General features: G+C 70.6%; 43 protein-coding genes, 1 other RNA gene and 1 pseudogene. 29 read left to right on the top strand and 16 right to left on the bottom strand.

Translation table 11 applies throughout. The features are described from left to right. Positions 1–337: 337 nt before the first annotated feature. The gene (locus FCN22_RS16335; protein WP_137122625.1) at positions 338–856 is read right to left on the bottom strand and encodes an Rv3235 family protein; all 519 of its coding nucleotides are present in this window, start codon (positions 854–856) and stop codon (positions 338–340) included. Further along, positions 856–1,614 (bottom strand): LysM peptidoglycan-binding domain-containing protein, encoded by a 759-nt coding sequence (locus FCN22_RS16330; protein ID WP_137122624.1) that lies wholly within the window; start codon positions 1,612–1,614, stop codon positions 856–858. The genes FCN22_RS16335 and FCN22_RS16330 overlap by 1 nt, the downstream gene beginning before the upstream one ends. Positions 1,615–1,864: 250 nt before the next feature. Here FCN22_RS16330 and FCN22_RS16325 point away from each other — a divergent pair, with 250 nt between their 5' ends. After that, a complete protein-coding gene (locus FCN22_RS16325) occupies positions 1,865–2,407 on the top strand; it encodes a hypothetical protein (protein WP_137122623.1) in 543 nt (180 codons plus the stop codon). A 36-nt stretch (positions 2,408–2,443) separates the two neighbouring features. Here FCN22_RS16325 and FCN22_RS16320 read toward each other — a convergent pair whose 3' ends face one another. Then, positions 2,444–2,683, bottom strand: a complete 240-nt coding sequence (locus tag FCN22_RS16320) for a helix-turn-helix domain-containing protein (protein WP_137122622.1) — start codon at positions 2,681–2,683, stop codon at positions 2,444–2,446. A 146-nt stretch (positions 2,684–2,829) separates the two neighbouring features. Here FCN22_RS16320 and FCN22_RS16315 point away from each other — a divergent pair, with 146 nt between their 5' ends. The 5 genes from FCN22_RS16315 to FCN22_RS16295 all read left to right on the top strand — a co-directional run bounded on the left by FCN22_RS16315 (position 2,830) and on the right by FCN22_RS16295 (position 7,722). Continuing rightward, the gene (locus tag FCN22_RS16315) at positions 2,830–3,489 is read left to right on the top strand and encodes an SAF domain-containing protein (protein WP_152186911.1); all 660 of its coding nucleotides are present in this window, start codon (positions 2,830–2,832) and stop codon (positions 3,487–3,489) included. Next, a complete protein-coding gene (locus FCN22_RS16310) occupies positions 3,486–4,754 on the top strand; it encodes a CpaE/TadZ family protein (RefSeq protein ID WP_137122620.1) in 1,269 nt (422 codons plus the stop codon). The genes FCN22_RS16315 and FCN22_RS16310 overlap by 4 nt, the downstream gene beginning before the upstream one ends. A gap of 117 nt (positions 4,755–4,871) precedes the next feature. After that, a complete protein-coding gene (locus FCN22_RS16305) occupies positions 4,872–6,299 on the top strand; it encodes a WS/DGAT/MGAT family O-acyltransferase (protein ID WP_137122619.1) in 1,428 nt (475 codons plus the stop codon). After that, positions 6,296–7,282, top strand: coding sequence for a patatin-like phospholipase family protein (locus FCN22_RS16300; RefSeq protein ID WP_137122618.1), 987 nt, complete (start codon positions 6,296–6,298; stop codon positions 7,280–7,282). The genes FCN22_RS16305 and FCN22_RS16300 overlap by 4 nt, the downstream gene beginning before the upstream one ends. After that, positions 7,279–7,722 carry a DUF6912 family protein gene (locus tag FCN22_RS16295; RefSeq protein WP_137122617.1) on the top strand — a complete coding sequence of 148 codons (444 nt, stop codon included), beginning with the start codon at positions 7,279–7,281 and terminating at the stop codon, positions 7,720–7,722. The genes FCN22_RS16300 and FCN22_RS16295 overlap by 4 nt, the downstream gene beginning before the upstream one ends. 27 nt (positions 7,723–7,749) lie before the next feature. On the opposite strand, the gene FCN22_RS16290 is transcribed toward FCN22_RS16295, so the two are convergent. Further along, complete coding sequence (locus tag FCN22_RS16290) at positions 7,750–8,559, bottom strand: alpha/beta fold hydrolase (RefSeq protein ID WP_137122616.1); 810 nt, start codon at positions 8,557–8,559, stop codon at positions 7,750–7,752. Positions 8,560–8,720: 161 nt separating this feature from the next. Between FCN22_RS16290 and pruA the strand changes: the two genes are divergently transcribed. Beyond that, a complete protein-coding gene (gene pruA, locus FCN22_RS16285; RefSeq protein WP_137122615.1) occupies positions 8,721–10,349 on the top strand; it encodes an L-glutamate gamma-semialdehyde dehydrogenase in 1,629 nt (542 codons plus the stop codon). Positions 10,350–10,434: 85 nt separating this feature from the next. On the opposite strand, the gene FCN22_RS16280 is transcribed toward pruA, so the two are convergent. Genes FCN22_RS16280 through FCN22_RS16270 form a run of 3 tightly spaced genes read right to left on the bottom strand, consistent with a single transcriptional unit; the run spans position 10,435 to position 11,453 of the window. Further along, positions 10,435–10,926 carry a DUF2505 domain-containing protein gene (locus FCN22_RS16280; protein ID WP_137122614.1) on the bottom strand — a complete coding sequence of 164 codons (492 nt, stop codon included), beginning with the start codon at positions 10,924–10,926 and terminating at the stop codon, positions 10,435–10,437. A gap of 4 nt (positions 10,927–10,930) precedes the next feature. Then, a complete protein-coding gene (locus tag FCN22_RS21655; RefSeq protein WP_152185431.1) occupies positions 10,931–11,254 on the bottom strand; it encodes a hypothetical protein in 324 nt (107 codons plus the stop codon). Beyond that, on the bottom strand, positions 11,241–11,453 hold the full coding sequence (locus FCN22_RS16270) for a hypothetical protein (protein WP_137122612.1): 213 nt from the start codon (positions 11,451–11,453) through the stop codon (positions 11,241–11,243). Before FCN22_RS16270 ends, FCN22_RS21655 begins: the two co-directional genes overlap by 14 nt. Positions 11,454–11,547: 94 nt before the next feature. Here FCN22_RS16270 and FCN22_RS21650 point away from each other — a divergent pair, with 94 nt between their 5' ends. From FCN22_RS21650 to FCN22_RS16255, 3 genes are all read left to right on the top strand, one after another. Further along, positions 11,548–12,192, top strand: a complete 645-nt coding sequence (locus tag FCN22_RS21650; protein ID WP_162308236.1) for a DUF6328 family protein — start codon at positions 11,548–11,550, stop codon at positions 12,190–12,192. 95 nt (positions 12,193–12,287) lie between these two features. Continuing rightward, positions 12,288–17,219, top strand: a complete 4,932-nt coding sequence (locus FCN22_RS16260) for an NAD-glutamate dehydrogenase (protein ID WP_137122611.1) — start codon at positions 12,288–12,290, stop codon at positions 17,217–17,219. A gap of 162 nt (positions 17,220–17,381) precedes the next feature. Next, on the top strand, positions 17,382–18,860 hold the full coding sequence (locus FCN22_RS16255) for a sensor histidine kinase (RefSeq protein ID WP_137122610.1): 1,479 nt from the start codon (positions 17,382–17,384) through the stop codon (positions 18,858–18,860). A gap of 11 nt (positions 18,861–18,871) precedes the next feature. Here FCN22_RS16255 and FCN22_RS16250 read toward each other — a convergent pair whose 3' ends face one another. Then, on the bottom strand, positions 18,872–19,120 hold the full coding sequence (locus FCN22_RS16250) for a WhiB family transcriptional regulator (RefSeq protein WP_137122609.1): 249 nt from the start codon (positions 19,118–19,120) through the stop codon (positions 18,872–18,874). A 319-nt stretch (positions 19,121–19,439) separates the two neighbouring features. On the opposite strand from FCN22_RS16250, the gene FCN22_RS16245 reads away from it, so the two are divergent. From FCN22_RS16245 to FCN22_RS16235, 3 genes are all read left to right on the top strand, one after another. Beyond that, positions 19,440–19,832, top strand: a complete 393-nt coding sequence (locus FCN22_RS16245) for a hypothetical protein (protein WP_137122608.1) — start codon at positions 19,440–19,442, stop codon at positions 19,830–19,832. A 60-nt stretch (positions 19,833–19,892) separates the two neighbouring features. Then, positions 19,893–22,226, top strand: coding sequence for a penicillin acylase family protein (locus FCN22_RS16240; RefSeq protein WP_137122607.1), 2,334 nt, complete (start codon positions 19,893–19,895; stop codon positions 22,224–22,226). 160 nt (positions 22,227–22,386) lie between these two features. Next, on the top strand, positions 22,387–23,583 hold the full coding sequence (locus tag FCN22_RS16235; RefSeq protein WP_137122606.1) for an acyl-CoA dehydrogenase family protein: 1,197 nt from the start codon (positions 22,387–22,389) through the stop codon (positions 23,581–23,583). 33 nt (positions 23,584–23,616) lie between these two features. On the opposite strand, the gene FCN22_RS16230 is transcribed toward FCN22_RS16235, so the two are convergent. Beyond that, positions 23,617–24,450: a hypothetical protein gene (locus tag FCN22_RS16230; RefSeq protein ID WP_137122605.1), complete on the bottom strand. Its 834-nt coding sequence runs from the start codon at positions 24,448–24,450 to the stop codon at positions 23,617–23,619. A 144-nt stretch (positions 24,451–24,594) separates the two neighbouring features. Next, entirely contained in the window at positions 24,595–29,028 is a 4,434-nt protein-coding gene (locus tag FCN22_RS16225; RefSeq protein ID WP_137122604.1) for a type VII secretion EssC family protein, read from the bottom strand. Between the two features lie 199 nt (positions 29,029–29,227). Here FCN22_RS16225 and FCN22_RS16220 point away from each other — a divergent pair, with 199 nt between their 5' ends. The 13 genes from FCN22_RS16220 to FCN22_RS16160 all read left to right on the top strand — a co-directional run bounded on the left by FCN22_RS16220 (position 29,228) and on the right by FCN22_RS16160 (position 41,047). Next, positions 29,228–30,448 carry a TadA family conjugal transfer-associated ATPase gene (locus tag FCN22_RS16220; protein ID WP_137122603.1) on the top strand — a complete coding sequence of 407 codons (1,221 nt, stop codon included), beginning with the start codon at positions 29,228–29,230 and terminating at the stop codon, positions 30,446–30,448. Further along, entirely contained in the window at positions 30,448–31,311 is an 864-nt protein-coding gene (locus FCN22_RS16215; protein ID WP_137122602.1) for a type II secretion system F family protein, read from the top strand. The genes FCN22_RS16220 and FCN22_RS16215 overlap by 1 nt, the downstream gene beginning before the upstream one ends. Beyond that, positions 31,308–32,306, top strand: coding sequence for a type II secretion system F family protein (locus tag FCN22_RS16210; RefSeq protein WP_238384791.1), 999 nt, complete (start codon positions 31,308–31,310; stop codon positions 32,304–32,306). The genes FCN22_RS16215 and FCN22_RS16210 overlap by 4 nt, the downstream gene beginning before the upstream one ends. Before the next feature lie 39 nt (positions 32,307–32,345). Beyond that, on the top strand, positions 32,346–32,567 hold the full coding sequence (locus tag FCN22_RS16205; RefSeq protein WP_137122601.1) for a BTB/POZ domain-containing protein: 222 nt from the start codon (positions 32,346–32,348) through the stop codon (positions 32,565–32,567). Further along, complete coding sequence (locus FCN22_RS16200) at positions 32,564–32,965, top strand: TadE/TadG family type IV pilus assembly protein (protein WP_274381614.1); 402 nt, start codon at positions 32,564–32,566, stop codon at positions 32,963–32,965. The genes FCN22_RS16205 and FCN22_RS16200 overlap by 4 nt, the downstream gene beginning before the upstream one ends. Beyond that, a complete protein-coding gene (locus FCN22_RS16195) occupies positions 32,962–33,429 on the top strand; it encodes a pilus assembly protein (protein ID WP_137122600.1) in 468 nt (155 codons plus the stop codon). The genes FCN22_RS16200 and FCN22_RS16195 overlap by 4 nt, the downstream gene beginning before the upstream one ends. Further along, complete coding sequence (locus FCN22_RS16190; protein ID WP_137122599.1) at positions 33,426–33,917, top strand: hypothetical protein; 492 nt, start codon at positions 33,426–33,428, stop codon at positions 33,915–33,917. The genes FCN22_RS16195 and FCN22_RS16190 overlap by 4 nt, the downstream gene beginning before the upstream one ends. A gap of 121 nt (positions 33,918–34,038) precedes the next feature. Next, on the top strand, positions 34,039–35,154 hold the full coding sequence (prfB, locus tag FCN22_RS16185) for a peptide chain release factor 2 (RefSeq protein WP_137122598.1): 1,116 nt from the start codon (positions 34,039–34,041) through the stop codon (positions 35,152–35,154). Positions 35,155–35,332: 178 nt separating this feature from the next. Further along, positions 35,333–36,025, top strand: coding sequence for a cell division ATP-binding protein FtsE (gene ftsE / locus FCN22_RS16180; RefSeq protein ID WP_137122597.1), 693 nt, complete (start codon positions 35,333–35,335; stop codon positions 36,023–36,025). A gap of 12 nt (positions 36,026–36,037) precedes the next feature. Continuing rightward, positions 36,038–36,961, top strand: coding sequence for a permease-like cell division protein FtsX (gene ftsX, locus FCN22_RS16175; RefSeq protein ID WP_137122596.1), 924 nt, complete (start codon positions 36,038–36,040; stop codon positions 36,959–36,961). Positions 36,962–37,029: 68 nt separating this feature from the next. Beyond that, the gene (locus tag FCN22_RS16170) at positions 37,030–38,379 is read left to right on the top strand and encodes a M23 family metallopeptidase (RefSeq protein ID WP_137122595.1); all 1,350 of its coding nucleotides are present in this window, start codon (positions 37,030–37,032) and stop codon (positions 38,377–38,379) included. Positions 38,380–38,621: 242 nt separating this feature from the next. Next, positions 38,622–39,092: an SsrA-binding protein SmpB gene (gene smpB / locus FCN22_RS16165; protein ID WP_137122594.1), complete on the top strand. Its 471-nt coding sequence runs from the start codon at positions 38,622–38,624 to the stop codon at positions 39,090–39,092. Next, positions 39,089–41,047, top strand: a complete 1,959-nt coding sequence (locus tag FCN22_RS16160) for a DUF2207 domain-containing protein (RefSeq protein ID WP_238384790.1) — start codon at positions 39,089–39,091, stop codon at positions 41,045–41,047. The genes smpB and FCN22_RS16160 overlap by 4 nt, the downstream gene beginning before the upstream one ends. Before the next feature lie 34 nt (positions 41,048–41,081). Here the strand turns inward: FCN22_RS16160 and FCN22_RS16155 are convergent, their stop codons facing one another. The 4 genes from FCN22_RS16155 to FCN22_RS16140 form a co-directional block, all read right to left on the bottom strand. Further along, positions 41,082–44,468: a pyruvate carboxylase gene (locus FCN22_RS16155; RefSeq protein ID WP_137122593.1), complete on the bottom strand. Its 3,387-nt coding sequence runs from the start codon at positions 44,466–44,468 to the stop codon at positions 41,082–41,084. Positions 44,469–44,815: 347 nt separating this feature from the next. Then, complete coding sequence (locus FCN22_RS16150; protein WP_137122592.1) at positions 44,816–46,366, bottom strand: MFS transporter; 1,551 nt, start codon at positions 46,364–46,366, stop codon at positions 44,816–44,818. Positions 46,367–46,520: 154 nt separating this feature from the next. Next, positions 46,521–47,120 carry a TetR/AcrR family transcriptional regulator gene (locus tag FCN22_RS16145; RefSeq protein ID WP_137122591.1) on the bottom strand — a complete coding sequence of 200 codons (600 nt, stop codon included), beginning with the start codon at positions 47,118–47,120 and terminating at the stop codon, positions 46,521–46,523. 146 nt (positions 47,121–47,266) lie between these two features. Next, on the bottom strand, positions 47,267–48,847 hold the full coding sequence (locus tag FCN22_RS16140) for an MDR family MFS transporter (protein WP_137122590.1): 1,581 nt from the start codon (positions 48,845–48,847) through the stop codon (positions 47,267–47,269). Between the two features lie 136 nt (positions 48,848–48,983). On the opposite strand from FCN22_RS16140, the gene FCN22_RS16135 reads away from it, so the two are divergent. Further along, on the top strand, positions 48,984–49,607 hold the full coding sequence (locus tag FCN22_RS16135; protein WP_162308235.1) for a TetR/AcrR family transcriptional regulator: 624 nt from the start codon (positions 48,984–48,986) through the stop codon (positions 49,605–49,607). Positions 49,608–49,661: 54 nt separating this feature from the next. Here the strand turns inward: FCN22_RS16135 and FCN22_RS16130 are convergent, their stop codons facing one another. Beyond that, positions 49,662–50,687, bottom strand: a complete 1,026-nt coding sequence (locus FCN22_RS16130; RefSeq protein WP_137122588.1) for an NADP-dependent oxidoreductase — start codon at positions 50,685–50,687, stop codon at positions 49,662–49,664. A gap of 201 nt (positions 50,688–50,888) precedes the next feature. Between FCN22_RS16130 and ssrA the strand changes: the two genes are divergently transcribed. Both ssrA and FCN22_RS21645 read left to right on the top strand, forming a co-directional pair. Then, positions 50,889–51,255: a transfer-messenger RNA gene (gene ssrA, locus FCN22_RS16125) on the top strand. Positions 51,256–51,427: 172 nt separating this feature from the next. Continuing rightward, positions 51,428–52,606 carry a tyrosine-type recombinase/integrase gene (locus tag FCN22_RS21645; protein WP_162308234.1) on the top strand — a complete coding sequence of 393 codons (1,179 nt, stop codon included), beginning with the start codon at positions 51,428–51,430 and terminating at the stop codon, positions 52,604–52,606. A gap of 521 nt (positions 52,607–53,127) precedes the next feature. Here the strand turns inward: FCN22_RS21645 and FCN22_RS22970 are convergent. Next, positions 53,128–53,264, bottom strand: a pseudogene (locus FCN22_RS22970) (IS30 family transposase); the annotation flags it as partial.

Here is a 53,264-nt window from a genome sequence, read left to right as displayed (position 1 = left end):
CGGCAGACTAGAACTCAACAAACCGGTGGCCTCGTTTCCGAGCGTCGCATCGGCCTCATTTTCGAGCGTTGCCGACACTTGGTCGCCGACACGCCCACCACCACCGCGGCCTGCTCAACCGTCAGGCAATCGCGGACCTGAGCCCAGAACCGATACTCCACCTCAACCGGCAACCGCGGACTACCCCGACGAGCACTCATCTGCACACCTCTCAACGCCAGGTGTTGCAGTCACCCCTTGAGGCCAAGGCCTCTCAGAGGGCGCAAAACCTCACGATGATTCCTCACGAGTGGTCGGGATGGGGTGCTGGTCCCTTCGCGCCTGTGGCTCGCCGTCGTCAGCCCAGTTGGAGGGCTGTCACCAGCCACCGATGGTCCACGCCGGACATCCGTAGCGCCATCGCACGCACCCGGCCGCCGTCCAGGACCACGGCGCAGGCCTCCACCACCCCGTCGACCGGCTGGCACAGGTGCACGCTGCGCACGACCGCGCGACGACCGTGCGGCGCGCCCCGGCGCGCGGCCACTCCGGCCCGCCGCGCCACCATGGCGTGGACCTCGGGGGTGAGCCAGCGCAAGAGCTGCGCCGGAGGGCGCAGTCCGGCTGTGGTCTCGATGATCGCCTGCGACAGCTGGCTCACCCAGGTCTGCGGGTCGGGCAGGTCCGGTGTGGACGTGGCCTGCGGCCCGAAGTAGGGGTCCTCGTCGCGGTGGCGGAAGTCGACGGCGAGGGTGCCCTGTACGAACTCCGGCGGCCGGGTGGGCAGCTCGGGGACCGAGCGCAACCGGCGCGGGGTCGACCGTGGAATCGGCCGCACACGCAGCGGCGGGGCGTCGGGAACGGGCGCGGCACCCATCACTGGACCTCCTGGGGTGCGGTGAGGACCTGACCGGGCAGCAGCAGGTCGGGGTCGTCACCGATCACGTGACGGTTGGCGGCATACCAGCGCGGCCAGGCGCGGGCGATCTCGGACGCGGTGGCCTCGGGACCGAGAGCGCGCGCGGCGATCCACCAGAGGGAGTCGCCCCGGTGCACGACCAGCCGCGACGCGTCCGTCGGCGCGGCGTCGGCCGGACAGCCGCTGACCAAGGAGACCTCGGACGACTCCCGACGGACCTCGGCCCTGGCGGGGCGCCATCCGGGGCGGGGCAGGCAGTCGTCGGCGGAGGCAGCGGACACGAAAGGCTCGGAGGACGCGGTGGGATCGGCGCTCCGGAAGGACGGATCCGGCAGGGCGCCGAGCGCCGTGTCGGAGGTGCCCGAGGTGCCGCCAGAGGCGACCGTCACCGCCGCGGTGGCGGGGGTGACCGCGGGGGTGGGGAGTGCCAGAGCCGGCGCCGACCCGGCGGTGGTGACCAGGCCGGTGCCCAGCAACAGCGCGGCGATCCGTAGGCACGGCCCCGGCGCCACGAGGGCGCCGAACCGCCGACCCCAGGAGCCGAGCACGCCTGGCAGAACGGACGCGGTCGCCGACGCCACCAGCAGGGTGAGCCAGACGGCCGCGAGCGTGGCCAGCCCGAGAGCGCTCACCTGCACCGCGTCGACCGGCTGCGGTTGGACCCGCGCGGTGGCCCAAGCCGTCCACGTGGCGTCGAGCAGGAGGACTGCTGTCATGGCGCAGAGTGCGCTCGCGAGCCCGCCGCGCACGGCCGCTCGTCTGCGGTGCCTGCGGTCCTGCCACGGGAGCGTCCGTCCGTGCTGCGGTGGCTTCATCTGTCCCATCCCTCCCCAGTGCGTTCGAGAGAGGTTAGTGCAGTTTGACCACGTTTGCCAACGTTTGTTGTGGAGAACGTAGCTCGACGGTGCCCATGCCATCGGTGGACGAGTGATGACGGCGCGGCAACCGACGCCCTAGGTTGTCTCCATGCGCTGGCAGGAGCTCTTCGCTGATCTGGAGGGACAGCTCGAGTCGGAGGCTGCTCGTGGCTTCGAGCTGGAGATCGCCGACCGGATCCGGCGCGAGCGTGCCGAGGTCGCCTTGGGGGAGCGGCTGGCGGCCTCGGCCGGACGGCGGTTGCAACTGCGCATTCGGGGCGCCGGGGACGTCGCCGGCGACCTGGCCGACGTCGGGCGTGACTGGCTGTTGCTCGAGACGGGGCGCCGCAGTGCGGTCGTGCCGTTCGGCGCGTTGCTGGCGGTCTCGGGGTGTGAGGAGCGGTCGGAGCAGCTGCCCAACGTCGCGCGTCGGTTCGGGCTCGGCTACGCGTTGCGGGTGCTGAGCCGGGATCGGGCGGTGGTGCGGCTGCTGGACGTCGACGGTCGTTCGGTCGCGGGCACACCCGATCGCGTGGGCTCCGACCACCTCGACCTCGCCCAGCACCCGGCCGACGTGCCGCGGCGGCGTGGCAACGTCACCGACCGCCTGGTGGTGCCGTTCTCGGCGATCGCCGTCGTGTGGAGCCGGTGACGGCGGGCGACGGCCGGGGCGGTGGTCAGGCGGTGGTCAGGCCACGTCGTCGCCGTCGGGGCCCTGTCCGAACGGGTGCGCCTCGACGAAGGACCGGGTTTGTGAGTACATCCGCTCGATGTACTTCTCCAGCTGCTCGGACTCGACCCGCCACTGGCCCCGTCCGCCGACCTTGATGGCGGGCAGCTCGCCGGAGCGAACGAGCGCGTAGGCCTGCGCCGAGGAGATGGACAGCACCTCGGCGACGTCGGCCAGCTGGATGAACCGTGGTCCCATACTCGGCCTCCTCATGGCGTTGGTGGTGCTCCGGTCGAACTGACCGAGTCTTTACCGGCTGCTGACGTCGTCTTGACGACGCCGCTACTAAGCATGGTATTCCTACGTTTGCTTCAGTTCGCATGTTATCCAATGGGGGCCGTGTCGTGCCAGATCTACCCACACCGATGGCGGCCCGGTTGCAACGGCCGTCCTGGAAGGACTGGCGGCTGGTCGTCGGAGTGCTCCTCGTGCTGGTCGCGATCGTGGCCGGCGCCCGCGTGGTCGCCGCCGCTGACGACACGGTGCCCGTGTTCGCCGCGGCGCACGCCCTGGTGCCGGGGCAGCCGGTGACCAAGGACGACCTGACGTCGGTGCGGGTCCATCTGGAGGACGTGGCGGCGAGCTACGTGGACGCCTCCGACCCGGTCGACGAGGGGACCTTTGCCCTGCGGCCGGTGCGTGAGGGGGAGCTGGTCCCCGCTTCAGCGCTCACCGGGCCGGACGGCGTGCACGTCAAGACGCTGACGGTCCCCGTCGACCCGACGGCCGCCCAGGTCCTGGTCCGCGGCTCGGTCGTCGACATCTGGGTGAACGCCGAACGGAAGGAGGGGTCGGGCTCGGCCTTCGGCAAACCCGACAGGGTCCTGGACTCTGCGGTGGTGGCCCGAGTGCCCGAGCAGAAGAGCCTGCTCGGGGCGGCCACCGTCTCCGTCCAGGTGGTGGTGCCCGAGGACACGGTGCAGGCCCTGATCGCCGCGGTCGACCGCGGCGACAAGATCACCCTCGTGCCGGCCGCCGGGTCGCCGTTGCAGGACGCGTCGTGACCCTCTCGGTCCTGCTCGCGGTCGCCGACCGCTGGGACGGCCGACTCACGACCACGCTGGAGGAGGCTCGCAGCAGCCAGGTGGTGCGCCGCTGCGCTGACCTGCCGGACCTGCTCGCCGCTGCCGCCAGCGGGCTGGCGGAGGCTGCGGTCGTGTCGTCCGACCTGCGTGGTCTGGACCGCAGCTCCCTCGGGCGACTCGCCGAGGACGGCATACGGGTCCTCGGCCTCTATCCCCCCGGCGACGAGCCGGCCGAGCGGCGGTTGCGCCAGATGGGGCTGTCCGCGGTGCTCCCGGCCGACACCACCGCGGCAGAGGTCGACCACGCCCTCCTCACGCTCGAGCAACCGCAGCCGTTTCCGGGAGCGGCGGAGGCGCCCGAGGCCGACGACGAGTTGTTCGTCGCCGGCCACGGCGATGCCCCAGGGGAGGGCGCGGCGCACCAGGTGATCGCGGTGTGGGGGCCGGCCGGCGCGCCCGGCCGGACCACGATCGCGGTCAACGTTGCGGCCGAGCTGGCCCGGGCCGGTGTCCCGGCACTCCTGGTCGACGCCGACACGTATGGCGCGTGCGTCGCCCAGGCACTCGGGCTGCTCGACGAGGCGCCCGGCGTGGCTGCCGCGACCCGCGCGGCCGACCAGGGCACGCTCGACGTCGTCGCGCTGGCCCGGATCGCCCCCGAGGCGAGTCCCCGGCTGAGGGTGCTCACCGGGCTCCCGAGGGCCGATCGGTGGCCCGAGCTGCGCGAGCACGCCTTCGCCGAGGTGCTCTCGACGGCGCGCCAGCTCGCCCAGGTCACGGTGATCGACTGTGGCTTCTGCCTGGAGGACGACGAGGACCTGAGCTACGACACCCAGGCGCCGCGGCGCAACGCCGCCACGCTCGCCGCCCTGGCCGAGGCCGACGTCGTGCTGGCGGTCGGCTCGGCCGAGCCGGTCGGGCTGCAGCGCCTCGTGCGGGGGTTGCAGGACCTCGCCGCCGTCGTCCCGGCGGCGCCGCGGGTGGTGGTCAACAAGGTGCGTGCGTCCTCGGTGGGCAGTGACGCCGAGAGACGCGTGGCCGAGGCGCTGGAGCGCTTCGCGGGCGTGACCGACCCGTGGTTCGTGCCCGACGACCGCGCCGGTCTCGACGCCGCGATGCTCGCCGGCCGGACGCTCTGTGAGGCCGCCGCGGGGTCCGCTGCGCGCCACTCGATCGCCGCACTCGCCAGTGGGCTGGTCGGGCTCGAGCCGCCGGTCCGTCGCCGTCGCTTGCGCCGTTCCTGACGCCCGCCCGGGCGGCACCGCTGCGGCACGACCGCCCTGCCGCTGGGCCCAACGGCGCACCTGCCGGTGTCACGTGGGCCACCGGCGCGAGCTCGGACAGTCTGACAACATGGGAGCGTGCCCGCCCGCCTCACCGCCCTCGACGCCTCCTTCCTCTACCTGGAGGAGCCGAACACGGCGATGCACGTGGGCTCGGTCATGGTCTTCCAGCCGCCGGAGGACGGGTTCGACTACGACCGGCTCGTGTCGCTGGTCGCGCGGCGCATCGCCTACGTGCCGCGCTACCGGCAGCGGGTCCGGGGCGTGCCGGGGCATCTCGCCAACCCGGTCTGGGTGGACGACGAGCACTTCGACCTCGCCTACCACGTCCGCCGCTCCGCGCTGCCCCGGCCGGGCAGCGACGAACAGCTCGAGGAGCTCGTGGCCCGGGTGGAGTCGCGCGCCCTCGACCGGGACCGCCCGCTGTGGGAGGTCTACCTCGTCGAGGGGCTGTTGGGTGGCCGGTTCGCCATCATCACCAAGACCCACCAGGCCCTTGTCGACGGGGTCAACGCGATCGACCTCGCGCAGGTCATCGTGGACGGGGACGCCGCGCAGGAGGCGCCGGTCACCGACACCTGGCGACCGGCCCGGGAGCCCAGCGACCTCGAGCTGCTCACCGGCGCACTGGTCGACACCGTCCGCCGGCCGAGCCAGGCCATCGACAACCTCCGGGGCGGGGTGGCCGACGTGCGCGCCACCGGCTCGCGCCTGCTCGAGTCGCTCGGCGACCTGGTGGCGGCGGTGGCCCGCACCGCCGCGCGCCCCGCGCCGCAGAGCCCGCTCAATGCCACCATCGGTGAGGCGCGCCGATTCGTCATGGTCGGAACGGATCTCGAGGACTACCGCAAGATCCGCGCCAGGTTGGCACGCGGTCGCTATGCCGATGACGTGACGGTCAACGACGTGGTCCTGGCCACCATCGCCGGGGCCCTGCGCTCGTGGCTGCTGACCCGCGGCGAGTCGGTGCATGCCGGGTCGACGCTGCGCGCCATGGTGCCGGTCAGTGTCCACGACAGCGATGACGGCTCCGTCGGCCTGGGCAACCGGGTCATCGCGTGCTTCGTCGACCTGCCGGTCGGGGAGCCGCGGGCCGCGATGCGGCTGCACCAGATCTCCTTCGCGATGCGACAGCAGATGGAGGGCGGCCATGCCGTGGGCGCCGAATCACTCGCCAGCATCGCCGGATTCGCGCCACCGACGCTGCACTCGTTGGGAGCGCGGTTGGGCAGCGCCGTCTCCCGGCGTTTGTTCAACCTGGTCATCACCAACGTGCCCGGACCGCAGCAACCCCTGTATGCCGGTGACGCCCTCATGCTCGCGACCTACCCGGTCATCCCGCTGGCGCGGGGACAGGCGCTGTCCATCGGCCTCACGTCATACGACGGTGGGGTCTACTTCGGGCTGAACGCCGACCGAGACGCCATGCCGGACGTCGACCTGTTGGGGCAGTGCCTGATCGACTCCCTCTCCGAGCTCTGCGATGCGCACGGGGGGCGCCGATGAGCTCGGAGCGACGCGTGGGACTGGTCCTCGGGGGTGGGGGAGTGCTGGGTGCCGCCTGGATGGTGGGTGCGATGAAGGCGCTGCAGGACGAGATCGGGCTGGACCTGCGCGACGTGCAGGAGTATGTCGGCACGTCGGCCGGGTCGATCCTGGTCACCTTGCTGGGTGCCGGGGTCAGCGTCGATGACCTCCTGCGCCACCAGCTCGGGAAGTCGCTGACCAGCGGCCCCATGGAGGGATACGAGTTCAGCTATGAGGAGGCGGCCGGGGGAGACCACCCGATGCGGCCGAGACGCGGTCTGGGCTCGCGGAGTCTGCTGCGCAACAACGCCCGCAACCTGCGCCGCCTCCCACCGACCACCGTGCTCTCGGCGCTGGTCCCGGAGGGACGGGGCAGCCTCGACTCGATCGGCGCCATGGTGGCGCACGTAGTCCCGACGGGTTGGGTCGACCGAGACGGCGTGACCGTGGTGGCGCTCGACTACGATACGGGACAACGGATCCCGTTCGGCCGGGACGAGGCGCCCGAGGTGGACCAGACCAAGGCAGTGATGGCCTCGTGCTCCATCCCAGGCTGGTTCCACCCGGTCAGCATCGGCGACCACCGCTACATCGACGGCGGCACCTGGTCGTCGACCAACGTGGACCTGATGGCGGGACTGGGCCTGGACCACGTCTACGTCCTGGCGCCCACCGTCAGTTTTGACCTCGACTCGCCACGACATCTCAGCACGCGGCTGGAGCGGCACTGGCGCAACCGCGTCACGCTGCGCTGCCTGCGGGAGGTCGAGAAGGTGCAGGCCGAGGGCAGCGAGGTGACCGTGCTCGGTCCCGGTCGGGCCGACCTGGAGGCCATGGGAGCCAACCTGATGAACGCGAGCCGTCGCACGGAGGTGATCCGGACCTCACTGCGCACCTCTGCCGCCGCGCTGCGCGAGGCCCGGCCGCTGCCGGAGAGCCACCACTTCGAGGAGGATCCGTGAGCGTGACCCGCATCTACCTGCCGCTCGGATCGGCGGCGTGCCGCGCTCTGTCCGAGCGCCGTCTGTTGGACGGGACACCGTTGGCCGCCCACGCCGTGACGCGGGCGCTCGAAGTGACTCGTCCCGGGGTGGGCGAGGAGGTCTACGAGCACCTGGCACTGCAGGCCGCAGCCCGGACCGCCCTGGAGGAGGCGCGCAGCAACGGCGACCGGGTCGTGGTGGCTGCGGCCGACGTCGACACCGACCTGGTCGAGGACCGCGCCGGCCAGAAGGATGACCCGTCCAGCGTCCAGATCACCGATGTCGTGCCGCTGCAACGTATTGCGTCGTTCCACGTCGCCGACTCGGACATCGCCCTGTCGGCGCCCGCAGAGGATGAGGACCTCGAGCTGTCCTGGTATGACGCCACCGAGCTCAGCGTGCTCCTCGAACTCCTGTAGGCGCGCGCCGCTCGCGCCTGGCCCGGATCAGGTGACGGCAGCCAGGAACGGATCCACGACCTCGTGGAATCCCTCGGGGTTGCACCGCCGCACGCAGTGCCCGGCGTCGGGCACGACGTGGACGGTGATGTGGGGATTGGCCAGGTCGGCGACGGCGCGCCGACGCGGGGCGTCCATGATGACCCTCTCGGTGCCGGTGACGACCAGGGTCGGGATGCTGATCGCGGACCACACCTGCGGCCAGGCGGTCTCGAGGCACACGACCCCGGTGGCCAGCATCCGCTCGTCGACCTGCTGCTTGGCGCGTGCCCATGGCGCCGCCTCGATCTCCGGCCACGTCCACGGCCCGTCCCGCTGCTCGCGGAGACGGAGGTCCGCCCGGCAGGCAGCTTGAAGAGCTTCCTCCTGCCGCCGGGCGAAGGCTTCGCGGTCACGGGTGGCCTCGCTGGGGACCGCGGGATCCTCGAGGACGAGGGCCCGGATCAGGTCGGGTCGCGCCACCGCAACCCCCCACGCGGTGGCACCCCCCATCGAGTGGCCCACGACGACCGGTCGCGAAACGCCCTGTGCCAACAGGCCGTCGAGGACTCCGATGGCGTCGTCGCGCATTGTCTCCCCGACGTGTGCGAGCTCCTCGTCGCTCCAACGCGGGGAGTTGCCGTGACCTCGCGCATCGACCGTGACGAGGTGGTAGTCGGCTTCCCACCGCCGGACCGCATCCGGCCAGCAGTCACCCGAGTCGGTGAGCCCGTGCAGCAACACGAGGGTGGGCGACGAGGTATCAGCACGACCGTGGTGGGTGACCGAGAGGCCACCGCACGTCGAGCCACCGTCCATGCAGTCACCCTAGGCCCGCCCTGTCCGGTCCTGTCCCGGGAGGCCGCCGATGTGGGGAGCGGTGCGTTGCGTGCCACCATAGGGACTGGCCCGGCCGCCGCCGGGCCCCGCGCGAACCACGCAACCCGCACGTCCAACCGCACAGGAGATGAAGGCCCGCCATGGATGCTGTGACCCAGGTCCCCGCCCCGACCAACGAGCCGGTGCTCGACTACGCCCCCGGCAGCCCGGAGCGGGCGGAGCTCGAAGTGGCTCTCGCCGAGCTGAGCGGCCAGCGCATCGACCTGCCGCACACCATCGGCGGCGAGCGGGTGATGGGCGGGGGCAAGAAGATCGACGTGCGCCAGCCCCACGCGCACAAGAAGGTCCTCGGCACCATGCGCAACGCCACCATCGGCGACGCCCAGGCGGCCGTTCAAGCGGCCAAGGACGCCGCCCCTGCCTGGCGGGCGCTCTCCTTCGACGACCGGGCAGCGATCCTGCTCAAGGCAGCCGACCTGTTGTCCGGGCCGTGGCGTGCCCGGCTCGTGGCCGCGACGATGCTGGGCCAGTCGAAGACCTGCTACCAGGCCGAGATCGACGCGGCCTGCGAGCTGATCGACTTCTGGCGCTTCAACGTCTACTACGCGCGCAACCTCCTGGCCGAGCAGCCGGTGACCAACTCCAAGGGGGTCTGGAACCGGATGGACCACCGGCCGCTCGAGGGTTTCGTCTACGCGATCACCCCGTTCAACTTCTCCGCGATCGCTGGCAACCTGCCCACCGCTCCGGCGCTGATGGGCAACACCGTGGTCTGGAAGCCGTCGCCGACGCAGACCCTGGCCGCGCACCTGACGATGCAGCTGCTCGAGGAGGCTGGTCTCCCGGCCGGCGTCATCAACCTGGTCACCGGGGATGGCCTCAATGTCTCGAAGGTCGCGCTGGCCGACCCCGACCTCGCGGGGATCCACTTCACCGGCTCGACGCCCACCTTCCAGTCGTTGTGGCAACAGGTCGGCGCCAACCTGCAGCAGTACAAGGCCTACCCGCGGATCGTGGGCGAAACCGGTGGGAAGGACTTCATCGTCGCCCACCCGTCGGCGGACCCGGCCGTGCTCCTGACCGCGATGGTCCGCGGGGCGTTCGAGTACCAGGGCCAGAAGTGCTCCGCCGCGTCACGCGCCTACGTCCCGCGCAGCCTGTGGACCAAGATCAAGAAGGACCTGATCCGCACGACCGAGGGTCTCGAGCAGGGCGACGTCACCGACTTCTCCAACTTCATGGGCGCAGTCATCGACGACCGCGCGTTCGCGAAGCACAAGGACGCCCTCGACCGGGCGCGCAAGGACACGGCCGTCAAGGTGATCGCCGGTGGGACCTATGACGACTCGGTGGGCTACTTCGTGCGACCGACCGTGCTCGAGGTGACCGATCCCGGGCACGAGCTGTTCAGCACCGAGTACTTCGGGCCGATCCTCGCGGTCCACGTCTTCCCCGACCGGCAGTACGACAAGGTGCTCGAGCAGATGGAGTCGGTCGCGAAGTACGCGCTGACCGGCTCGATCATCGCCCAGGACCGGGCTGCGATCGCCCAGGCGACCGAGCAGCTGCGCTTCGCGGCGGGCAACTTCTACATCAACGACAAGCCGACCGGCGCGGTCGTCGGCCAGCAACCGTTCGGCGGCGGGCGGGCGTCCGGCACCAACGACAAGGCCGGTGCTCCGCAGAACCTGATGCGCTGGACGAGCACCCGGTCGGTCAAGGAGGCCTTCGTGCCGGCGACGGACTACCGCTACCCGCACATGTCGTAGCGCGCCGGCGCATTCCGACAGGGTGAGGGGCGGGTTATGGCGAGCACTCGCCATACCCCGCCCCTTGCGTTGCCGTGCTGGCCGTTCAGCCGGCCAGCCACGCCTCGCCGGTCTCGTGCTCGACCCGGATGCCAGCGAGGATGCCCGGCGCGGCCGCCTTCTCGGCCTTGCCGCCGAACAGCGGGATGGTGGACTTGAGGTCGCCGCTGATCGTCTCGGTCGTGCCGCGACCACCCGGGCGGAGAGCAAGTGCCCCCTTGAAGCCGATCGGCAGGCCCTTGAGCGCGACCGACAGCCTGCCCTCGCGGGAACCGTCCGCGGCGGCCGGCCCCCAGTCCTGCACCTCGACCACGTGCAGCGCCGGGCCGACGTTGGCGAAGCTCGGCAGGTCGAGGTCGGCGGTCGGCATGCTGCGCTCGCTCGTGACCACGGTGCGGTCGCCGTCGGCGGCAATGGTCACCTGGTGCTCGGTGGCACCGGTGGCGACACACTTGCGGTCCTGGAACGCCTCGTCGCTGACCATGGCGAAGACCTGCTCCGGTGTGGCGGCGTACTCGATCGTCTCGGTGATCTTCATGGCGTCACGGTACTGGGCGGACCCGGCCCGCCACCCGCGCAAGCGCCGCGTGACTTCGCCCACTCCGGGTCCGGTCGCGGATCGTCGGCGCTCTGGGCGCACGCTCCTGCCCGAGGTCGGCGGCGAGCCGCTGCACCGCGTCGGCGAGCAGGACCAGATCGGTGACGACGCCGTCCAGCTCGGCCAGGTCGCCGGCGAGGTGGGGCACCCCGAGACCTTCCAGCTCGTGGTGGAGCGCCTGGACCCGGTATGCCGTGCCGCTCAGCCGGGAGGCTAGCGCCGAGCAGGACCCCGGGTCACCAGCACCGCCGGGCTCAGTCGGCGTCATGGGGGGCCGCAGTGGCGGGGAGTCGGTCGCAGACGCGCAGCAATCGGGCGGCCAGCCGCTCGATGGCCTCGTCCAGTGCGTCCTGGCTGACCGCGCGGCCGGTGTCGGCCTGCAGGTCCAACAGCTGGCTCGACACGCCGACCAGCTGCCGGCGGGCAGCCTCGAGGGCGGCGGCCGTGCCGTCGGTGGACGTGCTCATGGCCCCAGCCTAGGGCGATGGCCCTGCCGCTGCCCGGCACGACCCACAGGGCTCGTCGCCCGCCGCACCGGCCCGCAGCCGTTAATCTCACCAGATGACGTCCGACCCCCACTCCGACGTGGCATCCGGCTCCGACGCCGCTTCCGATGCGGACGCCGACTCCGAGTCGCACGCCGACTCGCGGTCCGACGCCGACGCCGGCTCCGACTCGCGGTCGGACTCGGACTCTGGCTCTGACTCGGACTCCGACTCGGGCTCCGGCCGGCTGGTGCCGGAGGAGACCGAGCACGAGCGGATCACCCGCAACTGGAACGAGCTGCTCCAGGAGCTCCGGGTCAGCCAGACCGGAGTGCAGATCCTCTTCGCCTTCCTGCTCGGGGTCGCCTTCACCCGGCCGTTCGAGCAGGCGACCAGCGTGCAGCGCGGCCTCTACTTCACCGCGTTGATCGCGACCGCCTTCGCCGTGGGGTTGTTGATCGCGCCGGTCGCCTACCACCGCATCCTGTTTCGGCAACGCAGTCGGCGGGAGCTGGTGACCCTGGCCAACCGGTTCGCCATCGGCGGGCTCGTCTTCACCGCGATCGCTGTCGTCGCGGCGGTCGGGTTGGTCGCCGACTTCACCCTGCACGCCCCGTGGGGGGTCTTGATCCCTGCAGTGACCGCCGCCTGGTTCCTGTTCTGGTGGCTCGCGAGTCCGCTGCGTCGCCGAGCGCGCCAGGACGACTCGGAGGACCCCTGACACCCCCATCTCGCAGTGTGGGCACGAGGGATAGGCTCGACGCGACGCACAACGGCGTGCGTCATTGGTGCCGATGGTGAGGGATGAAACCAGCCATGCCAGCTACTGCCGAGCAGTCCCGTTCCGAGTTGCTCCGCGCCACCGCGGCGCTCGCCCAGGACGGGGGAGGTGAGGTCCCCGAGTGGCTGCTGCACCGCTACTACCGGCACGTCGCGACCGAGGACCTGCTGACCAAGACCCCCGAGTACCTGCTCGGCGTGGTCCGCTCCCACCGTGAGCTGGCGCAGACCCGACCGGAGGACACCTCACGGGTCCGGGTCTTCCACCCTGTCGAGGCGGAGTGCGGCTGGACCAGCCCGCACACGGTCGTCGAGGTCGTCACCGACGACATGCCCTTCCTCGTGGACTCGGTCACCGCTGAGCTCGCTCGTGACGACCACATGGTCCACCTGCTGGTGCACCCCCAGCTGGTCGTCCGGCGAGACGAGTCCGGCGCCCTGCTCGAGGTGCGCGACGTCGACCCCACGCCCGGCCCCGAGCACGGTGAGGAGGGCTCCAGCGACGAGTCCTGGATGCACCTGCAGATCGACCGGGTCGCCGACGACCAGTGCGCGAAGATCGAGCAGGCCCTGGAGAAGGTGCTCAACGACGTCCGGCGCGCGGTCGTCGACTGGTCAGCGATGCGTTCGGCCTGTGCAGCGGTGTCGGCGGAGCTCGAGAGCGCGCCGCCCAGCAGCGTGCCCACCGCGATCGTCGAGCGCACCCGCGGCTTCCTCGACTGGCTGGTCGACGAACACTTCACCTTCCTCGGCTACCGCGAATACGCCTTGTCGGAGGAGGACGGGGAGGACGTGCTGCGCCCGGTGCCCGACTCCGGACTGGGCCTGTTGCGCAGCAGCCACAAGCAGTCCGACAGCTTCAGCCGGTTGACTCCCAAGGCGCGCGCCACCGCGCGCGAGCCTCAGCTGCTCATCATCACCAAGGCGAACTCCCGCGCCACGGTGCACCGTTCGACCTACTTGGACTATGTCGGCATCAAGGTGTTCGACGACGACGGCCAGGTCGTCGGGGAGAAGCGCTTCCTGGGCCTGTTCACGTCATCGGCATACACCGAGTCGGTGCGACGCGTGCCGATCATCCGCGAGCGGGTCGCCAAGGTCCTCGCGCGGGCCGGGTTCACTCCCGACAGCCACTCCGGCAAGGACCTGCTCGAGGTGCTCGAGAACTACCCGCGCGACGAGCTCTTCCAGACCAGCACCAAGCAGCTGTATGACGTGGCGACCGACGTCCTGCACCTCCAGGAGCGTCGCAAGAGCCGGATGTTCCTGCGCCGCGACGAGTACGGCCGGTTCGTGTCCTGCCTGATCTACATCCCGCGCGACCGTTACACCACCGCGGTGCGCCTGCGGATGGAGCAGATCCTGCGTGACACCTTCGATGGCGCCAGCGTCGACTACACCACCCGCGTCTCGGAATCCGTGCTGGCACGGCTGCACTTCGTCGTGCGCGTCGAGTCCGGCACCGAGATCCCGGAGGTCGACGAGGCGCAGCTGCAGCAACGGCTCGTCGAGGCGGCGCGCACCTGGGAGGAGGACCTCGGCGAGGTCGCCCGTCGCGAGCACGGCGACGAGGAGGGCGGCAAGCTGTTCAGCCTCTACTCACGCGCGTTCCCCGAGGCCTACAAGGAGGACTTCGGCCCCCGTCAGGGCATCGCCGACCTCCAGCACATCGAGGCGCTCGAGTCCGACGACGCGACGCGGCTGACGCTCTACCGCGCGCCCGAGTGCAGTGCGGGCGAGCGACGGTTCAAGCTCTACCGCCGCAAGCCCGTGGTCCTGACCGACGTGCTGCCGGTCTTCACCGACCTGGGCGTGAAGGTCGTCGACGAGCGGCCCTATGAGGTCGACCGGACTGACGGCGCCACGGTCTACATCTATGACTTCGGACTGCGCGCGCCCTCCGAGGACGCCTGGACGGGGGACCGGGCGGAGGGCATGAGGGAGGTCTTCCAGGACGCCTTCGCCGCCACCTGGGACGGGTCGGCCGAGAGCGACGGCTTCAACGCGCTGGTGCTCGGCGCCGGGCTCACCTGGCGGCAGGTGGTCGTCCTGCGTGCCGTCGCCAAGTACCTGCGCCAGATCGGCTCGACCTTCAGCCAGGCCTATGTCGAGAATGCGCTGCTTTCCAACGCCGGTCTGACTGCCGAGCTGGTCCGCTACTTCGAGGCACGGTTCGACCCCGATCACCCGGCCGGTGACGACGCCGAGGTCCGTGAGGCAGCCGAGCAGGAGGTGGCCGATCGGATCAAGGCGGGCCTCGAGGACGTCGCGAGCCTGGACCACGACCGGATCTTCCGCGCCTTCCACGGCGTCATCCGGGCCACCTTGCGCACCAACTTCTTCCAGGCGCCGACCGAGACCGGTGACGACGGCACCAAGGACACCGGCGAGGCGACCGGCAGCGGCCACTCGCGGCACAAGTCCTACGTCAGCTTCAAGCTCGACTGCCACGCCGTGCCCGGGCTGCCCGATCCCCGGCCGATGTTCGAGATCTGGGTCTACAGCCCCCGGGTCGAGGGCGTGCACCTGCGCTTCGGCATGGTGGCGCGTGGCGGCCTGCGCTGGAGCGACCGGCGCGAGGACTTCCGCACCGAGGTGCTCGGTCTGGTCAAGGCGCAGATGGTCAAGAACGCCGTTATCGTCCCGACCGGGTCCAAGGGCGGCTTCTTCGCCAAGCAGCTTCCCGACCCCGCGGTCGACCGGGACGCTTGGCTGGCGGAGGGCCAGTCGGCATACCGGCTGTTCATCTCCGGGATGCTCGACGTGACCGACAACCTGGTCAGCGGCGAGGTCGTGCCCCCGGAGCGGGTCGTGCGCCACGACCAGGACGACACCTATCTCGTGGTCGCCGCAGACAAGGGCACCGCGAAGTTCAGCGATCTGGCCAACAGCATCGCGCAGTCCTACAACTACTGGCTCGACGACGCCTTCGCCTCGGGCGGTTCCGAGGGCTACGACCACAAGGGCATGGGCATCACTGCCCGTGGGGCGTGGGAGTCGGTCAAGCGGCACTTCCGCGAGCTGGGCGTGAACACCCAGACCGAGAACTTCACCGCGGTGGGTATCGGCGACATGAGCGGTGACGTCTTCGGCAACGGCATGCTGCTGTCCGAGCACACCCGGCTCGTGGCCGCGTTCGACCACCGGCACATCTTCGTCGACCCCGACCCGGTGGCGGCCGCGTCGTATGCCGAGAGGCGGCGCCTGTTCGACCTGCCCCGCTCGTCGTGGGCCGACTACGACTCCTCGTTGATCAGCAAGGGCGGTGGCGTCTTCCCTCGCTCGTTGAAGGCGATTCCGGTCAGCGGCGAGATGAGGGCGGCACTCGGACTCGACGACGACGTGAGCTCGATGACCCCGGCAGAGCTGATGCGGTCGATCCTCTGCGCGCCGGTCGACCTGCTCTGGAATGGCGGGATCGGCACCTACATCAAGGCGTCGACCGAGAGCAACAGCCAGATCGGCGACCGCGCCAATGACGCAATTCGCGTGTCCGGCAACGAGATCCGCTGCAAGGTCGTGGGCGAGGGCGGCAACCTCGGGTGCAGCCAGCTCGGACGGATCGAGGCGGCGCTCGCGGGCGTGCGGATCAACACCGACGCGATAGACAACTCGGCAGGGGTTGACACCTCCGACCACGAGGTCAACATCAAGATCCTGCTGACCGGGCTGATGCGCGACGGCGACCTCACCCTCGACGAGCGCAACACGCTGCTCCACTCGATGACCGACGAGGTGGCGCAACAGGTGCTGCGGGACAACTACGAGCAGAACGTCCTGCTCGGCAACGCCCGCGCGCAGGAGCACGCGATGCTGCCGGTGCACCAGCGGCTCATCCACTGGCTGGAGGAGCGGGGCGAGCTCGACCGGGCCCTGGAGTTCCTGCCTACCGACGCCGAGATCGACAAGCGGCAGTCCGCCGGGATCGGCCTGACCTCACCGGAGTTCTCGGTGCTGGTGGCCTATGCCAAGCTCGCCCTCAAGGACCACCTCGGTGGGTCGGACCTGCCCGACGAGCCGTGGTTCCAGCAGACGCTCGCCGACTACTTCCCCGAACCGATCCGCCAGAAGTACCACGAGGCGCTCGCCGACCACCCGCTGCGCCGGCAGATCATCATCAACGCGGTGGTGAACTCGATGGTTAACCGCGGTGGCATCACCTTCGCCTTCCGGGCCGCGGAGGAGACCGGCGCGTCGAGCGAGCAGATCGCGCGGGCCTTCGTGGTGTGCCGCGAGGTCTTCGGCCTGGCGTCGTTCGTCGACGCCGTCGAGGCGCTCGACAACGTGGTGTCGGCGGAGACGCAGACCTCGCTCTACCTCGAGTTCCGCCGGTTGCTCGACCGGGCCACGCGCTGGTTCCTGCACAACCGACCGTCCCGGCTGGATGTCGGGGCCGAGGTGCGCAGGTTCGAGCAGCTGGTCGCCCGGTTCGCGCCCGACATGTCGGAGCTGCTGCAGGGCGCCGAGCGCGAGCGGTTCGCCGCCAAGGCGGCTGAGCTCGAGGAGCAGGGCGTGCCGCACGAGCTCGCGGTCCGGTCGGCCGGCCTGCTCGACTCGTTCTCGCTGCTGGACATCGTCGAGGCGGCGGAAGGTGCCGGCCACCCGGCCGAGCAGGTCGCACCGATCTACTTCGCGACGTCCGAGCACTTCGGCATCGACACGATGCTCACCAGCGTCTCGGGGCTGCCCCGCGACGACCGCTGGGACGCGTTGGCGCGCGGCGCGATGCGCGACGACCTCTACTCGACGCTCGAGGCGCTGACGTCCTCGGTCATCGAGAGCAGCACGGCTGGATCGACCCCCGCGGAGCGGCTCGAGCAGTGGTCGGAGGCCAACGCCGACCAGCTGGCGCGGGCTCGGGCGGCGCTCGCGGGGATCCACCAGATCGACCATCCGAGCATCGCGCCGCTGTCGGTGGCGCTGCGCACCCTGCGCGGCCTGATCCGCAGCGGGTCCGTCACCTCCTGACCGGGGTCGCGCCGGACGTCCTGCGCAACGGTCGCTGCGGCAACCAGAGCGCAGGACGTCCCACCGAGCCCTCTGCGGGACGTCCTGCGGGACGGTCGCTGCGGCAGCCAGGGCGCAGGACATTGCGATGAGGGGGAAGGGCTTCGGACTAGGCTCGCGGGCGTGCCGACGCTGAGGGACGTGCTGCTCGACCGGACCGGGCTGGGCCCCGAGCAGGTCGAGTGGTTGCACCTGCTGGTGGGCGACTGGCAGCTGCTCTCCGACCTGTCCTTCGCGGACCTCGTGCTCTGGGTCCCCGACCGCGAGGGAGGCTGGATCGCCGCTGCTCACGTGCGGCCCACCACGGGGCCCATGGTGTTCGTCGAGGACATGGTCGGCCTGCACCAGGAGAACACGCAGCGGCCGGGGATCACGCAGGCGTATGCCGACCGCCGGATCGTGCGGGAGGGTGAACCACGCTGGCGCGAAGCCATGCCGATCCGCGAGGAGGCGATCCCGGTCGTCCGTGAGGGACACCCCATCGCGGTGCTGACCCGGCACACCAATTTGTCGACGATGCGCACCCCGAGCCGGCTCGAGGTCACCTACCTCGCCACGGCCGATGCGCTCGCCCGCATGGTCGCCGCGGGTGACTTCCCCACGGCCGGGGCGCCGACCGGACGCCGCCGCGGCGCGCCCCGGGTCGGTGACGGCGTGATCCGCCTCGACGTGGCGGGGGCGGTGACCTATGCGAGCCCGAACGCCGTGTCAGCGGTGCACCGGCTCGGACACGGCGGCGAGGTCGTCGGCGCGCGGCTCGAGCAGCTGGTCACCGGTGCCGTGCGCGAGCAGGAACCAGTGGACGAGACCTTGGGCATGGTGCTGACCGGACGGGAGCCGTGGCGCACCGAGGTGCAGAACCGGGGGGTGAGCGTCACCTTCCGAGCCATCCCGTTGAGCGAGACCGGCCAGCGCACCGGCGCCCTCGTGCTGCTCCGCGACGTGAGCGAGCTGCGGCGTCGTGAACGGGAGCTGCTCACCAAGGACGCGACGATCCGGGAGATCCACCACCGGGTCAAGAACAACCTGCAGACCGTCGCGGCGCTGCTGCGGCTGCAGTCGAGGCGGATGACCGACCCGCAGGCACGACTGGCGCTCGACGAGGCGGTGCGCAGGGTCGGGACGATCGCCCTTGTCCACGAGACGCTGTCGCAGGGATTCGACGAGACGGTGGACTTCGACGAGATCGCCGTGCGCGCGCTGCAGGCGGCTGTCGAGGTGGCGACCCGCGACGCGCCGGTGAGCGGACGGCATACGGGGAGCTTTGGGCGGTTGCGCGCCGAGGACGCCACGGCCTTGGCGATGGTCATGGCCGAGCTCGTGCACAACGCGGTGGAGCACGGTCTTGCCGCTGTCGGAGGGAGTGTCACGGTGGATGCCCGGCGTGGCTCGGACGGCGCGGACGAGCTGCTCACGGTCACGGTCAGCGACGACGGCGTCGGCCTGCCGGAAGGGTTCGACGAGGCGACGTCCGGTCTCGGCGTCCAGATCGTGACCTCGCTCGTCCAGGACCTGCGCGGGAGCATCACGTGGAGCGCAGCGAAGCCGCGCGGGACCTGTGTCAGGTTCGTCGCGCGGCTTCGGTCGGTGCGGGGGGAATGAGCCCAGAGTTCCTATCCCGCGCGGCGGGCGCGGGCGTTGCGGCGCTTGAGCGCGCGGCGCTCGTCCTCGGACAGGCCACCCCAGACGCCGGCGTCCTGGCCGGTCTCGAGGGCCCACTTGAGGCAGGTGTCGATCACGGGGCAACGGCGGCACACGGCCTTGGCGTCTTCGATCTGCGCCAGGGCCGGTCCGGTGTTGCCGATGGGGAAGAAGAGCTCCGGGTCTTCGTCCAGGCAGGCAGCGCGGTTGCGCCAGTCCATCAGTTGGTGCTCCTTCGTCGGTGCTCGCTCTGCGCGTTCCGGGATCTCCGGCGCGCGGTCGAGCGGTGCGGTCCCGTCGAGCCGCGGTGAATGCTACTCACCGTGCAGCGCGAACGGAAGGGTGAATCGTTGGGAACGTCTTTGGTCTCGGCCGACACAACGTGGAAGTCAGTCGCTGAGTTCCAGCCTCACAGATCCACCGGGCACAGGACAAGGGTGTCGGTGCAAATTCTTGCACGACGGCATGAGGCATGTGTCACACCCCCCTCGGTTCGCCCGGGCTGCGTGGCCGGGCCGGACCGCGATTAGCCTCCTGAGGGTGAACACCGCGACCCCCCGTCCCTCTTCCCGTCCGGCCCGGACGGTGGCCGCCGGCGTGACGGTGGCCCAGTCGCTCGCGCTGCTGGTCCTGAGCGGGTTCTACGTGGTGGAGACGGTCCGAGGTGAGGCCGGCGACCAGGTGCGCTCGCTGATGTCGGTCGTGCTGATGCTGCTCTTCGCGGGCGCACTCGCCTTCCTGGCCCGCGCCCTGTGGCGGCGGCCGGAGGCCGCGAGGACGCCCGCCATCGTGTGGAACGCGCTGCTTGTGCCGGTCGCGTGGGGCCTGTTCCAGTCCGGACAGGACGTGATCGGGGCCGTGTTGCTGGTCACCTCGCTGGCCGCCATCGTCGCGGCGGCCCTCGCCGGCCGCGGCGACCGCGGCCGAAGCTGAACGCCTTTGCTCCGTCGAGCCGCCATGATGGCAGGTGCCCGCACACCCAGGAGGACCCCGATGAGCGACCACGAGCCGGCCTTCGACCTGCCCGGCCTGAGCGAACAGGTCGAGGTGCTGGTCGATGAGTATGGCGTGCCGCACCTCTACGCCGCCGGCCTGGACGACCTCTTCGCCGCGCAGGGCTTCACCGCGGCGCGGGACCGGCTGTTCCAGATGGACCTGTGGCGGCGGCGCGGGCTGGGACTGCTCTCGGAGGTGTTCGGCCGCGACTACCTCGAGCGCGACCGGGCCGCCCGGCTGTTTCTCTACCGCGGCGACATGGCGCCGGAGTGGCAGGCCTACGGGCCGCAGACGCAGCGGATCACAGCGGCCTTCGTGCGGGGCATCAACACGTATGTCGACCTGTGCCGTGAGCAGCCGCGTCACCTGCCGCCGGAGTTCGCCGAGCTGGACTACGAGCCGGCGCAGTGGGACCCGTCCGACGTGGCGCGGATTCGCAGCCACGGGCTCTACTCCAACCTCGAGCACGAGGTGGCCCGGGCACGGGTGCTGCGCGACTTCGGCCCACAGGTCGAGGAGCTGCGGCGGGCGCGGGAGCCATGGGCACCGCTGCGGGTGCCGGAGGGACTCGACCTCGCTGCCGTCCCCGACGACGTGCTCGACGTCTACCGCCTCGCCACGACACCGGTGGTCTACGGGGGCGAGGGGCGCAGACCCGGGCCGCGGCTGACCCCCGAAGGAAGCAACAACTGGGTGGTCTCGGGCGAGCGCAGCGCGACGGGTCGCCCACTGCTGGCGAATGATCCGCACCGGGCGGTCTCGCTGCCGTCGCTGCGCTACCTTTGTCACCTCAGCGCGCCGGGGCTTGACCTCATCGGCGCCGGTGAGCCGGTGTTGCCGGGGGTTTCGATCGGTCACAACGGTCGAATCGCCTTCGGCCTCACCATCTTTCCCATAGACCAGGAAGATCTCTACGTCTACGAGACCGACCCGGATGACCCCGGTCGCTACCGTTACGGCGATGGCCATGAGGCGATGACCGAGGTCGTCGAGCAGGTGCCGGTGCGAGACGGCGACCCGGTTCCCGTGACGTTGCGGTTCACCCGGCACGGGCCGGTCGTGCACGAGGACCGCGAACGGCATACGGCCTGTGTGGTGCGGGCCGCCTGGCTCGGACCGGGCATGGCGCCATACCTCGGCAGCATGTCGTATGCCGGGGCGGGCACCCCCGACGAGTTCGTCGCCGCGCTGGACCGGTGGGGATCGCCGGGGGAGAACCAGGTGTATGCCGCGCCGGACGGCACGATCGGCTGGCGCCCGGCGGGCCGGGTGCCGGTGCGGCGCGGGTGGGACGGCACGCTTCCGGTGCCGGGTGACGGGCGCTTCGAGTGGGACGGGTTCCTCGACGGGAGAGAGCTGCCCGCGGTCCGCGACCCGGAGCAGGGCTGGTTCGCAACGGCCAACCAGATGAATCTGCCGACCGACTACCCGAACGGCCAGCGCACCATCACCTACGACTGGTACCACCCCTACAGGCACGACCGCATCGCCGAGGTGCTGGGCGGGCGCGAGGGGTGGACGGTGGCCGATTGCGTGCAGTTGCAGTGCGACTACCTGAGCGTGCCCGCACGGCAGATCCTGCCGGTGCTGTCCGGCCTGCACTCTCCGGAGTCGCGGGTGGACGGCGCGCTGCGCCTGCTGCGCGACTGGGACGCCGTGGAGAGCCCGGACTCGGCCGCGGCGGCGCTCTTCGAGGTCTGGTACCACCGGCACCTGCGGCCGACCCTGCTCACGGCCGCGCTGCGCGAGCTCGTGCCGGCAGGCGACGTCGCGGCGGCGCTGTCCCTCGTGCTGCCACCGGCCGATGCGTCCTTCGACGCCCGGGTGGACCTGTCGCTGCTGCTGGAGCCGGGGGAGAGGCTTGGCCCCGATCCGGAGGGCACCATCGCCGAGGTGGTGCTGGCCAGCCTCGGGGACGCCGTCGCCGAGGTCGAACAACGGTTGGGGCCCGAGCCGTCGACGTGGCGGTGGGGCGACCTGCACCGCGCCCTGCTGACCCACCCGCTGCGGGCACTCCTGCCGCCCGGGCACGAGTGGACGCAGGTCGGCCCGTTGCCCCGTGGCGGCAGCGGCGACACGGTGGGCAGCACCGGCTACTACGACGGTTTCGACCAGCGGACCGGCGCCAGCTTCCGGATGGTGGTCGATGTCGGCGACTGGGACCGGTCGGTGGCGATGAACGCGCCGGGGCAGTCGGGGGTGCCGACCAGCCCGCACCATGCCGACCTGTTCGAGCGGTGGGCCGCCGACGAGGCGTTCCCGCTCCTCTACACCCGGGCCGCGGTGGAGGAACACCTGAGCGAGCGCTTCGTGCTGCGGCCGCCCGGTTAGAGTCGGGAGCGATCCCTGCCGCCGCTGCCGAGGAGAACGGTATGACCGCACCCCACAAAACCACCCCGCGAAGGTCTCTGCTCGCAAGTTCGCTCCGATACCTCGCGGGGACCCCGGCGGTCCTCGCACGTGACTCACTCGGCACTTCGCGAGCCCCCCAATGACCACCGCCTCGCCACGCCAGATCCTCACCGAGGAGCTGCTGGAGCGGATCAGGGGGAGGGCGGCGGCCTACGACCGCGAGAACCGCTTCTTCGACGAGGACCTCGCCGAGCTGGCCGAGGCCGGCTACCTGACCGCGATGGTGCCCGAGGAGCTCGGTGGGAGCGGGCTCACGCTGACCGAGATGGCCCGTGAGCAGATCCGACTGGCCGGTGCCGCGCCGGCGACGGCGCTCGCGGTCAACATGCATCACGTGTGGATGGGCGTCGCGCGGACCGTGCGGGCGGGCGGCGAGGACTCGATGGACTTCGTGCTGCAGGAGGCCGCGGCGGGGGAGGTCTTCGCGTTCGGGATCTCCGAGCCGGGCAACGACCTGGTGCTCTTCGGGTCCGACAGCGAGGCCCGGCCCGACGGTGTTGGCGGCTTCTCCTTCCACGGCGTCAAGATCTTCACCTCGCTGTCCCCGGCCTGGACGCGGATGGGCACCTTCGGCACCGACTCGAGCGGGGACGACGGGCCCCACTCGGTCTACGGCTTCATCACCCGCGACGGCGGTGGTGTCGAGGTCAAGGACGACTGGGACACCGTCGGGATGCGTGCCTCCCAGTCGTGCACGACCATCCTGTCCGGAGCGCACGCGCCCGCCGACCGGATCGTGCGCCGGATCCCGCCCGGCCCGACCATGGACCCCTTCATCTTCGGGATCTTCGCCAGCTTCGAGATCCTGCTCGCGTCGGTCTACACCGGCATCGCACAGCGGGCCCTGGAGCTGGCCGTCGAGACGGTGCACCGTCGCACGTCGCTGAAGAACGAGGGCGCGCCCTACGCCAACGATCCCGACATCCGGTGGCGCGTCGCGGACGCCGCGATCGCGCTGGACGCGCTCTCGCCGCAGATCGAGGCCCTGGCGCGCGACGTCGACGAGGGCGTGGACCGCGGCGCGATCTGGATGCCGCAGCTGTCGGCGGTGAAGTCGCGCGCCACCGAGACGGCGCTGCGGGTGGTCGAGCAGTGCGTGCGCGTCTCGGGCGGGTCCTCCTACTTCAACCGCTCCGAGCTGTCGCGGCTCTACCGCGACGTGCTGGCCGGGATCTTCCACCCCAGCGACGACGAGTCGGTGCACGGCGCCTGGGCGAATGCCCTGCTCGGCCAGCCCGTCCCGTGGCCGCCCGAGGACGGTGATTCCGGGTCGTGAACGAGGCGGGCCGGCCGTCGGTCGTCCGATCGCTCAGATCCCCACTCCGCGGTGCCAGGTGGGCAGCGGCTTACCGGGAAGCGACCCTCCGGGGAGCGACCTTCCCGGAAGCGGCTTCGTCGGCCACGGTCGGACGGGACCGCTGTCAACCGGCGGCGTCGAGGCGTTGCTGGTGGTGGGCTGAATCTGCATCACCGCACCAGAGACGCCCAGGGTGAGCTGGTAGTCAGCCCCGGCACCGCTCAGTCCGATGGTGGCACCGGCGGGAGAGCCTTGCGAAGCCTTCCACAGCACCCGTCCGGTGGCGCCGACCTGCACCAACTGCGGCTGGCCGGACGCGCTGCCCTCGAGCACCAGCGTCACCGAGCCGAGGATGTCGTCCTCGTTGGTCAACACGCTCTTGAACGCCTGCCCGACGGCGCTGACCGCACCGATCGCCAGACCCACTGGCGCGGTGACCACGGCAGCCGGCGGAAAGGCCGCGGTCACTGCAGCGAGGGCAGCACCGGCAGCAGCCGCGGCCTGCGCCTCCTGGTCGGCCAGGTTCTGGCCATCGCTCTCCTTGAAGGTCACCGTCACGACGACGTGCTCGCCGGCAGCCACGTCGACGTCGAAGAGCTCGACGTTCAGCGACTGGTCGGACAGGCCACCGCTGTCGTTGACGTCCCACGCCGAGTTGTCGCCGCCCGGGCCACCGGCGTTGGCGCCCTGGGCTGCCTTTGGCCCGATCAGGTCACCCTGGTCCGTGGTGGCCGGGTGGGCCCCCTTCTTGCGAACGACGTTGCCGATGAAGAAGACCTCGTCGTGTCCGCTCTCGGTCGTCTGGTGGCACACGATGCGCCGCAGAACCACTGCTGTACCGGCCATGTTTGCTTCCCCGTTCTCGGTTGGGCCACCCCCAGTAGGCAGCCACCACGGGCAAGGAGCGCCCACGCCAGCTGCTGATACAGCTGCTGGGTTCAGGCCGGCCCGGGCCGGACTGTCCGACGATTGGGCAAGCGACCGGCAAGGTCAGGTCTGGTGAGCGGCGCGTGGCAGGGCGACCTGCACCGGAGTCAACCGGCCCCGCTCGACGTGGAGACCGCGGCCGGGAAGGCGCTCCCGCAACGGACTGGCCCGCACAGTGAACAACTCTCCGTCCGTCGGAGACGACGGGTGCAGCAACAAGCCGGTCTGCTGACGGCGCACCTCCACGGCGAGCCCGCGGAACTGGGTCAACAGCTCATGGGTCATGCCGGCACACACGACTCCGGCCCCGGTCTGCCGCCCCGAGCGAACAAGGTCGATGAGCACCTCCTCTACACCGCTGCCGGCGAGCCGCTCGACGTCGTCGACGACGGCGACCAAGTCGGTGTGCTCCTGCTGCGCCACCCGGAGGCCGTGCACATCGGTCGGATCGAAGATGAGGGCCGCAGGTTCGGTCTCCAAAGCAGCCAGCGGAGAACGACTCTCGGCGACCACCGCGACCACACGGCCCAGGTCGAGCAGCTGTCGCGCCAGCAGCTCCAACGCCGTCGTACGGCCGCTGCCGGCCGGCCCCGCGACGAGGAAGGACAACCCCCCACCAGGATCGATCGTGACGGGTTGCAGGTCGTCGCCGCCCACTCCCAGCAACAGCGGCAGGGCGTGTCTTGAGCCGGTCGCCGTTTCCGCAGCGGCAACGCCTGCGGCTCCAGCAGGACGGCAGACGAGCTGCGTCAGGGAGATCGTGCGAGGCAGCGGTTCGATCTGAAGCGGCCGCAGCCGTCGGGACGACCGGCCGGGTTCACCGGGGTCCCTCAGGCAGCGGTCGGCCACCTGGTGCAACAGCCGCACCTGCGCGCGACCGGATCCGTCGACGGCGCACCGTTCCTCGCCGATCACATCCAGTGCCTCCTCGCCCGACGTTGACCTCTCGGGGCTCTTGGGGTCGTCCGCCGGTGACCTGTCCGGCAGCACGGCGATCTGCAGCTCGGCCCCGTCGCCGACCCGCAGCGCCCGCCCCGGCGGTAGTCGCCCAGGGACGGAGGCGGCAGGAAGCCCCGCGAGCAACAGGTCTCCCTCGTCGGCCATGCGCAGGCAGAACCGTTGCGGGACCAGGGAAGCCGTGCGCGACAGCAGGACCGAGCGCCCGCCGGTGAGGACGACCCGCAGACCGACGGAAGGGCCCTCGCGCAGCAACTGGTGCATCGCCTCCACCGGACGGCCGGCGTCGACCTCGTCGTAGGTCTCGGTGAACGCGTCCCAGTCGTCGACCATGATGACGAGGTAGGGCAGGGGCTCGGCGCCCGACGCCATCGCGTCCTCGCGCTGCTCGGCCAGTGAGGAGTAGCCGTGCTCGGCCCAGGCGCTCTGCCGCTGGGCGACCTCCTCGAGCAGCCGCTGCAGCAACCGTGATCCACGCGCCGGCTCGTCTCGCGCCACGACGACCCCGGCGTGGGGCAGCCGCGCCACCGCCCGCAAACCACCCGACCCGTCGAAGGCGTGCAGGTGCACCTCCACCGCAGTGCGCCGCTGCGCGATCGAGGCGGCAAGGGTCCGCAAAGCGGTGGTGCGTCCGCTGCGGGCCGAGCCCGCGAAGGCCAGGTGCCCGTCCTGTTCGAGGTCCCAGACCAGCGTTTCCTGGCGTTGCTCGTCGGGGAGGTCGGCCACGGCATACGGGATGCTCCACGTGGCAGAGCCGGTATGCCGTGGCAACGCGACGCTGTCGCGGAGCGGCGGCAGCCACGGGGAGGCCATCGTCGGAACCCCAGCGGCAACAGCGGCCTTCGCGACCGCGTCCACGATGCGGCACAGGTCGGATGGCGCGTGCGCATCGTCGGGATCGCTGGTGTTCGCGGTGGTGGAGGTCGTCAGGGCCAGTGGTCGCACGGACACCGTCTGGGGTTCGTCGTGGAGCTCGTGGCCACCCACTCGAGCCGTCTGGAAGAGCCGCAGCGGCCCCGACCCGGTGCGCAGCAACGCCCTTCCCGGTGTGCGAGCGGAGATCGCGGCCGCCGCCGGGTCCTCCAGCACGTCGTCGGAGTCGGCCTTGTCCCTCACCCGCAGGGCGATGCGCAGGTTGACGTTGGCCTTGATGTCCGACGACACGATGCCTCCGGGGCGCTGGGTGGCCAGCACGAGGTGGACGCCGAGCGAGCGCCCCACCGCGGCGACCTTGACCAGGCCGTCGATGAAGTCGGGCAGGTCCTCGGCCAGCATCTTGAACTCGTCGATGACCAGGACGAGGCGGGGGACGAGAGGCGCGTCGGTCGGCCGGATGCGCTGGTGGTCCTCGAGGTCCTTGGCGCCGACTGCGCCGAGGACCCGCTCGCGCCGGCGCAGCTCCGCCTCGAGCGAGCGGAGGGCTCGCGCTGTGAGGTGGCCGTCCAGGTCGGTCACCATGCCGACCGTGTGTGGCAGGCGGGCGCAGTCCTTGAACGCGGATCCGCCCTTGTAGTCCACGAGCACGAACACCATCTCGTCCGGTCGGTTGGCCAGCGCGAGCGACGCGATCATGGTCTGGAGCAGCTCGGACTTGCCCGCCCCCGTGGTCCCGCCGACGAGGGCGTGCGGCCCGTCCCGGCGCAGGTCGACGATCTCCGGTGAGTCCGCGCCAGCCCCCAGGACGAAGGCGGTGCTCCGTGGCCGAGCGGACCAGTGGTCACGCACCTGTGCCGGGTCCGTGGCGTCGACGTCGAGGACCTCCAGCAGCCGGGCGACGTCGGGCGGCTGCGCCGTCGAGTCCTCCGGTGTGGCGTCGCGCAGCGCCGACAGGTGGCGGGCGAGCCGCTCGGCCCAACCCAGCCGCACGAGTCCCGGGGTGCAGCGCACCGGCGGCTCGGCGGCACACCGGTAGGGAGCGGTGAAGTCGGTGCCGGAGAGGTCGAGGGTGGCGCCGGTCTCGGCGGGCAGGCGTGGCACCTGGGTGTCCGCGCAGATCGTGTACACGCCGACCGACGGTCCCTCTCTGAGCAACCGCGCGACCCCCGCCTCGGAGCGCAGCCGCCGGGCCCCGTCCAGGACGAGCACGACCGACGGGCCCGCCCACATCGCCGCCGTTCCTCGACGCGCCGAGTCCAGCCGCTCGTCCAGCAGTGCGCCGAGCTCAGCCAGGAGGGTGGGCACCTGGCGGCCCGCATCGCCCAGCAGGCCGTAACCGGTGGCCCCGTCAGCTGCGGTCGCGTGGGGGAGCCAGACCAGCCAGTGCCAGTCGTCCACCACGGCGGGGTGCGCCACCGCCACCAGCACCACCACCCGCACGTCCCGCGGCGAGTGCCACCCGGCGACCTGCCCGACCAGCCCCCGCAGGCACGCTGCCGTCGCCGGTGCTGGTCCGGCGACGCCCAGCACGCCGACTTGCGGCAGCGACACCTCCAGCGGCACGTCGTCGAGCAGCGGGTGGTCCTCGCCCCCGTCGTGGTCGGTGACGGTGGTCACGGCAGGCAGCGTGGCGCTGCCCAGGCGCAGACGAAGGAAGTCGTTGTCGGAGGGTCGTCGGTGCCACAACCGGGCACCGGGCTCGCGTGCGGTGACCAGCAGCTCGGCCAGGTCCGGCGCAGCACGGTGCCGAAGCCTTCGCTCCTGCTCGAGTGCACCGGCCAGGTCCGTCCCGAACCGGGCCAAGTCCTCTGCGTGGCGCGCCCGCTGCCGCCGGTGGCGCAGCCGCCCACCTCGTCGGTCGCTGAGGTGGCTGCCGAGCATCATCACCGGACCCATCAGCCCGAACAGCAGCATCACCGCGCTGTCCATCACGTAGGCCAGCACCAGCGACAGCAGCAGGGGCAGCACCAGCGTGAGCACCGGCATACGACCGCTCTCCGGCGCCTCTGGCGGCGACGGCCGCGCCAGCCTGACCGGCGGCGTCGTGATCTGCTCGCGCGGCCCGCGGTTGACGCCGAGGTGGCCCCGGCCGTCCGGTTGCGTCGCGGCCGGGGGCACCCGCGGCACCCGCAGCACCACGGTGGAGCCGCCCAACCGGATCCGTTGTCCGGCCTCGACCCGGGCGGCGTTCCCTGAGGTGGCCCGCACGCCTGCCACAAAGGTGCCGTTGGTCGCACCACGGTCGAGCAGCTGTATGCCGTCGTGCCCCAGCTGCAGCTGCGCGTGCACCCTGGACAGGGACGGGTCGTGCAGCTGCAGCTCGCAGTCGGCGCTGCGACCCACGCGGGTGCGGCCGAGGGCCAGCGGCACGACCTGGCCGCTGTCGGGCCCCTCGACCACGTGCAGCTCGACGACCGTCCCAATGGGACGCTCCGTGGTCGACCCGGCATTCGTGAGGCACACGCCCTGGAGCAGGGGCGGCATGCCGAGTGTCGCATCGGGAGGGACAACGGAACCGGCCGCGTACCAGTCGGGCTCGGCGGCAAAGCCTTGGGGCAGGAGAGGAAGGAGCTCGCCCAGGGTGGCCCCCTCGGGCGCGGTGACGAGGAGATTCAGCGGATGACCGTCACCGCGCACGTCGACCACGGTCAACCTGAGCTCCATGACCGCGAGTATCGGGCGACGCGGCGCCACCGTGCCGAGCGGCTTGTGGATGACGGCGCGCGTCGCAAGGACACGGGGCGAGTTATCCACAGACGTTCAAGATTGCGTAAGGATCACTGCGGTTTCCTTTACTGTCGTGCAGCATCGACGCTTTGATCGGATCTGGTCAGGGGAACTGCGCCCCGGGGAGGCGGTCTGGGTGGACGCTGTCCGCACGGTGGAGCACGAGGTCCGCGAGCTGATCAGGCGACAGCGCCTCGACCCGGCGGACGACGCGGGCCTGCATGCGCTGGTGCGCGCTGCCGTGGCCGACTACGACGAGCGGTCCCTCCACGGCGGGCTGCCCGCCCTGCCCGACCTCGACGAGGCGGCTCGGACGGTCGTGCAGGCGGTCGCAGGCTTCGGGCCGCTGCAGCAGTACCTCGACGACCCCACGATCGAGGAGCTGTGGATCAACGAGCCGACCAAGGTCTTCGTCGCGAGGCAGGGCGTTGCCGAGCTCACGACCACGATCCTGACCGCCGAGCAGGTCCGTGACCTCGTGGAGCGGATGCTGAAGTCGTCGGGGCGCCGGGTCGACCTCAGCTCCCCGTTCGTCGACGCCACGCTGCCCGACGGGTCGCGCCTGCACGTCGTCATCCCCGACATCACCCGAGAGCACTGGCACGTCAACGTCCGCAAATTTGTCGTACGGGCGGACCACCTCGACGACCTGGTGCGGCTGGGAACGCTGACCGAGCAGGCCGCCGCCTTCCTTGCTGCCGCGGTCGCCAGCGGTCTGAACATCCTGGTCTCTGGCGGCACGCAATCAGGGAAGACGACGCTTCTGAACTGCCTGGCGTCGGCTATCCCCTCCACCGAGCGGGTGGTCACCTGCGAGGAGGTCTTCGAGCTCAAGCCACCGCTACGCGACGTGGCGGCGATGCAGTGCCGACAGCCGAGCCTGGAGGGCACCGGCGAGGTGCCGTTGCGGCGGCTGGTCAAGGAGGCGCTGCGGATGCGGCCCTCGCGCATCATCGTCGGCGAGGTCCGGCAGGCCGAGTGCCTCGACCTGCTGATCGCCCTCAACAGTGGCCTCCCCGGGATGTGCACCATCCACGCCAACAGCGCCCGCGAGGCCGTCGTCAAGATGTGCACCCTGCCGCTACTGGCAGGAGAAAACGTGAGCAGCCGTTTCGTGGTGCCGACGGTCGCCAGCGCCGTCGACCTCGTGGTGCACGTGGGGCTGGAACGGGATGGGCGCCGCAGGGTGCGCGAGATCGTCGCCGTGCCGGGGCGGGCCGAACGTGACGTGGTCGAGGTGGCCGAGCTGTTCGTGAGCCGGGAGGGCGCACTCGAGCGTGGCGACGGGTTCCCGCCCCACGAGGACCGGTTCGCGCAGGCGGGCTTCGACGTCACTGACCTGCTGGGGCGGTCCTGATGACGGGGAGCGCGCTCGGACTGCTCCTCGGCGTGGGCCTCTTCTGCATCTGGTGGTCCTGCTGGCCCCGGCCCGCCACGCGTCCGCGTCGCCGCCCGGGCCGGATCGTCCGCATCGGCGACGAGATCGCGCAGGCGGGCTTGGTCGGCCTGACGCCGCCGCAGCTGCTCGTGGGCTGTGTCGTGTGCGGCGGCGTCGTCTTCGTCGCCCTCGCCGCGCTCCTCGGGGTGCTGCCCGTCGCCGCGTGCTTCGCCGCCATCGCCGGGTATGCCCCGCTGGGCTACCTGCGCATGCGGGCCCGCAAGCGCAGGGCCGTGCTCCGCGAGCTGTGGCCCGACGTGGTGGACCACGTCGTCTCCGCGGTCAGGGCCGGTATGGCGCTCCCCGAGTCGCTCTCGCAGCTCGCCGTCCGCGGGCCGGTGGAGCTGCGTCCGGCGTTCGCGTCGTTCGCCGAGGACTACCGTGCCTCCGGCCGGTTCCAGGAGTGCCTCGACCGGCTCAAGCAGCGTCTCGGGGACCCGGTGGCCGACCGGATCATCGAGGCGTTGCGCGTGGCCCGTGACGTGGGAGGCAGCGACCTCGGGCGGTTGCTGCGCACCCTGTCGACCTTCCTGCGTGAGGACGCGCGGGTGCGTGCCGAGCTCGAGGCGCGCCAGAGCTGGACGGTCAATGCCGCCCGCCTCGCCCTGGCCGCGCCATGGATCGTCTTGGCACTGCTGGCAACCCGGAGTGAGTCCATCGAGGCCTACTCGCGGCCGGCGGGTGTCGTGATCTTGGTGGTCGGCGCCGTCCTGTCGGTCGTGGCCTACCAGGTCATGCGCCGGATCGGCCGTCTGCCGCAGGAGGCGAGGGTCCTGCGATGACGACGATGATGACGATGTTGGTGACGCCACGCACCGTCCTGCTGTCGGGCGCTGCGGAAGAGCCGGTCTGGTCCTGGGCCGGTGCCTTGCTCGGTGGCGTGGTGGCCCTGGGCGCGGTCCTCGTCGTCGCCGGTGTGCCCTGGCGGCGGGGCCCCGACCTCGAGGCGCGCCTCGCGCCCTACGTGAGTGATGCGCCGCGCCCCTCGCGGCTCCTCTTCGGGGCCGAGCACGGCTCGGGCACCCTCACCCGCCGTGCCCTGCACGCAGGTGCGGTCCGCCTCGGCCACCTCCTGGAGCGGGTGCTGGGCGGGTCTGCGTCGGTTCGGCGCAGGCTGGAGCGCGCGGCGGCACCGCTCGACGTCGAGGGCTTCCGGGCGGAGCAGGCGGTCTGGGGTGCGCTGTCCGGCGCGCTCGGCGTGTTGTTGGCGTCTGCGTTGTGGGTGCGCACGAGCGCCTCCCTGCCGGTCATGGTCGTTGTCGTGGTCGGAGCAGTCGCTCTCGGGGTGGTGGCCCGCGACCAGGCGCTGAGCCGGTCCGTGACGCGGCGCGAACACCGCATCAACAGCGAGTTCCCCGCCATCGCAGAGCTGTTGGCCCTGTCCGTCACGGCTGGAGAAGGCGCCGGGCCGGCGCTCGAGCGGGTAGCCCGGTTGTCGTCGGGTGAGCTCTCGAGCGAGCTCGAACGGTGCCTCGCGGACGCGCGTGCCGGAGCGAGTCTGCCGGTCGCGTTGCAGGGCCTGGCCGACCGCGCCGGCCTGCCCAGTCTGCGGCGGTTCGTCGACGGCATCGTCGTCGCCGTGGAGCGGGGGACACCCCTGGCCGAGGTGCTGCGTGCCCAGGCCCAGGACGCCCGCGAGGCGGGCCGCCAGTCGATCATCGAGGAGGGCGGCAAGAAGGAGATCCTCATGATGGTCCCCGTCGTCTTCCTGGTGCTGCCCGTCACCGTGCTCTTTGCCGTCTACCCGGGCTTCAGCATGCTGAGGCTCGCCCTGTGACCTTTCCCTGACCCTGGCACGAAGAATCGAGGAAGACGCATGACCACCTTGACCCGGACCCGTGATCGCCTGCTGCGTGCGACCTTCTCGGGGCGACACCGCCTCCGCGAGATGGCCGAACGACCTGACCGCGGCGATGTGCCGGGTTGGGTGCTCGTCACCTTGATGACCGCTGGGCTCGTGACGATGCTCTGGGCGTTGGCCGGACCCATGCTCGCCGACATCGTCCGCAACGCCCTCAGCTCGGTCAAGGGGCCGTGAGGACCGCTGTCCTGTCCCGAGGCCGCCACCAGGAGCGTGGTTCGGCCGTCTCGGAGTTTGCAATGGTGGCCGGCCTGCTCAGTCTCCTGTTCGTGGCCGCCCTGCAGCTCGGTCTGGCGTTGCACGTGCGCAACACGCTGATCGCGGACGCGGCTGAGGGCGCGCGTCGCGGAGCTCGGGCCGACAGCACCCCGGCCGAGGGTGCGGCTCGGGCCCGCGAGCTGATCCGGGCGGGTCTCGCCGACAGCTATGCATCCGACGTCACGGCTGGGCGCCGGGTCGTCGACGGTATGACGGTCGTCGAGGTGGAGATCCGCGCGCCCCTGCCGCTGGTGGGGACGTTCGGCCCGGGCGGAGGGCTGACCGTGCACGGCCATGCCCTCGTCGAGCAGCAGTGACAACGTTCGTCGGCGCCCGATGGCGCAGGCTGCTTTGCCAGCGTCGGGATGCCGGCAGCGTCGTGGTGGAGTTCATCGTCCTCGGCCTGATGATGAGCCTGCCCGTCTTCTACCTCGTCGTGACGCTGGCCCGGGTCCAGGCGGGCGCCTTCGCGGTGACCGCCGCGTCCCGGGAGGCCGGCCGCGCCTACGTCACCGCAGCCCACCAACACGCCGCCCCAGGACGTGCCGAGGCAGCCGCCGGGCTGGCCTTCGCCGACCAGGGCTTCGCCGATCGTGGACGGCTCGCGATCACCTGTGACAAGAGCCCGTGCCTGCAACCAGAGGGGCACGTCGAGGTGGTCGCCTCGCTCGAGGTGCCGCTGCCGCTGGTGCCCGACTTCCTCGGCGGTGTCCTGCCGACCAGCGTGTCCGTGTCGGCCGACCACGTCTCGACGGTCGACCGGTTCCGAGGCGGGTCATGACGCCTCGGATCACCTGCTGGTTCCGCGCCCGGGTCGGGTGGCTGGCCTCCGAGCCGGAACGCGGCCAGATCAGCGTCCTCATCATCGGCATGTGCGCCATCGCCCTCACCCTCGTGCTCGGGGGGATCGGCGTCACCGCCGCCCAGATCGCCCGCATCCACCTGATGGATGCCGCGGACGCGGCGGCTCTGGACGCCTCGGACGCGCTCGCCGAACGGCCCGCCTACCTCGGCGGAGTGTCGGACGGGGTCAGGATCAGTGATGCCTCGGTGCGTGAGGAGGCCGCATCGTCCTTGGCCGGCCAGCCGCTGCCGAAGGGCGTCTCGGCGTGGTCGCTCGCGCCGGGCACCGGCAGCCCAGACGGCAGGACTGCGGTGGTCCGGCTGCAGGGCCAGGCGACGATCCCGCTGCTGTCGCCGGTGCTGCGGGCTTTGGGCGGCGGCATCACGATCACCGTCGAGTCCCGCGCACGATCACAGATCGAGTGAGGCCACCGATCGGATCCAGGCGGCCGAATGGGCGGGCCGGGCGATGCGACGACCGTTGCGCCGGCTCGTGCGCGTCGGTCCACCCACCGGGAGGTGGCCGGAGATCGCGTAACCTCTCACCGTGGCCGTCGACTTTGCACAAGAGATCAAGGACCTACGCCAGACCATGGACCAGGTCCGTGAGGTGACCGACCTCGAGCACCTGCGTCAGCAGATCGCCGACCTGGAGAAGGCGTCCACTGCCCCCGACCTGTGGGACGACCAGGAGCACGCCCAGGAGGTCACCAGCAAGCTGTCACGGGCCAACGCCGAGCTGGAGCGCGTCACCGGCATGGACCAGCGGGTCGAGGACCTCGAGACGCTCGTCGAGATGGCCACCGAGGACGGCGGCGACGCCGAGACCCTGGCCGAAGCCCAGAACGAGCTGACCGCGTTGAAGAAGGCGGTCGGCGAGCTCGAGGTCCGCACCCTGCTGTCCGGCGAGTACGACCAGCGCGAGGCGGTCGTCACGATCCGCTCCGGGGCCGGCGGCGTGGACGCAGCGGACTTCGCCGAGATGCTCATGCGGATGTACCTGCGCTGGGCCGAGCGCCATGGTTACCCCACCTCGGTGCTGGACACGTCATACGCGGAGGAGGCCGGGCTGAAGTCGGCGACCTTCGAGGTCAAGGCGCCGTATGCGTTCGGCCACCTTTCGGTCGAGGCCGGCACCCACCGGCTGGTGCGCATCTCACCCTTCGACAACCAGGGGAGACGGCAGACGTCGTTCGCGGCGGTCGAGGTGGTCCCGCTGATCGAGCAGACCGACCACATCGAGATCCCCGACAACGAGATCAAGGTGGACGTGTTCCGTTCCTCGGGACCCGGTGGCCAGAGCGTCAACACGACCGACTCGGCAGTGCGTATGACGCACATCCCGACGGGCATCGTCGTGTCGATGCAGAACGAGAAGTCGCAGATCCAGAACCGCGCCGCCGCCCTGCGCGTCCTGCAGTCGCGGCTGCTGCTGCAGCGCAAGGCGGAGGAGGACGCAGCCCGCAAGGAGATGGCCGGCGACGTCAAGGCGAGCTGGGGGGACCAGATGCGCTCCTACGTGCTGCACCCCTACCAGATGGTCAAGGACCTGCGCACCGAGCACGAGGTCGGCAACACCAGCGCGGTCTTCGACGGGGAGATCGACGACTTCATCGAGTCGGGCATCCGCTGGAAGCTCGCCGCGAGCCGCGCCGAAGGCTGACCACGGGAGGACTGAGGCTGACTCGCCGCAACGCCGAGGGGCGAAGGTCCACGGGATCGCGGCGCGCCCGACGTACGCTCGACGGCGCAGCACCTGCCTGCCCCGACCTGACCCTCGCACGAGCGCGCCGGCCCACGGGCCGTCCTGCCCCCGAGCCTGCCAAAGGTGAGCGACCACCATGATCCTGTTCGACAACGTGACCAAGAAGTACTCGGTCAAGGACGCCCCGGCGCTCGACGGCGTTTCGGTCGAGATCGAGCGCGGCGAGTTCGTCTTCGTGGTCGGCACCTCGGGGTCCGGCAAGTCCACGATGATGCAGCTGATCATCCGCGAGCAGCTCGCCACGTCGGGGCAGGTCCTGGTCGCCGGTCGCGAGCTCTCCCGGCTCCCGACCCGCAAGGTCCCCGCGCTACGCCGCGAGATCGGCACGGTCTTCCAGGACTTCCGCCTGCTGCTCGGCAAGAACGTCTACCAGAACGTCGCCTTCGCCCTGCAGGTGCTCGGGAAGCCCCGCCACGCGATCAAGCAGCTCGTGCCGGAGACGCTCGAGCTGGTTGGGCTCGACGGCAAGGAGAAGCGGCTGCCGCACGAGCTCTCCGGTGGTGAGCAGCAGCGCGTGGCGATCGCCCGGGCCGTGGTCAACAAGCCGTCGATCCTGCTGGCCGACGAGCCGACCGGCAACCTCGACCCCGAGACCAGCGCCGACATCGTGCACGTGCTCGAACGGATCAATCGCACCGGCACGACCTTGGTGATGGCGACCCACGACACGAGCATCGTCGACAACTTCCGCCGCCGCGTGGTGGAGCTGCACAACGGCCGGCTCGTGCGCGACCAGGCACGTGGCGTCTACGCCCAGGCCGCAGACTGACGAGGGAAACTCATGCGACTCCAGTTCATGCTCAGCGAGATCTTCGGCGGCGTCCGCCGCAACAAGTCGATGGTGATCTCGGTCATCCTCGTCTCGATGGTCTCGCTGTTCTTCCTGGGCTCCGGCCTGCTCGCCCAGCGACAGGTCGACACAGCCAAGGGCTACTGGTACGACAAGATCCAGGTCTCGATCTTCTTGTGCACCAAGCAGTCCGACACACCGTCCTGCGCGACGGGCGCGGTCACGGACGGTCAGCGCGAGCAGCTGCGCTCCGAGCTCACCGACCTCGAGCCGCTGGTCAAGAAGGTCTACCACGAGACCTCGGCCCAGGCCTACGACCGGTTCAAGGAGCAGTTCCGCAACAGCCCGATCGTGGACAGCGTGCCCAAGGACTCGATCAACGAGAGCTTCCGGGTGCAGCTGTCCGACCCCACGAAGTATGACGTGGTCGCGAGCTCGTTCCAGGGCGCGCCGGGCGTGGAGAGCGTCGAGGACCAGCGCGGGCTGCTCGACAAGTTCTTCGCCTTCTTGAACATGCTGAGCCTGAGCGCCGTCGCGCTCGCCGCGGTCATGGTCGTCTGCTCGATCCTGCTGATCGTCACGACGATCCGGCAGACGGCGTTCAGCCGACGCCGGGAGACCAAGATCATGCGGTTGGTGGGCGCCTCGGCGTTCGTCATCCACCTGCCCTTCATCATCGAGACGATGCTGGCGACCGTCCTGGGGGCCGCCCTGTCCGTGGGCCTGCTCTGGACGATGGTCCACTACGGGATCTCCGGTTTCCTCACCGACAACCTGTCGGGTGCGTCGGGCGGACTGCTCAGCTTCATCGGCGTGGCAGACGTGTGGGCGATCGCGCCGTGGTTGTTCGGCGGTGCCGTGGTGCTCGCCGCCATGACGTCCTGGCTCACCCTGCGGCGCTACCTGCGGGTCTGACCCGGCATGTCCGACGTTTCCCGTGACGTCCCCCACCTCGGCTGTTACTGGTGGTACCAATGGTGCTCATGAGTTCGCCGCCCCGATCTGCCCTGCCCGGCGGGAACCGCTGGCGGGCCGCCGCGATCGGTGTCCTGACCGCATCGCTCCTGGCCACGACGGTGGCCCCAGCGGCGGCCGGCTCGAACGACCCGCGAGAGCGCAAGCACCAGGTCGACCGCAAGATCACCCAGCAGAAGCATGATCTGGATGAGACGTCCTCGGCCCTGACCAAGGCGTATGCCGACCTGCGCCGGACCAAGGGCGAGGTCGCCACCGCACGCAAGAAGCTGACCCGCGCCGAGGCCGCCGTGCGAGCCGCCGACGAGAAGAACCGGGAGACGGGCCGACGGCTGGAGGTCGCCCAGGCCGACGAGGCCAAGGCCACCGAGGCGCTCGAGCAGACCGCCGCGGACCGCAGGCAGACGCAGGCCGTGGTCGGCGACATCGCCAGGCACACCTACCAACGAGGTGGCCTGGGGTCGCTGTCGCTCACCCTTCAGGCGCTGACCGGTGGATCCGACCCGGTGGCCCGGATGTCGCTCGCCAACACCGTGCTGCGTTACCAGAAGAACACGCTGCACCGGCTCTCGACGGAGGGCGCCGAGCGGCGTGCCCAGGAGAGCCACCTGTCCGCCGTGCGCCGTGAGGTCGCCCACCTCAAGGCCAAGGCCGAGGCCGGCCTGCTCGCCGCCAAGCAGGCCCGGGGCGAGGCCGAGCGCGCCAAGCGGGCCGTGGAGCGGACCCTCGCCAAACAGCGTTCCCGGGCCCGCGCGTTCGAGGCCCAGAAGAAGCGAGAGCGCGCACAACTGAAGTCGATGCAGCGTCAGTCGCACAAGCTCGAGCAGATCCTCAAGGCCCGGGCCGAGGCCGCTCGCGAGCGAGCCGCCAAACGCCGGGCCGCCAAGGCCCGCGCGGTGGCACGAGCTCGAGCTGCGCACTCACGCACGAGCACCTCCAGGAGCGTCAACCCCGCCCCGCGCCGCGGCGGATTCCTCAGCTACCCCCTGAACGCACCGACCTCGTCCCCGTTCGGCTACCGCTTCCACCCGATCCTGCACATCATGCTGCTCCACGCAGGGCAGGACTTCGCCGCCGCCTGTGGCACGCCGGTGCACGCGGCAGCCAGCGGCACGGTCATCGACGCGGGCTGGCGCGGTCCTTCCGGACAGCGGGTCACCGTGGACCACGGCCTCGTCCGGGGTGTCGACCTGGCCAGCGCCTACTACCACCTGAGCAGGATCGTGGTCTACAGCGGCCACGTCCAGCGCGGCCAGCTGCTCGGCTACTCCGGCACCACCGGCCGCTCGACAGGCTGCCACCTGCACTTCGAAACCCGCGAGAACGGCGTCCCGGTCGACCCGATGAAGTGGCTGTAATTTTGGCCGCGGCTCCTCGGCGGCACAGTCCCTTCGCTCCCTTCTCGCCGCTGGTCGTCGCTGCGGAATCGTCGCCGCGCGTCGTCGATCGTCGTCGCGGCGGCACCAAATCCGGTGGACGCAGCAGGTACCGTTACCGCTGAGGTGAGCACACGGCATACGGCCGAACGCACCACCGCGGAACCCACCGGGCGCCACGGAGGTCTCACCGCAGATTCCCGGACGACACGAAGGGGGCCACGGTGGCCAAGGAGCGCGGGCGCAAGCTCATCGCGAGCAACCGCAAGGCTCGCCACGACTACTTCATCGAGGACACGTTCGAGGCCGGCCTGGTGCTGATGGGCACCGAGGTGAAGTCGCTGCGGATGGGCCGTGCGTCGCTCATCGACGGCTACGCCACCGAGCGCGACGGCGAGCTGTGGCTGGAGGGTGTCCACATCCCCGAGTACCTCCAGGGCAACTGGACCAACCACACGGCGCGCCGCCGGCGCAAGCTGCTGCTGCACCGCGACGAGATAGCCAAGCTGATCAGCAAGAGCCGCGACTCCGGGCACACCATCGTGCCGTTGTCGCTCTACTTCAAGGACGGCCGGGCCAAGGTCGAGCTCGCGCTGGCCAAGGGCAAGAAGCACTACGACAAGCGACAGGCGTTGCGCGAGCGGCAGGACCACCGCGAAGCGGAGCGCGCCATGACGCACCGGACGGAGCGGTGACCGCGGTGCCGTTGCGGGGGGCACCGGGGGTGCGGCGCGCCCTGTTGGCCGTCGTTGCCGCGCTGGCTCTGATGGTCGGGCTGCCGGCCGGGTCGGCTCACGCCGCAGGACCGGGAGAGCGGATCCTGTCGTTCGACGCGCACTACCAGGTCAATGCCGACGGCTCGATGGACGTCACCGAGACGCTGAAGTGGCAGTTCGGCCCCGGGACGCACCACGGAATCAAGCGCTACATCATCACCCGGCAGGGCTACCAGAACGAGCAGGCTCGGTTCCGCACCTACCGGCTGAGCGACGAGAGTGCCTCCAGCCCGACCGGCGCGCCCAGCGACATCACGACGTCCGAGTCCGGCGCCCACACCATCCTGCGCATCGGAGACCCCGACCGGACCGTCGACGGCACCCAGACGTATGTCGTGAAGTACCACCTCGCGCACGTCGTCAACCACATCACCGACGCTGGCGACCACGTCGAGCTCTTCTGGAACGTCACCGGCAACGAGACGAGCATCCCCACCGACCAGGTCTCGGTCACCGTGCACGGACCCGGTGCGGTCAGCAAGGCCGCCTGCTACTACGGCGAGCGGGGGAGCGCCGACAAGTGCCAAGCCAGTGCCGGTCAGCAGGCGACCTTCTCGGCACAAGGGCTCGGCGCCTACGACGGCGTCACCATCGTGGCCGCCATGCCGACGAAGGCCTTTACCGACACCGCGCCCGAGCTCGTCGAGGGCAACTCCGACACGCTCGCCCCGGTGCCGTTCGGCGACATGTCGAAGGGCACGGCGCGAGCGCTGACCCTGCTGGGCGGCGGGGCGGGAGTCCTCATCCCCGCCCTGGCGGCGGCGCTCATGGGGGTGCTGGTCTGGCGGCGCGGTCGCGACGAGCAGTTCGCCGGCCTCACCCCCGGGCTGGTGCCCGTCAAGGGCGAGACCGCCCCGGTGGTGCGTGGGTCAGCCCCCACGGTGGCGGTCCAGTTCCAGCCGCCGCCGGGCGTGCGGGCCGGCCTGCTGGGCACGATCATCGACGAGGAGGCGGGCACGATCGACGTGAGCGCCACGGTGATCGACCTCGCGGTGCGCGGATTCCTGCAGATCGAGGAGATCAAGTCCGGTGGCCTCGGTGCGCTGGTGGGCCGGACCGACTGGAAGCTCACCCGGTTGCAGCCGCCTCCCGGGGAGGATCTGCTGCCCTATGAGTCGACCGTGCTCGAGGGGCTCTTCAAGGACCAGAACCCGGTCAACCTGTCCGACCTCAAGAACGAGTTCCACACGACGCTCGACTCGGCGAAGACGCAGCTCTATGACGAGACCGTGCGCCGTGGTTGGTTCCGTAGGTCGCCGGACGCGCAACGCCGTGGGTGGATGATGCTCGGTTCGGCGATCCTCATCGCCGGGGTGGCGTGCTTGTTCTACTGGGGTTTCAAGAGCGGTGGCCTCGATGACCGCGGCGGCATCAGCCTCGGCGTGCCGTCGGGCGTGATCCTCGGCCTCGGACTCATCCTGGCCGGTTTCATCATCAGGCTGCTCGGCAAGCGGATGGCCTCACGCACCGCCGTCGGCAGCGCGATCCTCGCGCAGTCGGAGGGCTTCCGGCAGTACCTCGTCACGGCTGAGGCCAACCAGATCCGGTTCGAGGAGGCGCAGGACATCTTCAGCCGTTACCTGCCCTTCGCCATCGTCTTCGGGGTGGCCGATCGGTGGGCCAAGGTCTTCGGCGACGTCGCGGAGGCCGCCGCCGACGCGGGGCATCCACTGATGATGCCGGCGTGGTACGTCTTCGCCGGCAACCCCAACTTCGGCGGTTTCGCTGGTATCGCCCAGGGCGTCGACAGCTTCTCCTCCATGGCGAGCGGCACCTTCACGAGCACGCCCGGCTCCTCCGGAGGCAGCGGATTCTCCGGTGGCGGGGGCTTCTCCGGTGGTGGCGGAGGAGGCGGCGGCTCGAGCTCCTGGTGAGGTCGCCTTCAGCAGGCTCGTGGTGGGGCCGGGCTCAGCCGGTCGGCGTGACGACGAGCAGTAGGTCTCCGCCCTCCACCTGTTGCTGGCCGGTGATGGCGAGTCGCTGGATGGTGCCGGCGACGGGGGTGGTGATCGCGGCTTCCATCTTCATCGCCTCGATGGTGGCGACCGAGGCGCCGGCCTCGACCGTGTCGCCCTGGGCGACCGAGAGGGAGACGACGCCACCGAACGGGGCGGCGATCTGGCCGGGCGCGGTGGGGTCGGCTCGTTCGGTGGGCACCGCGTCGACGGCGATGGACTCGTCGCGCACCTGCACCGGTCGCAGCTGTCCGCCGACCGTGCACATGACGGTGCGCATTCCCCGCTGGTCGGGCTCGCTGATCGACTGCACCCCGACCAGCAGGCGCTTGCCCGGTTCGAGGTCGACCGCGTGCTCGGCTCCGACAGTCAGCCCGTGCAGGAAGTCGCGGGTGCTGACCACGGACAGGTCGGAGTACTGCTCGCGGGACTGGACGAACGCTGCGGCCGGGCCGGGGAAGAGCAGCCGGTTCAGGGTGGGGCGGGGGTCACGGGCCAGGGCGTCCCGGTCGTCGGGGCCGAGGTGGGCGATGACGGGTTTGGTGGTGCGGCCCTGGAGCGCCTTGGTGCGGAACGGCTCCGGCCAGCCTCCCGGGGGGTCGCCGAGGTCGCCGCGCAGGAAGCCGATGACCGAGTCGGGGATGTCGTACTTGGTCGGGTCGGCCTCGAAGTCGGAGGGGTCGGCGCCGGCGCCGACCAGGGCGAGGGCCAGGTCTCCGACCACCTTGGAGCTGGGGGTCACCTTGACGAGGTTGCCCAGGATGCGGTTGGCGGCGGCATACATGTCCTCGATGGCCTCGAAGCGGTCGCCGAGCCCGAGCGCGATCGCCTGCTGGCGCAGGTTGGACAGCTGGCCGCCGGGGATCTCGTGGGTGTAGACGCGGCCGGTGGGGGAGGCCAGGCCGGACTCGAACGGCCGGTAGAGCGCCCGCACGGCCTCCCAGTAGGGCTCGAGGTCGCAGACCGCCTGCAGGTCCAGGCCGGTGGCGCGGTCGGTGTTGTCGGTGGCGGCGACCAGCGCCGACATCGACGGCTGGCTGGTGGTGCCGGACATCGGTGCGCTGGCGACGTCGACCGCGTCCACGCCGGCTTCGAGCGCGGCCAGCAGGGTGGCGAGCTGGCCGCCGGGGGTGTCGTGGGTGTGCAGGTGGACCGGCAGGTCGAACCGGTCTCGCAGCGCGGTGACCAGGGTGTGGGCCGCGGGCGCGCGCAGCAGGCCGGCCATGTCCTTGATCGCCAGCACGTGTGCGCCGGCCTTGACGATGCGTTCGGCCAGCGCGAGGTAGTAGTCGAGGGTGTAGAGCTGTTCGGCGGGGCTGGCCAGGTCGCCGGTGTAGCACAGGGCGACCTCGGCCACCGCGGTGCCGGTCTCGCGCACCGCCGCGATGGCCGGCTGCATCTGGTCGATGTCGTTGAGGGCGTCGAAGATCCGGAAGATGTCGACGCCGGTGCGGGCCGCCTCGTGGACGAAGGCGTCGGTGACTTCCGTCGGGTAGGGCGTGTAGCCCACCGTGTTGCGCCCGCGCAGCAGCATCTGCAGCGGGACGTTCGGCATCGCCTCGCGCAGCGCCGCCAGGCGCTCCCACGGGTCCTCGGCCAGGAAGCGCAGCGCCACGTCGTAGGTCGCTCCTCCCCAGGCCTCGACACTGAGCAGCTGCGGGGTCATCCGGGCCACGTGGCCGGCGACGTGCACCAGGTCGCGGGTGCGCACCCGGGTGGCCAGCAGGGACTGGTGCGCGTCGCGGAACGTCGTCTCGGTGACCGCCAGCGCCGTCCGGGCGCGCAGCTGCCGGGCGAACTGCTCGGGTCCGACCCGCAGCAGCAGCTCACGCGAACCGGGCGGCGGTGGGGCGTCCAGGTCGGTCGCGGGCAGCTTGGTGACGGGCGCGACCGAGTCGGGCGCCGGGCCGTACGGCTGGTTGACGGTGACGTGCGCGAGGTAGGTCAGCAGGCGGGTGCCGCGGTCGGCGGGCACCCGCGCGTCCAGCAGGTGGGGGCGCTGCTCGATGAACGAGGTGGACAGCCGGCCGGCGAGGAAGTCGGGCTCGTCCAGGAGGGACTGCAGGAAGGGGATGTTGGTCGAGACGCCGCGAATCCTGAACTCGGCCAGGGCTCGTCGCGCGCGTCGCACCGCGGTGGCGAAGTCGCGGCCGCGGCAGGTCAGCTTGACCAGCATCGAGTCGAAGTGCGCGCCGATCTCGGCGCCGACGAAAACGGTGCCGCCGTCGAGGCGCACGCCGGCGCCGCCGGCCGAACGGTAGACGCTGATGTGTCCGGTGTCGGGGCGGAACCCGTTGGCCGGGTCCTCGGTCGTGATCCGGCACTGCAGCGCCGCGCCCCGCAGCCGGATCCGGTCCTGCGTCAGGCCCAGGTCGGCCAGCGACGAACCGGACGCGATCTGCATCTGCGCGCTGACCAGGTCGACATCGGTGACCTCCTCGGTGACCGTGTGCTCCACCTGGATCCGCGGGTTCATCTCGATGAAAACGTAGCGGCCGTCCGGCGACAGGAGGAACTCGACGGTGCCGGCGTTGACGTAGCCGATCTGACCGGCGAAGGCCAGCGCGTCCGCACACATCTGCTCGCGCAACGCCGGATCGAGACCCGGCGCCGGCGCGATCTCGACCACCTTCTGGTGGCGGCGCTGCACCGAGCAGTCCCGCTCGAACAGGTGGACCGCGTGGCCGTCGCCGTCCGCCAGCACCTGCACCTCGATGTGCCGGGGCTCGACCACCGCCTCCTCCAGGAAGACCGTGGCGTCACCGAACGCCGACTCGGCCTCACGCATCGCCGCCTCCAGCGACTCCCGCAACGCCTCGGCGCGCTCGACCCGGCGCATCCCGCGCCCGCCACCGCCCGCAACAGCCTTCACGAAAAGCGGGTAGCCCAAACCGTCCGCCGCCTCGACCAGCCCGTCGATGTCATCGCTCGGAGCCACGCTGCGCAGCGTGGGCAGCCTCGCCCGCCTCGCGGCCTCGATGGCATGCGCCTTGTTGCCGGTCAGGTGCAACACCTCCGCCGGCGGACCGACGAACGCGATACCCGCGGCGGCACACGCCTCGGCCAGGTCCGGGTTCTCCGACAGGAAGCCGTAACCCGGGTAGACCGCGTCCGCGCCCGACTCCACAGCCACCCGCACGATCTCGGACGGGTCCAGGTAGGCGCGCACCGGACGACCCGGTTCACCGATCTCATACGCCTCGTCCGCCTTGAGCCGGTGCTCGCTGTTGCGGTCCTCATACGGAAAAACCGCCACCGTCTGCGCGCCCAGCTCCGTCGCGGCACGGAACGCACGGACAGCAATCTCACCACGGTTGGCAACCAAGACCTTGCGAAACACGAGCAGCCTCCGGTGTTCGGGGTCGTATGCCGCGAGCGTAGCGAGCCGGGCAAGTTCCCCAAGCCGTCCAACCACCATGCGAAACGCCGGTGCAGGACGCGGTTCGCGACGAGTGGCACACCCCGCGACGAGTGGCACACCCCGCGACGAGCGGCACACCCCGCGGCGAACGGCACACGTAGAGCTGTGCTGTTCGTCGGCAACTGTGCCGCTCGTCCCCAGGGGGCCTTCAGTCGACGCTCCCGGGAGCGACTGCTCACATCGTCCGTCGACACCACGCGGTGCCGCCGAGACGGCGGTGCCGGGCCGGTTCCCCCGAGGGACCGGCCCGGCACCAGCGAGGACGGTCAGCCGACGGGCGCGGGCTCCAGCTCCTCGCGGGCGGCGAGGGTCTGGTGCCGCACGGTCAGGCCGACGAAGATCAGCAGCGCTGCGAAGAGGATCATCCCGGCAGCGACCATGAAGCCCTGGGTCGAGGCGTAGGTCTGCGCCTGCAGCGCGATCTGGTGTTGCGCCGCGGCCAGCTGGTTGCTGGTCGGCGTGCCGCCGGCCGGCACGTGGGCCTGCGCGGCGGTGGCCAGCTCGGCGGCCTTGTCCTTGAAGGCGCTCGTGAAGACGGTGGTCAGCGCGGCGAGTCCGATCGCGCCGCCGATCTGCTGCATCGTGTTGAGCGCCGCCGAGGCTGCCCCGGAGTCTTCGTCCTTCACGCCGGCCACCGCGGTCAGGGTCATCGGCACGAAGGTGAGGCCGAGACCGAAGGAGAGCACCACGACCCACGGCAGCAGCCCGGTGACGTAGCTGCTGCCCGTCGTCAGGTGGGTGAAGCCCCACATGCCGACGGTTGCGAGCAGGGCTCCGGGTCCCGAGATCCACCGCGGGTCGACTCGGCTGGCCAGGCTCGACGCCAACGCGGCGGCGGCCACCATGCCGAAGCTGAACGGCAGGAAGGCGAAACCGGACTTCAGCGGCGAGTAGCCCAGGACCTGCTGGATGAACAGGCCGAGGAAGTAGAACATCGCGAAGAGGCCCGCGCCCACAAACAGCATCGCCAGCAGGCTCACGCCACGGGTGCGGTCGGTGAGGATGCGGATCGGCAGCAGCGCGTGCGGGTTCGAACGCTCCAGGAACACGAAGACCGTCAACAGGATGGCACCGGCGAGCAACGAACCGATGGTGACGGGGTCGCTCCACCCGGCGGGGGTGGCGGCGTGGGTGAGCCCGTAGACGATGCCGACCAGGCCGGCGGTGCCGGTGAGGGCGCCGCGCAGGTCGAATCTTCCTTCGTGGCGGTCGGACTCGGCCAGGTAGCGCGGTGCGAGGAAGGCCACGAAAAGGCCCACCGGTACGTTGACGAAGAAGGTGAGCCGCCAGTCGAGCTCGGTCAGTGCCCCGCCCAGGATGAGGCCGACGGCAGCGCCGGCTCCGGACATCGCGGCATACACGCCCATCGCGCGGTTGCGTTCCTTGCCCGCGGGGAAGGTGGTGGTGATCAGGGCGAGGGCGGCGGGCGACGCGATCGCGGCTCCGGCGCCCTGCACGACGCGGGAGGCCAGCAGCATCGTCTCGTTGACGGCGAGCCCGCCCACCAGCGAGGCGCCGGCGAACAGCAGCACGCCGACGACGAACATCCGCCGTCGGCCGAGGATGTCGCCGAGCCTGCCCCCGAGAAGCAGCAGGCTGCCCAGGGCGAGGGCGTAGGCGTTGACCACCCACGACAGGCCGCTCTGGCTGAACCCGAGCGCGGACTGGATGTGGGGGAGGGCGATGTTCACGATGGTGCCGTCGAGCACGATCATGAGCTGGGCGCCACCGATGACGGCGAGCGCGATGCCGAGACCACGCGGTTTGGCCGCGGGAGCCTCGGGGAGGTCCGCCGGAAGGGCGGTGACGGTGGACATGGGCGTGGCCAAGCCTTTCTGGTTCAAGGGGATTCAGAGTGCGCCGCGTGAGGAGCGCACCGGGTTCAGGGCGTGCGGTATGGCGGTCGGTCCGGCTGTGGGTGCACGGCGCCGGGGCCGCGGGCGGGTGGGGGAGAGGTGGGCGGCAGCGAGCTCAGTCGTCGCGCCGGGTGGCCCGACAGGCGGGCAGGACGATGGCGTCGACCAGGGAGGCGATGTCCTCCGGGGTCAGGTACTTCTTGAAGACGAACTCCTCGTGCGTGCACAAGGCGGGCAGCACCTTGGCCAGCTGCTCCAGGTCCGCGCCGGGGCCGACCTCGCCCCGGTCGCGAGCCCGTTCGAAGACCTCGAGAGCTTGCGCCATCTTCGGTCCGATGAACTGTTCGTGGAACGCCTTGAACAGCTCCGGGTCGCGATGCAGCGCCGGGATGATCGCGCCGATCAACGCTGAAAGGTCCTCGCTCAGACCGCCCGGGACACAGGCGAGTTCGAGCAGGTCGCCGCGCAGGGTCCCGGTGTCGGGCACCTCCGCGGCCTCGCTGCACCTGGTGGCCACGAGGGCGTCGATCACCATCTCGGACTTGGTGGGCCAGCGGCGATACAGCGTTGCCTTGCTGGCCCGGACCGCGCCGGCCACGGCATCGAACGTGAGCTTGTCGTATCCGGACTCGATCAGCTCGGCGAGCACCGCACGATGGATCTCGGCCTCGCGCTCGCCCTCGACGCGGGGCCGCGTGCGGGTGGTGGTCGTCATGGTGAGGTCCTTCGCCGGTGTCTTTCCCTGCTCGTCCGTCCGAGGCCGGACGCTGTCCGTGGATGGAACGAAACTGTTTCGTTTCATCCACAGTACGCCCAACGTATGGCGCCGTCCACTTGATTCCCGGGTGGCCGAAAAAACACTCACGGGGTCACCGAGTCCACGCTGGTGCGCATGGGGACCTCGCGGACCAGCAGGGCCGCCACCAGACCCAGTGCCGCGGCCGCCGCGCCGACCCAGAAGACGCCCTGGATCCCGTGCGTCACGGCAAGTTGCAGTGCGTCCTGGACCTGGGTCGGGAGCTGGGGCACGACGGAGGGCGGCAACTGTGCACCGCCGGATGCGAGGTGTTGCCCCTCTGCGCCGAGCGACGCCTCGAGGCTGTCCCGGAGGCGCGCGGTGTAGAGCGATCCCATGATGGCGGTGCCGATCGACATACCCATCGTCTGCAGGAACTTGTTGGCGCCCATCGCCGCTCCCATGACGCGCAGCCCGACGCTGTTCTGCGCGATCAGCTGGCTGGGCTGCATGAGCGAGCCGAGGCCGAGGCCGAGGACGGCCATCATCGCGCCGGTCGCCAAGGTGCCCGTGTCGACGTGGAGTTGGGTGAACAGCGCCATCCCGAGTGTCAGGCCGCTCGCTCCCACGAGGGCGAAGGCGCGAGACCGGCCGGTGCGGGTCATCAGCTGCCCGACCGAGAACGAGGCGACCATCAGGCCCAGCATCATCGGCAGCAGGAGCACGCCGCTGCTCGTGGCGGACTCGCCCTGCACCAGCTGTTGGAACTGCGGCAGGTAGGCCGCGGCGCCCAGCATGGCCATCCCGCCGAGGAAGGTCAGCGCCCCGGAGAGAGTGAAGTTGCGGCTGCGGAAGATCTCCAGCGGCAGGATCGGCTCGTCGGTGCGCCCCTCGTGCCAGACGAAGGTGAGCAGGCCCAGCACCGTGACGGCACCGAGGCCGATCAGCTGCCAGGAACCCCAGCCGTATCGCGTGCCGGCCCAGGTGGCGAAGAGCACCGCCGAGCTGGCCCAGACCGCGAGGAGGCCCGCGCCGGTCCAGTCGATCACCGGCCGTCCCCTCTCGGGTCGAGCAGGCAGGTGCAGCGTCGCGACCACGACAGCCATGGCGAGGAGGCCGATCGGCAGGTTGATGTAGAAGATCCAGTGCCAGGAGGCGTGGTCGGTGATCCAACCGCCGACGAGCGGACCGCCGATCATGGCGATCGGCATCACCGCGCTCACGGCGCCGGTGTAGCGCCCGCGCTCCCGGGGTGAGACCAGCTCGGCGATGACGGCGATCACGCCGACCATGAGACCGCCCGCGCCCACGCCCTGCAGGGCCCGGAACCCGATCAGCTCGAGCATCGACTGCGAGAGCCCGGTGAGGGCGGAGCCGGTGAGGAACAGCCCGATGGAGACGAGCAGCGCGGGCTTGCGGCCGAACAGGTCGCCCAGCTTGCCCCACATGAGGCTGGTCACGGCCATCGCGAGGGTGTAGCTGGTCAGGACCCAGGACAGGTGGTCGAGCCCGCCGAGGTCGCCGACGATCGTGGGCAGGGCAGGGCCGACCACCGTGTTGTCGAGCATCGCGAGCAGGATGCACAGCAGCAGTCCGCTCATGATGATCCAGATCTCGCGGCTGCTGCGCGCGGGTGGAAGAGCGGTCGTGGGGCGCACCCTGGTGTCGACCGGTGTGCCGCCCTGACGGGTGGTGTCTGTGCTCATGCTCGTACTCCTCGAACGGTGCTTACTAGCCGACCGGCAAGTTTCTTACTTGACGAACGGTAAGTCGACCCCTAGCCGGTCGTCAAGTAGAATTCCTCAGCAGATACTCAGGACCGATGTCGAGGAGGGACGGTCGATGGCAGCAGCAGGTCAGTCACCAGCCGAGTCGAGCGCGGGCGATGCGGGAGAGGTCGTGCAGCGAGGGACCCGGCAACGGATCCTCGAGGTCTCACTGCGGTTGTTCACCGACCAGGGCTACGACGGCACCTCGCTGCGCCAGATCGCCGAGGAGCTGGGGGTCACCAAGGCGGCGCTCTACTACCACTTCCGCACCAAGGAGGAGATCCTCCAGAGCCTGATGGCCACGCTCCAGGAGGAGCTGCGGGCGCTGGCCGACTGGGCCGACGAGCAGGAGCCGGGACCGTCCACGCGGGAGGAGCTGCTGCACCGGGCCGTCGCCCTGGCGCTCGGCCCGGTGAGTTCGGTGATGCAGATGGCCCAGCAGAACCAGGCCGCGTTGCGGGAGCTGGAGTCGGAGCGCGAGCACGAGGCGCCCCCGATCGAGCTGTTCCAGCGCATCATCGCGCCGCTCGTGCCGCCCGGTGCCGGCTACGAGGAGACGGTTCGGGCTCGGGCCGCACTGTTCAGCGTCGTCGCCGGCACCGTGCTCACCCGCGACCTCGGCGCCGACATCGACGTCGAGGAGCGCCGGGCCGTGGCGCTGCGCATCGCCCACGACGTGCTGGGCGCCGAGGACTGACGCGGCAGGGTCGTCGCAGTCCTTCGCACCCGCAGCCGCGCCGCTCGGCGCCGTTCAGAGCCGGACGAGCATCTTGCCGGTGTTCCCGCCGGCGAGCAGGTCGCGGAAGGCGTCCACCGCGTGCTCCAGGCCGTCGACGACCGTCTCCCGCCACACGATCCTGCCGTCAGCGAGCCACTGCCCGACCTCGGCCTGGAAGTGCGGTTGCAGGTCGTTGTGATCGCCGACCAGGAAGCCCCGCAACGTGATTCGCTTGCCCACGAGCATGAAGAGGTTGCGCGGGCCGGGCGGCGGCTCGGTGGCGTTGTAGCTCGAGATGGCCCCGCAGAGCGCAGCCCGACCGTGCGTTCGCAGGCTCGAGATCGCGGCCTCGAGGTGGTCACCGCCGACGTTGTCGAAGTAGACGTCGATGCCGTGCGGAGCTGCTTCGCGCAGGCCGTCCCGGATCGGCGAGGCCTTGTAGTCGATCGCCGCGTCGACGCCGAGCTCGTCGCGCAGCCAGCGCACCTTGTCCGGCCCACCGGCGCTGCCGATGATCCGGCTGGCGCCCTTGAGCCGCGCGATCTGCACCACGAGCGAGCCGACCGCGCCAGCCGCGCCAGAGACGAAGACGGCGTCTCCCTCGGTGAACTCGGCGACCCGCGTGAGCCCGACGTAGGCGGTCAGGCCCGGCATGCCGAGCACGCCGAGGTAGGACTGGGCAGGGGCCAGCTGCGTGTCGACCCGCCGGGTCTTCGCGGCGTCCAAGAGGGCATGGCTGCGCCAGCCGGACCCGTGCAGCACCGTGTCGCCGACCTCGAGCTCCTCGTCTGAGCCGTCCCGGGCCTCCCCCGAGACCCGTTCGACGACGCCGACCGCGCCACCGTCCATCGGCTCGTCCAGGGCGAACGGGGCGACATACGACTTCACGTCGTTCATCCGGCCCCTCATGTAGGGGTCGACCGACAGGAAGGTGTTGCGCACCAGGACCTGTCCCTCGCCCGGTGCAGGCAGGGTGCTCGTATCCAGCGAGAAGTCGTCGTCGGTCGGTATGCCGTGGGGTCGCCGGACCAGGTGCCAGGCCTGCGCTGTGGTCGTCATGCCCCCAGTGTGGCTGTCTGGACCACTCCACCGGCGCCAAGGTCCTTGTGCCACCGCGCGCCGCCAGGGCCGCGAAGGGCCGGCGTGGAATCTGTGGGCGGCGTGAAGCGTTGAGCAGGTAGGCTGGGAGACGCCGGCACGGCATACGCCCGAAGCTCCCGGTGATTGACAACTGCACAGCGTGACGTGTTGCACCCCCATGGGGGTGATCGGTTTCGACGTTGGTCGTCTAGTCAGGGGAAGCGGGTCGAGGATGCAAGGTCATCTCGTCAACGCTCCTTGCAAACCAATAGGTGCCAATTCCAAGCGCACCGACTTCGCCCTCGCCGCCTGAGCGAGCTCCGAAGTCCGTCAGCCTGAGTTTGCTATTGGCTCAGTTCCTGGCGTCAGCTAGATAGCTTGCTGCGTGGTCATGTCGTGGGGCCACGCGGGACTCTTACGCGACTGGGCCCGTCAGCGGACGTGTGCGCGCGAGCGCTGGGGCCGAGAAAATCCATAGCGCACTGCACCCGGAGAAGCCCTGGTTTCGCGTCAACGGACGCGGGTTCGATTCCCGCCACCTCCACCTCTGCATCACGTCGCACATCGAGTTGTCGCACGAAACCCCCAGTTTCCGCAGGTCATCGCGGGATCTGGGGGTTTCGTGTCAGGGGACACGAGTGGCCAGATATAGCCTTGTGTGGGCACCCGATTTGTCACAGGGTTGTCACAGGACACCGAGCTGTCGAGGAGTGGGTACCTTGCGCGCAAAAGAACCCAACCTGCCACGGGGCATTACCCTGCACCGGGGCCGCTACCGGGTCCGACTGCACCACGACGGCGCCACGCACGCACTGGGGGTCTATGACACGCTCACAGACGCACGTGCCGCCCTGGACATCGCCCGGGCCGACGCGGTCCGAGGCATCTTCGTGCCGCCTGCAGCGCGTCGGGCCGCCCGTAGGGCGCAGGAGCAGAAGGCCGAGGCAGAGTCGATCACGCTCAAGAAGTGGTCCGAGCTGTGGCTGGCGCAGCTGGAGGCCAATCCTGAGCGCTCCCGCGCGACGGTGCTGTCCTACAGGTCGGTTCTCAAGAACCACGTCTGGCCGGAGCTGGGCGACGTCCGGTTGGCGGAGCTGAGCACCCAGCGGGTGGCCGATCATCTGGGCCTCTTGGCAAGCCGCCCCAGCAAGCGGCACCCCCGAGCCAGGGTCAATGGTGTGACCCCGAACGTGGTGATCGTTCTCCGCTCCTGCATCAACGCCGCCGTCAAGGCGAAAGTCGGGGGCGTGGAGGCCTTCGAGTTCCCCTCCGCCCCCAAGCACCGTCGGGTTCGTCCCGAGGACGAGCGCGGAGACGTGGCTAGCCCCGAAGAGGTCAAAGCGATGACCGAGGCGATGCCAGAGCGCCTGCGCATCGCGCTGCCACTGGCCGCCTGGTGCGCCCTGAGGCTGGGTGAGGTCTTGGGATTGGAACGTCGGGACCTCGAGCACCTGGAGGACCCAGATAGGGCCGCCCTTCACGTCCGGCGCCAGTTCAACGTCAAGGCGAACACCATCACGCCGCCCAAGGCGGACAGCACCCGGACTATTGCCATCCCCGCCGCTCTGCTGCCTGCGCTGCGTCACCACCTGGACACCTACACCCCAGCTGCCCGAACGGCCCCGGTCCTTGTCGGCGCCACGGGACAGCGCATCTCCCAAACCACTTTGGACCGGCACTGGAGAGCGGCCCGAGAAGAGGCAGGAAGGGCCAGCTTCCGCTTCCACAACCTGCGGCACACCGGCCTCAGCAGGTATGCCGAGCAGGGCGCGACGCTGGCAGAACTTCTGCACCGCGGTGGGCACACCGACGTCACCGTCGCGCTCCGGTACCAGCACGCAACTGCCCAGCGGGACAGGGCGCTCACCGAGCGACTGAGCAAGGACATCGAGCTCTAGTTCCGTCGGAGGGTCGAACTCGACCATCGCCGTCTGTCCCCTTACCAGCATTGGGATTCGGAGGGGCGGCCCCGGATGCGAATGCTCCCGCGCGCATCGATGGCGTCGGCTCCAGGTCGTGTGCCGGGGTCTGTGGGGTCGGCGAGGGCCACTTCGAGGCGAGAATGAATCCCCACGTAGGGTGCGCAGCAACCTCACGTCCCACCTCTCCGTGAGTCGCGCCAATTGTGGGCGTAGCGCGGAATGGGGCGCTGCTACTCGACCGGTGGATCGTCGGCGCATTCGAAAATTCCGACGCGCGCACAGGGGCCGATCGTAGTCAGGCCAAGGCGTCGGAGCGGTAGAGCGTGCCGTTGCCTACCTTCGAGGTCGGTCGTGCAAGCGTGGGCCGACTGGTCGAGTCCCTTCACGTCCACCACCTCAAAACGGCCCCTGACCAGCGGAAACGCTGGTCAGGGGCCGTTATCATGGCCAGTGCGTGCGATCCACGTGCGATTATGACCCGGCTCTCGAGGGCGGATTCAAGCGGTGGGTGCAACACCGTGTGGATCTGACTGTTCCGACAGTAGTTGGTCGAGGGCTTCGGCGGGGGTGCGCCAGCCGAGGCGTTTGCGGGGCCGGTCGTTGAGCTCGGCGGCGACCATGTCCAGGTAGCCCG

The sequence above is a fragment of the Segeticoccus rhizosphaerae genome (assembly GCF_005222685.1).
Lineage (GTDB): Bacteria > Actinomycetota > Actinomycetes > Actinomycetales > Dermatophilaceae > Segeticoccus > Segeticoccus rhizosphaerae.
This window is presented reverse-complemented; position numbering and strand designations above follow the sequence as displayed.

Bases quoted from the DNA above. Each gene is read 5' to 3' on its own strand.
- FCN22_RS16320 (WP_137122622.1), bottom strand. From the start codon at position 2,683: ATGGGACCACGGTTCATCCAGCTGGCCGACGTCGCCGAGGTGCTGTCC.
- FCN22_RS16250 (WP_137122609.1), bottom strand. From the start codon at position 19,120: ATGGACTGGCGCAACCGCGCTGCCTGCCTGGACGAAGACCCGGAGCTC.
- FCN22_RS16270 (WP_137122612.1), bottom strand. From the start codon at position 11,453: ATGAGCACGTCCACCGACGGCACGGCCGCCGCCCTCGAGGCTGCCCGC.
- FCN22_RS16145 (WP_137122591.1), bottom strand. From the start codon at position 47,120: ATGACGACCACCACCCGCACGCGGCCCCGCGTCGAGGGCGAGCGCGAG.
- FCN22_RS16170 (WP_137122595.1), top strand. From the start codon at position 37,030: ATGAGTTCGCCGCCCCGATCTGCCCTGCCCGGCGGGAACCGCTGGCGG.
- FCN22_RS16330 (WP_137122624.1), bottom strand. From the start codon at position 1,614: ATGACAGCAGTCCTCCTGCTCGACGCCACGTGGACGGCTTGGGCCACC.
- FCN22_RS16300 (WP_137122618.1), top strand. From the start codon at position 6,296: ATGAGCTCGGAGCGACGCGTGGGACTGGTCCTCGGGGGTGGGGGAGTG.
- FCN22_RS16135 (WP_162308235.1), top strand. From the start codon at position 48,984: ATGGCAGCAGCAGGTCAGTCACCAGCCGAGTCGAGCGCGGGCGATGCG.
- FCN22_RS16230 (WP_137122605.1), bottom strand. From the start codon at position 24,450: ATGGCCGGTACAGCAGTGGTTCTGCGGCGCATCGTGTGCCACCAGACG.
- FCN22_RS16225 (WP_137122604.1), bottom strand. From the start codon at position 29,028: ATGGAGCTCAGGTTGACCGTGGTCGACGTGCGCGGTGACGGTCATCCG.
- FCN22_RS16280 (WP_137122614.1), bottom strand. From the start codon at position 10,926: ATGAAGATCACCGAGACGATCGAGTACGCCGCCACACCGGAGCAGGTC.
- FCN22_RS16215 (WP_137122602.1), top strand. From the start codon at position 30,448: ATGACGGGGAGCGCGCTCGGACTGCTCCTCGGCGTGGGCCTCTTCTGC.
- FCN22_RS21650 (WP_162308236.1), top strand. From the start codon at position 11,548: ATGACGTCCGACCCCCACTCCGACGTGGCATCCGGCTCCGACGCCGCT.
- FCN22_RS16335 (WP_137122625.1), bottom strand. From the start codon at position 856: ATGGGTGCCGCGCCCGTTCCCGACGCCCCGCCGCTGCGTGTGCGGCCG.
- FCN22_RS16260 (WP_137122611.1), top strand. From the start codon at position 12,288: ATGCCAGCTACTGCCGAGCAGTCCCGTTCCGAGTTGCTCCGCGCCACC.
- FCN22_RS16150 (WP_137122592.1), bottom strand. From the start codon at position 46,366: ATGTCCACCGTCACCGCCCTTCCGGCGGACCTCCCCGAGGCTCCCGCG.
- FCN22_RS16140 (WP_137122590.1), bottom strand. From the start codon at position 48,847: ATGAGCACAGACACCACCCGTCAGGGCGGCACACCGGTCGACACCAGG.
- pruA (WP_137122615.1), top strand. From the start codon at position 8,721: ATGGATGCTGTGACCCAGGTCCCCGCCCCGACCAACGAGCCGGTGCTC.
- FCN22_RS16205 (WP_137122601.1), top strand. From the start codon at position 32,346: ATGACCACCTTGACCCGGACCCGTGATCGCCTGCTGCGTGCGACCTTC.
- FCN22_RS16130 (WP_137122588.1), bottom strand. From the start codon at position 50,687: ATGACGACCACAGCGCAGGCCTGGCACCTGGTCCGGCGACCCCACGGC.
- FCN22_RS16210 (WP_238384791.1), top strand. From the start codon at position 31,308: ATGACGACGATGATGACGATGTTGGTGACGCCACGCACCGTCCTGCTG.
- ftsE (WP_137122597.1), top strand. From the start codon at position 35,333: ATGATCCTGTTCGACAACGTGACCAAGAAGTACTCGGTCAAGGACGCC.
- FCN22_RS16190 (WP_137122599.1), top strand. From the start codon at position 33,426: ATGACGCCTCGGATCACCTGCTGGTTCCGCGCCCGGGTCGGGTGGCTG.
- ftsX (WP_137122596.1), top strand. From the start codon at position 36,038: ATGCGACTCCAGTTCATGCTCAGCGAGATCTTCGGCGGCGTCCGCCGC.
- FCN22_RS16240 (WP_137122607.1), top strand. From the start codon at position 19,893: ATGAGCGACCACGAGCCGGCCTTCGACCTGCCCGGCCTGAGCGAACAG.
- FCN22_RS16290 (WP_137122616.1), bottom strand. From the start codon at position 8,559: ATGGACGGTGGCTCGACGTGCGGTGGCCTCTCGGTCACCCACCACGGT.
- FCN22_RS21655 (WP_152185431.1), bottom strand. From the start codon at position 11,254: ATGACGCCGACTGAGCCCGGCGGTGCTGGTGACCCGGGGTCCTGCTCG.
- FCN22_RS16325 (WP_137122623.1), top strand. From the start codon at position 1,865: ATGCGCTGGCAGGAGCTCTTCGCTGATCTGGAGGGACAGCTCGAGTCG.
- FCN22_RS16235 (WP_137122606.1), top strand. From the start codon at position 22,387: ATGACCACCGCCTCGCCACGCCAGATCCTCACCGAGGAGCTGCTGGAG.